Source organism: Pseudomonas quercus, assembly GCF_012033695.1.
Taxonomy (GTDB): Bacteria; Pseudomonadota; Gammaproteobacteria; order Pseudomonadales; family Pseudomonadaceae; genus Aquipseudomonas; species Aquipseudomonas quercus.
The window spans coordinates 110898-167746 of sequence record NZ_JAAVJI010000004.1 but is presented as its reverse complement, the minus strand read 5'-3'; the positions used below and the strand labels follow the sequence as shown (position 1 = coordinate 167746).

Genomic DNA, 56849 nt, shown 5'->3' with positions numbered 1-56849 from the left:
GAATTGATCAAGGCGATGCCGGCGGCAGCGCTGGCACCGGCAAAGAAGCGGCCTGGCAAGGTCCAGAACACCGCCGTGCAGGAGAACAGCGCGAAGGCCACCAGGCAGAGCGCGACCAATTGCAGGGTGGGCGCGGCAAACCAGGCGGCACCGAACAGCCCAGCGGCACCCAACACGTACAGCACAGCAAGGTGCCCGTAGCGGTCATTGAGGCGGTCCGAGCTGCGTGGGATCACCAACAACCCAATAATGCCGAACACATAGGGAATAGCCGAGACAAAGCCGGTGGTCAGGTCGCTGCCGCCAAACTGCTTGATCAGGGTGGGCAGCCACAGGCCTAGCCCGTAGATGCTCAGGGTGACCGGCAGGTAAAACAGTGCCAGCAGCAGCACACGAAAATCCTTCAGCGCGTGCAGCGGGTTGCCGTGGCGGGTTTGGCCATACGCTTGCAGGTCTTTTTCCAGCTCGCCGGTCAACCAGGCTTTTTCAGCCTCGGTCATCCACGTGACCTGGCGCGGGCCGTCCGGCAACCAACGCAGCACCGGCCAGGTCAGCAAGATGGCGGGCGTGCCGATCACGATAAACAGCCACTGCCAGCCATGCAGCCCCAATACTCCTTCCATGCCTAGCAGGCCACCAGACACCGGCCCGGTAATCATCATGGCAATAGGCTGGGAGAGGATGAACAAGCCAAGGATTTTCCCGCGGTGACGCACCGGGAACCACTGGGTGATGTAGTACAGAACGCCGGGGAAAAAGCCCGCTTCGGCGGCCCCTAGCAGAAAACGCATCACGTAGAAGCTATGGGGCCCCTGCACGAAGGCCATGCCGATAGTAATGGCGCCCCAGGTGATCATGATGCGGGCGAACCAGCGCCGTGCGCCGAAGCGCTCGAGCATCAGGTTGCTGGGGATCTCCAGCAGGAAGTAACCCACGAAGAACAGCCCGGCGCCCAGGCCATAGGCGGCGTCGCCGATACCTACGTCCCCGCCCATGTGCAGCTTGGCGAAGCCCACGGCCGAGCGGTCCACGTAGGCCACCAGGTAAAGCAGTACAAGGAAGGGCACCAGCTTGAAAGTGATGCGGCGTATAAGCCCAAGTTCCTGGCTCATGGCGGGTGTTCTCCAGGTCTGTTGTTTTTATGGAACCTGTCTGGAATGCGGCATGGCGGCGGTTATCCCGGCACCTGCACTCAGCGTTGTTGAGCGGACTATATAGTAATACTATTTAAGCAACAAGGCCTTCCCATGCACGCCAATACCGCCTATTTTAATGGCATGCGGCACCATTAGTCTTACAATAAGAGAGCCTGACATGTCTGACAAAAAACCCACCCTGCGCTCGGCCCAATGGTTCGGCACCAACGACAAAAACGGCTTCATGTACCGCAGCTGGATGAAGAACCAAGGCATTGCCGATCACCAGTTCCATGGCAAACCCATCATCGGCATCTGCAACACCTGGTCCGAACTTACGCCCTGCAACGCCCATTTCCGCCAGATCGCTGAACACGTCAAACGGGGTGTGCTGGAGGCCGGTGGCTTCCCGGTGGAATTCCCGGTGTTCTCCAACGGTGAGTCCAACCTGCGCCCCACCGCCATGCTGACCCGCAACCTGGCGAGCATGGATGTGGAAGAAGCCATTCGCGGTAACCCCGTCGATGGTGTGGTATTGCTGACCGGCTGCGACAAGACTACCCCCGCCCTGCTGATGGGCGCCGCCAGCTGCGACGTGCCGGCCATTGTGGTCACCGGTGGCCCTATGCTCAACGGTAAGCACCATGGCCGTGACATCGGTGCCGGCACCATCGTGTGGCAAATGCACGAAGCCTATAAGGGTGGCCTGATTGGCCTGGACGAATTCCTGTCCGCTGAAGCCGGCATGTCCCGCTCTGCGGGCACCTGCAACACCATGGGCACAGCCTCTACCATGGCCTGCATGGCCGAATCCCTGGGCGTGTCCCTGCCCCACAACGCGGCCATTCCGGCGGTGGACTCACGCCGTTATGTACTGGCCCATATGTCTGGCATGCGCGCGGTAGAGATGGTGAAGGAGGACCTGCGCCTGTCCAAGGTGCTCACCCGTGAAGCGTTCGAAAACGCCATCCGCGTGAACGCGGCCATCGGCGGCTCTACCAACGCCGTGATTCACCTCAAGGCCATTGCCGGGCGCATCGGCGTAGACCTTGAACTGGACGACTGGACCCGGGTCGGCCGTGGCACCCCGACGCTGGTGGACCTGCAACCGTCCGGTCGCTTCCTGATGGAAGAATTTTATTACGCAGGCGGCCTGCCCGCCGTGCTCCGCCGCCTGGGCGAGAACAACCTGCTGCCCCACCCCAATGCCCTGACCGTGAACGGCCAAAGCCTGTGGGACAACGTGAAAGCCTCCCCTATCTACGGTGACGACCAGGTGATCCGTGCTATCGACAACCCACTGGTCGCCGACGGCGGCATCTGTGTGCTGCGTGGCAACCTGGCGCCCAATGGCGCGGTACTCAAGCCTTCTGCTGCGACACCTGCGCTGATGCGGCACCGAGGCCGGGCCGTGGTGTTCGAAAACTTCGAGGAATACAAGGCGCGCATCAACGACCCAGACCTGGACGTGGATGCCGACTCCATTCTGGTGATGAAAAACTGCGGCCCGAAGGGTTACCCCGGCATGGCCGAAGTCGGCAACATGGGGCTGCCGGCCAAGCTGCTGGCCCAGGGCGTGACCGACATGGTGCGGATTTCCGATGCCCGCATGAGCGGCACCGCTTACGGCACGGTGGTGTTGCACGTGGCGCCTGAAGCCGCCGCCGGTGGACCGTTGGCCGCGGTGCAGGAAGGCGATTTCATTGAACTGGACTGTGCCATCGGCCGGCTGCATCTGGACATCAGCGACGCCGAGCTTAACGCCCGCCTGGCCGATCGCCAGCCGCCCGTGAGCAACCTGATTCCGGGTGGGTATCGCCAGTTGTACGTGCAGCACGTGATGCAGGCCGACCAAGGGTGTGATTTTGACTTCTTGGTGGGGTGCAGAGGGTCTGAGGTGCCGCGGCATTCGCATTGATAAGCAAGGGTTGCCGGGGCCGCCTGTGCCCCGGCAAGATGTGATAGACGAGGGTCTTCTCGTAAAGCGCGTCGGCCTTCTCTTTGTCCAGATGCTTTCCAGCAACATCTGCATCCAGAATTTTGCGCAGGTACGTTTGGGCTATCGTGTTTCCGGTTTTTTTACGGGTGTCATTCTGCATCCTCCCGAATGCCAGCCGCTTTCGCCTGTCGACAGGCTGGACGCGTAAGGGTTTGTGCTGCCTACCTCTCCATTGGCCACCGCCAGAAAAGCAAAACGCTTGAGAAATTCAGGCGCCAACGCACCCCTTGAATTATTTTTTTGCTGTTCAGTGCTCTTGTTCATCGTGTTTACTCCTCAGTAAAAGATGCAAACAAACGTGTCCACACCGTTTTACTGTGGTCAACTAAAGCCCCCTCGTTCAGGCTGAAGTTATTCCATTAAACAAAGCGCTTACAGCCATAGGCAATCCCAGCCAGTATGGCTGGCAATATTTTCACACACCAAAGTCAACACTCATTCACTTTTTACTCCACCTCTAAATACACACATCAGGCTTCAAATCAAAAGGGAATAAACCGTTTTCCGCCCATTTAGGCTGTGATTAAATCTATTCACACCCACCAGCCACGGGCGTATCAGAATGATAAAGCCATCATACTTAGTCGCCGCCCTTATTTATCTATCTACATTGCCAGCCTATGGTGATAAGCGAATTTTTCAACAATTACCTGACTATACCTATAACACTTTAAATGCCGAAGCCAGGTCTGGCGCCCTTGCCGTGCTGGCGTCAACCAAAGAGTTTGAACGGCTGCAGGGTATAGCGTCCACGTGCCAGGACGTTTACCAGGCACATGATGATCAAAACCGAAGCATGGGGTACGGCACATTGTGTGAAACACGCGGAAGGCAGGAAATCGGGTTCTTTGGCTGGGACAGCTCCGGCCAGCACTTTGGCTACTCAGCAGAACCCTATAGAGCAAAGGAGGACTGGATAGTGGGTAGCATGCTTCATGGGTGCGGCGCAGAGGTGGTGCCAGATTTGGAATCCCCTAGAAGCCAAGATGTTGACCCTGATAGTAACCTCCCCTTGCCCACACTGGAATGGGGCCAGCGGCGCCCGGTACTGTCCATGCTGTTGTCAGACATTAGAAAAAACGGCTTTGATATTCCGCTTGGTTATTGCAAAGACATACAGCGAATAAAACCGGGACGCGGTAAAAATTCCATGTACGCGGTGGTGTGCGAAATTGACAAGTCCGGCAAGCCAGCTGTGATCTGCTTTGATAATTTTATTGGCCATTTCGGGCTATTCACGCGGTATAAAATAGATCCACCCTGGATGGAGCACACGATCTACCGGTATTGCTCAGGCGGCTAGGCACGCTATAAGGAATTCATGAAACATTGAACACCTATACCTACTTCCTTGGGGTAACCCATGTACGCATTACTCTCCTTATTACCTATTCTCCTGCTCCTGCCAAAAAACACTGCGGCAGCTCACGAACGCTATTTTTATCAGGAGCAGGGTTATACATTACAGGCCCTACCAGACAGCACCAGGCCCGCAGCCCTTGAGCTATTAAGCAATAACAGAGAATTCCGTTTAATGAGAGGCATGGCAGGCAGCTGCGAAGAGATCCATGCATTGGCAGACCCACAGGGCAATACGGTCGGGTACGGCTCACTCTGTAAAATGCAGCACAAGTACCAAACGGGTCTGTTTTGCTGGGATGCCTCCGGCACTCACTTGGGCTATACCAAGAAACCTGAAGATACGGGTGCAGACTGGGTAGGTGACAGTATTTTACTAGGCTGCGGGGGCGTCATCCTGGATGACAAATTAGCGCAGCGGCGTACCGGCATAAGGCCTTTTCCCAATGAGGAATTTCCGCCAAGGGTGGATTGGGGGGACACACGCCCTGTGTTCACCATGTTCGATATGGATGTGGAAGCCTTAGGCTTTGAGCTACCCATCGATAGCTGTGATGAAATGCGATTCATAGATGAGCTAGACTTTTACAACAACGAAAGCTATAGCGTTGTCTGTGAGATAGATGAAGAGGGCAAGCAAGCTTTGTTCTGCTTTGACAACCTGAATGAGCACTTTGCCCTCTTCACTCGGTTCTATGACACATCGAGATGGGCCGAGCAGGTCATGCGCCGTTATTGCGGCGCATGACCCGGTAGTAACGCTACTTGAAATGACTAGCTGCAGGCGGTAGAGGTTGAAGTACCCTCATAGCGCCTCATAATCGCAACCTTTATCCGCGAGCCGCCATTTCAATGTTTATTCAGCCTAGGAAAGTAGGCTGCGCGCCTGGTTATTGTATCATTTATTGTAGTCTCAAAATAATTAACCAAATGACGCTGATGCTCTGTTAGCTCAAGCTTGCCTGTTTCAAGTGAGCGATGAAAATCAAGGTTATCTGGATGACTCAAAAATTCTTTTAAATTCTTTAGGCTTTTTAATTCTGTTGAATTTTTTAATTTCTCAGATTCTATCTCTCTATCATTTTTTTTCTCTTTGACATCACTCCCTTGAATCGGACAACCAAACTCTGAGCCCATATTTTCTTCCAGCAATGAAATAGATTCTTCAACCTCCACTAAAGCGATTTTGAGTTTTTCTACAAGATATTTTTCTTTCATGAAATCACTTTTCACGTCAGGCGATAGATTTTCAATTACCCTATCAACCAAACCATTTATTTTTTCGTATTTTTCTGCATGCACTGCAGAATTTTGCCCTTCCAGCTTAACAATTATTTGGCTTTTGATATGTTCCAAACCCTGGCAATCTAGAACCGTAAAATTTCGAGGAGAATTTTTTGCCGCTTTCAGCAGGAAATTTATAGTATGATTGCTAACACGCCCCTCTTTCTCTACCCTGCGAACTGCTTTTTCAAAAGCTTCTTGAACACTGACCTGTGCCCGAAAACTAAAAAATGAATTATTAATTTTCATTTTTCCTCGCCTATGTATCGATGATAAATATCCGGATCGAACGGTATTGTATGAATATGAATTTTCTAAAACTATCAAAAAACGATAATTCACAATCCTTCGAATAACCAATCTGGATCTTTACACACAGTCCGCCCGCAAGCATTTTTCGACATAACTCAACGCAATGGCCTGCGATACAGAGCCCCTCAAACCGGCATCGCTTGGCCCCTCGAACACGCCACACCGCGGGTGTAGCACTCACCCGCTTACGCTATCATGCCCCTTCCCGCCCTCGCAGGTATCGCCCTACCCCATGGATTACCGCAAACCCTCCGAACGCAAGAGCATGCACGCCCGTATTGTCCAGGAACTGGGCATGCACATTGTGTCCGGCCGCTTCCCGCCGGATCAGAAACTGCCGCCCGAAGCGTCGCTGTGTGAGGAGTACGCTGTCAGCCGGCCGGTGCTGAGGGAAGCCACGCGGGTATTGGTGGCCAAAGGGTTGGTGTATTCGCGGCCCCGTGTGGGTACGGTGGTGAAGGCGCGCCGGGAATGGCATTTGCTGGACCCGGACGTGCTCCATTGGGTTATGCACACCACGCCCCAAAACGAGTTTTTTGCTTTATTGACCAGCGTGCGGGCCATCATTGAGCCCGCGGCGGCGGCCTTGGCGGCGCAGCAGGCCACTGCTGAAGATGTGGCTTTGATCGGGGAGGCTTACCAGCGCATGGAAGCCGCGCAATCCCCGGAGGCGTTGTTGCAGCCGGACCTGGACTTTCACAGCCGTATTGCCGATGCCACCCACAACGATTTGCTGGCCCATTTGTGCAACATGCTTACCCTGGCCTTGCGGGAGGCATTGAAGCATTCCAACCAGCGGCCCAACCTTCAGGAATTCGCCATGCCGCGGCACAAGGCGATTTTGACCGCGATAGAGAACCGTGACCCGCTGGCAGCGCAGCACGCTGCGCTGGTGCAGCTGGACGACGCACGCAATGCCTTGAATGTGGTGTTGGGGAAGCAGTTGGGGTTGTAAGGTGTGATCAAGCAGGTGAGTAGCCTGTTCCCGGGCTTTGCCCGGTCCAACAGTGGCATGCTGGACCGGGGAAAACCCGGCCCAACACGAACAGCACTACGCCAGGCTTTTGCTTACCACTTCGAACACATCGCTGGACAGTGAACCACTGGCCTTGATGCGCTCCAGCTCACCTTTCATCAGCGCTTGCCGCGCCTCGCCAAACTTGCGCCAGCGAGTGAGTGGCGTGAGCTGGCGGGAGGCGATCTGTGGGTTTAGCGCGTTGAGTTCAATCACCAGGTCAGCCAGGAAGCGGTAACCACTGCCATCCAGCGCGTGGAAGTTGATGTGGTTTTGCCCAGCAAAGGCACCGATCAACGCACGTACCTTGTTGGGGTTGCGTACGCTGAACGCCGGGTGCTGCATCAACGCCTTCACACGCTCAAGGCCACCAGGCAGCGGGCTGCCGGCCTGTACGCTGAACCATTGGTCCATGACCAGCGGGTTGTCCTTGAAGTGCTCGGCAAAGGCTTCAAGGGCCTTGGCGCGCTCGGCTTCGAAGGGCGAGTTTACCAATACCGCCAAGGCGGCCAGGCGCTCGGTCATGTTATCGCAGTGTTCATACTGCTCCAGGGTGGCCTGGAGCACTGCGTCGTGGCCGCTGAGCATCAGGTACGACAGGGCAATGTTCTGCAGGCTACGGCGGGCAAAGTGCTCGGCGCTGGCCTCGTATGGCGTAGCACGCGATACCTCACGGCTGGCGGTATAGCGTGCCAGCAGCGCGTCGAACAGCTCATCAGCGATACGCTGGCGGGTGAAATCGCGGGCGGCGTGGATGGCCTCCACATCCGCCACCTCGCTCAGCTCCATCAGGTAGGCTTCCCCTGGCAGAGACAGCATTTCGGCGACCATGGCTTGGTCCAGGCTGTCGTCTTCCAGCAACGTACCAAAGGCTGTGATCAGGCGTGTGTCCACGTTTAACGGCTGCCCCGCCTGGTGCTGGCCAATCAGCTCCTGCAACACCTGCACCGACAGTTGCTGCCCGGCATCCCAGCGGTTGAAGCCATCGCTGTCGTGCTGCATCAGGAACATCAGCTGGTCGCGGTTATAGGGGAAGCTCAGCTTCACCGGCGCACTGAAGCCCCTGAGAAGCGAGGGCAGCGGTTTGGCCTTCACCCCGGTGAACGTGAAGGTCTGCTCGGCTTCGGTTACAGACAGCACCCGGCTGGTGGCGCCTGGCTCGGCTTCACCTTTCAACTGCAGGGGAATGTCCTGCCCTTCGGCGTTCAGCAGGCCCAACTCGACCGGAATCACGAACGGCAGTTTTTCAGCGCTTTCCGGCGTGGGCGGGCAGCTCTGGCGGAAAGTAAGGCTGTAGGTGCCTTCGGCTTCGCTAAATGCCTCGGTCACCGCCAACCGTGGCGTGCCGGCCTGGCTGTACCAGCGCTTGAACTGGGTAAGGTCCACGCCGTTGGCGTCCTCCATGGCCTTGACGAAGTCATCGCAGGTCACGGCCTGGCCATCGTGGCGCTCGAAGAACAGGTCGCTGCCTTTACGGAAGCCCTCGGCGCCCAGCAAGGTGCGGATCATGCCCACCACTTCCGAGCCCTTCTCGTACACGGTCAGGGTGTAGAAGTTGGAAATTTCCATGAAGCTGGCCGGGCGCACCGGGTGGGCCATGGGGCCGCCGTCTTCGGCAAACTGGTGCGTGCGCAGGTAGGCCACGTCCTCGATGCGCTTGACCGTGGCCGAGTTCATGTCTGCCGAGAAACCCGCGTCCCGGTACACGGTGAAACCTTCCTTGAGGGACAACTGGAACCAGTCGCGGCAGGTCACGCGGTTGCCGGTCCAGTTGTGGAAATACTCATGGGCCACTACGGCTTCCACCCGCTGGTGGGCCGCATCGGTTGCGGTCTCGGCCTTGGCCAGCACACAGCTGGAGTTGAAGATGTTCAGGCCCTTGTTTTCCATGGCGCCCATGTTGAAGTCGTTCACGGCCACGATCATGAAGATGTCCAGGTCGTATTCGCGGCCGTACACCTCCTCGTCCCACTTCATGGACTTCTTGAGGCTGTTCATGGCGTGCTGGCACTTGTCGATGTTTTCAGGCTCGACATAGATGCGCAGGGTCACGTCTTTGCCGGAAGCACGGGTGAAGGTGTCTTCGATGCACCACAGGTCCCCTGCTACCAGCGCGAACAGGTAGGCGGGCTTTTTGAACGGGTCTTCCCAGGTGGCCCAGTGGCGGCCGTCTTCATCTTCGCCGCTGGCGATCGGGTTGCCGTTGGACAGCAGGATCGGGTACTGCTGCTTGTCCGCGCTCAGGCTGGTGGTGAACCGGCTCATCACGTCCGGGCGGTCCAGGTACCAGGTGATTTTGCGGAAGCCTTCGGCTTCGCACTGGGTACAGAACATCTTGCCGGACTTGTACAAACCTTCCAGTGCTGTGTTGGTTTCCGGGTGGATGCGTGCGCTGGTGTCCAGCACAAAGCTCGCGGCGCCAGGCTGCACAGTGAGGTGAGCCTCCGTGAGCTGGTAGTCACCGGTGCTCAGCTCAGCGTCATCGAGCTTGATCGACAACAGCTCCAGCTCCTGGCCGTCCAGCACCAGCGGCGGCAAACCGGTGCCGGCATCCGGGTTGCGCCGCATCACCAACTGGGCATGCACCAAGGTATGGTCATCATGCAACTCGAAGGTGAGGTGGGTTTCGTCGATCAGGTAGTCGGGGGCCTTGTAGTCTTTGAGGTAGATCGTCTTTGGCTGTTCGGTGCGCATGCCCTTGTCCTTCTACTGGTGCACGGCGAGCTGGTAGGCCGTGTATTTGCGAATGTTGATCACGCCGGTGTCGAATATCAGGTATTGACCCTTGATCCCCATGAGGGTGCCTTCGACACGCGGGGTCTTGTCCAGGTTGAAGCTGGTGATCTTGGCAGGGTAGGCCTCCACGGGGTAGCGGATGGTGACCACCTCGGCCTGGGGCAGTGGCTGAATGGCCTGAATGCCGAAACGCTCCTGCAACAGGGTAATACCGGCACCGCAACTGTCGAACAGTTGCTCACGCACCGCGTGCAGGTCCACTTCGACAGCGTCCCCTTTGAGCAAGGCACGCCAGTTGGTACGGTCGGCGACCTGGGAGCGGAAGAGGTCTTCGGCCAGGCCCGATTGCTGGCGCGTCGCAACCCGCAGGATCGGCAGCGCCTGGCTCGCGCCTTGGTCCAGCCAACGGGTTGGCAATTGTGTGGCACGGGTAATGCCGACTTTCAGGCCCGAGCTGTTGGCCAGGTACACGATATGGTCGGTCATGCAGAACTGCTCGCCCCAACTGGGCTCGCGGCAGGTGCCGTGTTCGTAGTGGCAGCGCTCGGGGCTCATGATGCACAGGTCGCAAGCGGCCAGCTTGAGCATGCAGGGGTAGCAATAACCTTGGCTGTAGCTGCTCTTGGTGCGTTTGCCGCAGTTCACGCAATGGATCGCGCCCAGGTACTCCAGGGTCAGCCGCTGGCCGATCAGTGGATTGAGCGGCACCCGTGCTTCACCCAGGCGCAGGTCGTACAGCGCCTGGTGGTTATCCAGCCGGATGGCCATTTTGCTGACCGCACCGCGCCCCAGCTCTTTGGAGGTGGCGTCGATCAATGGATAGCATCCGATTTGAACAGGATGTTGGCCACGGGCGCCGCCTTGGAGCTGCATTCCTGCGGCCCCATGTAACCGGTGCGCTGGTCCTCCGGCAGGTTCTGCAGCTCCCAGGCGATCACGGCCTGCAAGGACAGCTCCTTTTGTTCCTGAGTCAGCTTGCGCCCATCGGACCATTTGCCGATTTCCACGGCCAGCTTCAGGCTTTCGTAGATGTCCGGGGTGATGTTTTCGATCATTTCAGCGAAGTTGTTCATCGCAATTCCATACCGTTCAAGTGTCAGGCCATTTTACGGCGTGCCAAGGCGCCACCCAATAGCCCTGTTATACACCCCACCACAAAACCGCCCAAATGCGCGCCGTTGGCGATTTCACCAAAGCCCAGCACGCTGGCAGCGCCAACCAGGCATAGGCCCAGCCAGGCCAGCATCATGATCAGCACGCCCTTGGGCATCCGATAAAGGGGCGAAGGCGCTAGCCAGTTGAACAGCCAGACGTGCCCCAGCAGGGCATAGAGCACACCCGACAGCCCGCCGAACAGGGCAGGCCCGCTCCACAGGTACTGTGCCAGGTTGGACACTGCCCCAAACAGCACGGTAAGCCCGGCCAGCCCTAGGGCCCCCTGGCGCCACTCGATACGCCGGCCCAGCTCCCAGAACCACAGCCCGTTCATGGTCAGGTGAAGAATGCCGAAGTGGATGAAGATGGGGGTTACCAGCCGCCACCACTGCCCCGCCTCCAGGGTCGCGACCCACGGCATGAACCAGGCATAGTCGCCTTGCTGGTGGAAGTCCACGAAGGTCAGCCAGTGCAAGGGCGCCAGGTTGTCGCCAAGCAGGCTAATGCCGGCTACCACCAGGCAGATGACAAGCACGGCCGTGGTGACAGGGCTGGCGCGTAACTGGCGCCAGAGCCCTTGGCCGCGCCCTGGGCCAGGCAAGGCCTGTTGAGGTTGGGCTGGGGCGGTATCCCCTTCGGGGTAGCGCTCGTACAGTTCGCGCACCTGCCCGGCCAGCTGCTCAGTCGGCACCCAGACGGCCTGGTCCGGGCCTTCCTCGGTCACCCGATAAGGCACCTGAAGGCGCCGGAGCAGGCGTACAAAACCACTAAGGTCGTGGGAAACAGGCAGGCGCAGGGCGAGGATAGGCTTCACGGTGTGTGCTCCGGGCGGCGAACGTCCACCCATACGAACTTGGCGGGGTCGATCAAGGTTTCTTCGTCCAGGCGGTAGGCGACCAGCTTGCCGTAAAGCACGGCGCTGTAGTCCAGGCAGGCCAGGTTGGGGCGGATCGGCGCCGGGCGGCCGCTGCGCCAGTAATGCCCTACGAACAGGAGCGGCTCGTCGGTGCCGTAGCGCAGCAAGGCCTGCTTGTCAGTAACGCTCAGTGGCGTACGGGCCACGGTGTCTGGCAGCGCGTCGGGCTGGAACACCACATCCCCATAGGTTTGCGGGTCATCTTCCCAGAACTTGGTGCGGAAGAACGCCCGGGTGAGGCCATCGCCACCGGTAATGGCCATGCCTTCGGGCAGGCGCATATCCGTGCCGCGCAGCAGCCGATCGAAAACCCTGGCCGCGAAACTGTTGGGTACGCTGGCCGCCTGCACGAAATGCGCGTCTACGCGGCCGTCGGCAAAGCTGTGGCGCAGTTGGCTGATGAGGGGGTTGTCCCAGCACGCATGCACCAGGCGGAAACGCCCGGCATCCACAAACAGGGGCAGCTCATAGAACCACTGTGTGAAGGCGTTCCAGTCCTCGGGGTGGTGGGCAAACTGTTCCAGCGTGGCCTGCATCAGCCGCTCGTGGCGAACCGTATGCTCGCGCACGAAAGCTTTCCCCGTGCCTGGCAAGGCGGGCGTGGCCCAGCCCAAGGCATTGAACTCGTGGTTGCCCATCAGGCACCAGGCCTGGCCGGCCTGCACCATGTCATGGACGATGTGCAGGGCCTCACGAATGCGCGGGCCACGGTCAATGATGTCGCCCAAAAAGACCGCCTGACGCTGGGCATGGCGCCACACACCGCCCTGGCGCCGATAGCCCAGCACGTCGAGCAGGTGCTCAAGCGTGTGCGCGCAGCCATGTATGTCGCCAATCAGGTCGTACCTTCTGGAAGGGTCCAGCATCACTCGCCTCCGCCGCCGAGCTTGCTGCCCCAGCCCAGCTTGGTACGGCACACCTCGTAGTAGTTGTGGTCCAGTGGGTGAATGAGCCGCAGCTTCTGGGGTTTCTTTTTCACTGTCACCGTGTCGCCAGGGGCACAGGTGAAGTGGTTCTGACCGTCGCAGGACACTTGGGGGTAGATGGTCATGTCCTTGGCCACCACAATCTTCAATTCACTGTTGCCATCCACCACGATAGGGCGACCGGACAGGGTGTGCGGGTACATGGGCACGATCACAATGGCGTCCAGCTTGGGGTGCATGATCGGCCCGCCGGCAGACAGGGCATAGGCCGTGGAGCCGGTGGGTGTGGCCACAATCAAGCCGTCGGCCTTCTGGCTGCACACGAACTGGCCGTCGATGTAAATCTCGAATTCGATCATGCGGGTAGATTTGCCAGGGTGCAGCACCACGTCGTTCAGTGCATCGCCCTGGCCGATGGCCTCGCCGTGGCGTCGCACCTCGGCTTCCAGCAGGAAGCGGCTCTCCACCAGGTAGTGGCCGTTGAGTACCTCGGCTACTTTCACTTCAAGCTCATCGGGCCGGATGTCCGTGAGAAAGCCCAGGCTGCCGCGGTTCACGCCCAGCACTGGCGTATGGTGCCGTGCGAGCGCGCGGGCCGCACCCAACAGGCTGCCATCACCCCCTACCACGATCACCAGGTCACACACCTCGCCCAGCAGCTTGCGGGTGGAGGTTTGCAGGCTGTGCCCCGGTAGCACTTCAGCGATAGTGTCCTCAAGAATCACGTGCAGGTGCCGTTCCACCAGGAATTTCTTCAGCCGGCGAATGGTGTCCAGCACCTGGGTGCTGCCAAGGCGGCCGATGATACCGATATTGCGAAACTGCTCCATGGGGCTCCCGAGGCTCAAGGTAAGGCGAAGCGGTAATTATGGGCCAAAGCGCGAGCCCAGACAAAAGCCGTGGCCGGCCCTTTACGTTCAACAACAGCGCGCTATGCTGCGTGGATGAATCCATTCGCATCCCTGGCTCACCTTCCCCGCCTGTTGCGCCGTCCCGCTGTGCGAGACCTGGCCTGGGTTGTCACGTCCCCGGCCATGCTCAGCCAAGCACCTTGGGCGCAACGCCACCCGCTCAAAGGCAGCGACTGGGCCCATGACCCTGAAGGGCTGGTTCGTTGGCTTCGCCTGCTGGACCAGGACGACGCTTCTTTGAGTGACTGGCTGGCTGTGAGTTCGAGCCACAGGCTGGGGCTCTACTATGAGCGGCTCTGGCAGTTCGCACTGCGTGAAGCGCCGGGCGTGGAGCTGCTGGCCGCCAACCTGCCCATCCGCGATAACGGGCATACCTTGGGGGAGATGGATGCCGTACTGCGGGACAGGGACGGCGTTCATCACCTTGAGCTGGCGGTGAAGTTCTACCTGGGCAGGGACGACGCGTCTGGCGAGGACACCTGCGATTGGCTGGGGCCTGGGCGCGACGACCGCCTGGATCGAAAACTGCTGCACCTGAGCGGCCACCAGTTGCCCATGGCCAACACCCCGGCCGCGCGGCAGCGACTCTCGGCACTGGGCATCGCGGCACCGCAGCCCTGGCTGTGGCTGGGGGGTTACCTGTTCTACTCTTGGCATGCCCACGGCGAAGCGCCTGCTGGCGCCCACCCGGACCATTTACGGGGTGATTGGGTACACCGCTGCCAGTGGCCGGCCTTGGCTGCCAACGCCCAGGGGTATTGGCAGCCCTTGCCGCATGCCCAGTGGCTGGCGCCAGCACGTATGCTGACAAGCGAGCTGTGGGATACCTTCACGTTCCATCGCTGGCTGGACGATTTGCCCTCGGACGCGCCAGCGCAACTGGTGGTAAGGATGGTACCGGAGGGTGAATTTGCTCATGAGGCCCAACGGCTGTTTCTGGTCGGTGATGACTGGCCGGGGTGAGCCCGAAGCACGGCAAGGTTAGCGTTCCAGGGCCTTGCCCACCCCAACAGCCATGTAACAGGCAGTGCCTACCAGCCCCATCAATACGCTATACCCCACCAGCACCCAAGGGCTGGCGGGCATGAGCATAAGCAACCCTAACGGTGTGAGGCTGGCCCAGAGGGCGTAGGCCAGGTTATAGGTCAGGGAAATGCCCGATACGCGTACGTGCGGTGGGAACAGCCCAACCATCACAGCGGGCACCACCCCTACCACGCCACTGCACAGGCCTGCAAAGGCGTAAGCCAGCCCCGTTACGCCCAGGTTGAATATCAAGTTGGCATACAGCGCAAAGGTGCCTAAAGGCAGCAGCAGGCTGTACACCAACAGGGCGCGCCAGGGGCCGATACGGTCCACCAGCAGGCCGGCAAGCACGCAGCCCACATTCAGGAACACAATCCCAATGCTGCTCAGCGCAAAGGTATCTGCCGCTGCCAGGCCAAAGTAACGCTGCATGACGGTTGGGGTGAGCACTACCAGCACCACAACGGCCGTGGTTAGCACACAGGTCAAGGTGACGGCTGGCAGCAAGCTGGCGCGATGGGCGCTCAACACCTGCTTGAGCGGCAAGGGGGCGCCCGCAAGCCGGCGTTCACGCATGGCCAGAAATACAGGCGTTTCGCTGAGCAGCCTGCGCAGCCACACCCCCAATACGCCAAATACACCGCCCAGCAAAAAGGGCAATCGCCAGCCGTAGTCCAGCATCTGCTCAGGGCTCAGGGCGCGCGCCAGTACCGTAGCAATCAACGCGCCCAGCAAATAGCCGAAGGTTAGCCCCGCTTGCAAAAAGCCCAATGCGTAACCGCGCCGATGGGCGGGCACGTGCTCGGCTACGAACACCCAGGCACTGGGCACTTCACCGCCCACCGCTGCGCCCTGGAGCACCCGCAATGCCAGCAGGGTAACGGGGGCCCAATAACCAATGGTCGCGTAGGTGGGCATTGCCCCTATGACCAGGCAGGGCAAAGCCATCATCAGGATGCTCAGGCTGAACATGCGCTTGCGGCCTAATCGGTCGGCGTAGTGCGCCATCACTAGCCCACCCAGAGGTCGGGCCAGGTAGCCCGTCGCGAAGATGCCAAAACTCTGCATCAACCGAAGCCATTCCGGCATGTCGGGCGGGAAAAACAATTTGGACAGCGTGAGCGCGAAGAACACGAAGATGATGAAGTCGTAGATCTCCAGCGCCCCGCCGAGGGCTGCCAGGGCAAGGGTTTTATGGTCCTCGCGTGACAGAGGCGCCATTGAGCGATGGGCAGGGGCAATAGCCATACAGTTCTCGTACCGTGCCACTTCCCTGTGACGTTGTCTTTGAGCGCAAGGCGCCGTGAGGCGCGCAGCATAACCGGCTGGTACTAGGATTGCCGAATGCGAGTAGGGATTTTAGCCCTGACGCGGTACATGTTCGTTGTGGGAGTTCGCGTAGCGTGGGCGCAGCGGAGGAGCCCGGACGGCCTCCACACGGTGTCAACCTGTTCCCGGCCTTCGCCTTCGGCTGCGACCGGTCCCACAGCAGGGAATCGTGTGCCTTCGCCGAGGCCTAGGGTTCCCGGCCTCCGCCTTCGGCTGCGACCGGTCCAACAGTGGTTCGTGCGCCTGCCCAGTGGGCTTTTGGTTCAGGCCCCGGCCTTGAACCGCCGACAGGCCTCGCCGAAGGCTTCGAACAGCTTGACGGAGACGGGGTTATCGCTGGCCTGCCATTCCGGGTGCCATTGCACACCTACCAGGAAGCGTGAGAGGGAGGGGGCATGAAACGCTTCAATCACACCATCTGGGGCGGTGCCCAATACTTCCAGGCCAGGGGCCAGTTGGTCGATACCCTGACCATGCAGCGAATTCACCCGAATGTCGCAACGGCCTAGGCTGTCGGCCAGCCAACTGCCCGTGGTCACGTCAACGCCATGGCTGTCACCGTATTGAACAGCGACGGGTGCCTCAGGGTCTTCCCGGTGGTCCTGCTTGCCGGGTACGGCATACAGCTTTTGATGAATGTTTCCGCCCAAGGCCACGTTCACTTCCTGCATGCCCCGGCAAATGGCAAAGATCGGCAAGCCCCGATCCAGCGCTGCGCGAATCAATGGGATATCGAAATGGTCGCGGTCCGGGTCCTGTGTCTTCTCTGGCGTTTTATTTTCCTGCCCGTATAGTGCGGGGTCGATGTTCGAGCCAGCGCCGGTCAGGTAAACGCCATCGGCCATGTCCAGGTAGGCGTTGAGGTCATCGATGCCGCAGCACGTAGGGACCAGCACAGGCACACAGCCTGAAATGTCTACTAAGGGCGTGATGTATTTGTGTGTCATTACTTGATAGAGGTGACCCTTACGCTCTTGCACGCCCATGGTCATGAGGACGACCGGTTTGGCCCGGTTTTTTGTCGTTACGCTGTTCACGAAGCACCGCCGAGGCTGGTCAGTTGTAAAACATATCAATCATCCGGCGTCATGTAAGGCCGTAATGGTCAGCAAAATGCTATAGACCAAGCATGAATGTCAAACATAATAGACGACAGCCAGCAAACCTGTTTGGCCTCCTGCGCCGTTAGCCCAGCGCCCCATGGGGCCGCCCGTGCCCTGCTTCGAGCGGCAGGCGCAGGTCTACCTGCAGGCCATCGGGTAACGCCTTGAACGCCAGCTGCCCTTGGCAGCGTTGAACGATGGCATCGACAATGGCCAACCCCAAACCGCAGCCCTGGCTCGTTTCGGAACGCCAGAAGCGCTCGGTGACATGGCCCAGCGTCCCTTCGGCCAGGCCTGGCCCATGGTCACGGATACGAAACAACGCGTGCTGGCCGTCCTGGTGCACGTGCAGATGCACACCCAGGTCGCTGGCGCCGTGGTGCAAAGCGTTGTCCAGCAGGTTACGCAGCGCGGCCACCGCCAGCGTCAGCGGCACGCCCAGTGGCGCTTCGGCGGCGCCCTCCTCCAGTTCGGTCTCGATCCGCCGGGGGTCACCGCCTGCCGTATCGTTGAGGGCCAGGCGGGTCACCTCCGCCACGGCACAGCCGTTGTTCGCTTCAAACGCCAGGCGCCCTTCCACCCGTGCCAGCAGCAGCAACTGTTCAAGGGTGTGGTGCAGGCGGTCAGCCCCGGCCTCGGCATTGGCCAGCGCCAGGTCATGGGCTGCCCCTTGAGTCATGCTGGCCACCTGCAAGTGGGTTTTGATGGCGGTCAGGGGGCTGCGCAACTCATGGGCAGCGTCGTCGGTCAGCCGGCGCTCGCGCTCGATGGCCTGGCCCATGCGCTGGAGCAGTTGGTTCTGGGTGTGTACCAGCGGGCGCAGTTCCGAGGGCAACGGTGTGATAACCAGCGGCTCCAAGGCCTCGGGGCTACGCTGGGTGAGGGCGTCCCGAATACGGTTGAGTGGCGCCAGCCCCTGGCCTACGCCCAACCACAGCACACCCAGGCTGCCAAACAAGGCCATCATTACGGGAAGCGACGCCGCCAGCAGCACCGCCCCATTGAGCGCTTCACGCTCCTGGTGGCGGTCGGCGGTGGTAATGCGCACATCGCCATGGCGCAAGGTAAAACTGCGCCATTGCTCACCGTCGATCACCTGGTCCTGGAAACCACCCCCGTCCTCACCCAGGTTCGCCTCGATACCCTGGTGGCTGGCGGCCAGGATTTCACCGCGCAGCGAGCTCACTTTGCAGGCCATGCCATCGGGAATACTGGCCTGGTCGGCGCTGATACGGGCGCCATCATGGCCGATAAGCGGCTGTGGCAGCTGCTGAACCAGGCCGGCCACCATTCGGGCCGATGCTACCAGCCGCTGGTCGAGGGAAAACATCATTTGCCCACGCAGGTCACGGAACATCCAGGCAGCGGCCAGGGCCCAGATCACCACAAAGGCCGCGCCTAGGATAAGGATCAACCGCAGGCGCAGGCTCATGAACGGGCCTCGCCAGTGCTGGCCGGCCCAAGGCGATAGCCTAACCCGCGTACCGTCTCTACGATGCTGTTGCCTAGCTTGCGGCGCAGGTAGTGGATGTGCACGTTAAGGGCATTGCTTTCCACTTCATCACCAAACCCATACACGCTGTCCTTGAGCTGCTCGGCACTAAGCACCCGGCCTTTGTGCTGCAGCAACGCGTGCAGCAGCGCCTGTTCGCGGCGGGACAGGTCCACCGCTTCGCCATTGAGCCAGGTTTCACGGGTGCTGGGGTCATGGCACAGGCTGCCATGCTCGATACGGTTCACGGTACGGCCGGCTGTACGCCGCACCAGGGTGTGCAAGCGGGCACTGAGTTCACGCAGGTCGAAGGGCTTGATCAGGTAATCGTCGGCGCCGGCCTCCAGCCCGGCGACGCGGTCGGTTACGGCGTCGCGGGCGGTCAACACCAGCACGGGCAGGTCGCGCCCCTGCTGACGCAAGCGCCGGAGCAGCTTGAGCCCGTCTTCATCGGGCAGCCCTAGGTCCAGGACCATCACGTCGAACCCTGCCGCCTTGAGCAAGGCATCTGCGGCACGCGCGGTGCCCACGTGGTCCACCACGGCCCCTTGGGCCACCAGGCCGGCCGTGATACCACTGGCAATCAGTTCATTGTCTTCACACAGCAATACGTGCATAACGCAACCCTTCTTCCAGGCCACTAGGGTAGCCCGCCCCTATTAACCCTGCATTAGCGACTTCGCAGGCGGCTTAACCGCCCATTAACGCTACTGGCCTAAGCTGCCTGCACACCCTTGATGGAAGCTGTCATGTTAAGTGTCTCCCTAGGGCCTCTCGCGCTCTCTGTTCCTCACCTTGTACTGCTGGCAGCCGTGGCGGCGGCCATGGGCGTGGCGTGGCGGTGTTCACCGGCGGTAGAGGCCACCGTATTTTGGCTGTTCACGCTGGCGGTGGCGGTGGCACGCCTGGGTTTCGTGTTGCAGTACTGGCCCCAGTACACCGCAGCGCCCTGGCAGATGGTCGACCTTCGCGATGGCGGGTTCATAGCCTGGGCGGGCCTAAGTGTGGCCTTGGCGGTTGCCCTGTGGCGGGGTTGGCGCAAGCCGGCAGAGCGTCGCGCACTGCGCTGGGGTGTCACGACCGGCTTGGCCGTCTGGCTGGCCGGTACCGGACTGATCCAGTGGCAGCAGCAAAACGCGGATGTACCCACCCAGCCCGTGGCCGACACTCAGGGCATGCCCGTGAGCTTGACCCAGTACCTGGGGCAACCGCTGGTGGTCAACCTCTGGGCCACCTGGTGCCCACCCTGTCGCCGGGAAATGCCGGCCTTGGTAGCGGCGCAAAAGGCCCGGCCAGACGTACGCTTCGTTTACCTGAACCAGGGAGAAACGCCGGGTACAACGGCAAGTTTCCTAGGTGCGGCAGGGGTAAACCCGGCAGACGTGCTGTATGACGTTCAGGGGCGCGTGGCTCGCCAAGTGGGTGCCATGGCCTACCCCACCACCTTGTTCTATGGCAGGGACGGCCGCCTGCTGGGCAACCACCTGGGCGAACTGTCGCCTGCCACGCTTGAGCATGCCCTTAAGGTGTTTGATCAGCCCAACTGATCAATGCCCTCCTGATGCCGGGCCGGCCTTGGCTGTGAACGGCGGCTTGGCCAGGCACACCAGCAAGATCAGCGCAGCGAAAATCCAGCCCAGCATCGTAAAATAGTCCACGGTGGACAGCATGTAGGCCTGGGCATTGACCATCTGCTCCAACTGCGCATAGCTTTTCTGCGTCGCCCCGCCCAGTTGCTGCAAGGCCTGCTGCGTGGTCGGGTCCAGGGTGCTGATGTTTTCACTCAGGTAGGCATGGTGCTGGATGGCGCGGCGGCTCCAGATCCACGTGGTGAGGGACGCCGCAAAGCTACCGCCCAAGGTACGCAGAAAGGTCGCCAAGCCTGAGCCATCGGCGATCTGCTTGGGCGGCAGGTCCGACAGCAGAATGCTTAAAGTGGGCATGAAGAACAGCGCCACGCCAATGCCCATGAACAGTTGCACCAAGGCAATGTGCTCGAAGTCCACTTCCGTGTTGAACCCGGCCCGCATGAAACAGCTAAGCCCGATGGCGGTAAACGCCAGGCCGGCCAACACGCGCAAGTCGAACTTGTGGGCATACTTGCCTACGAATGGCGACATCAGCACCGGCAGAATGCCCAGTGGCGCTACAGCGAACCCGGCCCAGGTAGCGGTATAGCCCAATTGTGTCTGCAACCACTGCGGCAGAATCAGGTTGATCCCGAAGAACCCGGAATACCCCCCTACCAATACGGCCGTACCCACACGGAAGTTGCGGAAGGCAAACAGCTTCAGGTTGACCACCGGGTGCTCGTCTGTGAGCTCCCAGATCACGAAGATAGACAGCGCAATGGCTGAAATCACGCTGCCGATGATGATGAACTGCGACTCGAACCAGTCCAAGTCGTTACCCTTGTCCAACACCACCTGCAGTGCCCCTACCCCGATAATCAACGTAATCAGGCCCACATAGTCCATGGGTTGCCGGGCGGTATGCACCGGGCGCTTGGCCAATTGCTGGCGTACCACGGCGGCGGCGAACAGGCCCACGGGAATGTTGATGAAAAAGATCCAGGGCCAGCTATAGCTGTCGGTGATCCAGCCACCAAGAATGGGCCCGGCAATGGGCGCCACCACCGTGACCATGGCCAGCAGAGCCAACGCCATTCCCCGCTTGGCCGGGGGGTATACAGCGATCAGCAAGGTTTGCGTCATTGGGTACAGTGGCCCTGCCACCATACCCTGCACGACCCGGAAGCCCACCAGCTCAGGCATGGAGGTGGAAATGCCGCACAGGAAGGACGCCAGTACAAACAGCAAGGTGGCCCAGATGAACAGCTTCACCTCCCCGAACCGGCGGCTCAGCCAGCCAGTCAACGGCAGGGCTACTGCGTTGCTCACGGCAAACGAGGTGATCACCCAGGTGCCCTGCTCCGCACTCACGCCCAGGTTGCCGGAAATGGTCGGCAGGGCCACGTTGGCGATGGTGGTATCCAGCACCTGCATAAAGGTGGCCAGGGACAACCCGATGGTGCTCAACACCAGGCTGGGCGGCGTGAAGGAGGCGTTAGCGCTCATCGTTGAGCTGTCTTGCCAGAGGCGCTGTTCTCACGGATAAGCCGGGCGATCAGCGCGTCGGCCTCGCTCAACTGCTGCTCGTACACGGTGGTTGCGAAGGTGCTCTGCGTGTTGGGCTGCTGGGTAAGCACCGGGCCGCTTTGGTCGTGCAGGTCCACTGTGGCTACCGTCGACAGGCCGATACGCAGCGGGTGGTCCTGCAAGGGTTTGGGGTCTAGCTTGATGCGCACAGGTACCCGCTGCACGATCTTGATCCAGTTGCCGGTGGCGTTCTGTGCGGGCAACAGGGAAAACGCACTGCCCGTGCCAGCCCCAATGCTTTGAACCGTACCGGTGTAGCCCACGTCATCGCCATACAGGTCGGATTCGATGGTCACCGGCTGGCCGATACGCATATCGTGCAGCTGAGTTTCCTTGAAGTTGGCGTCAATCCATACCTGGTTCAGCGGAATCACGGCCATGGTGGGCGTGCCGGGTGTAATGCGCTGGCCCAATTGCACCGTACGCTTGGCCACGTAACCGGTGACCGGTGCCACCAAGGTAGTTCGGCCTTGCGCGAGGTAGGCATCGCGCAATTGAGCGGCAGCGGCCTGCACATCGGGATGGGAGGCAATGACGGTGTCATCGACCAACGCGACGGTACCTGCCAACTGCTGCTGCGCCGTGCCCAGCGCGGCCTGGGCGGACGCCAGGTCATCGCGGGCATGGGACAGTTCTTCCTGTGAGATCGCGCCGCTGGCGGCCAGGGTCTTGCGGCGGTTGTAGTTTTCCTGAGCCTTTTGCAGTTCTACTCGCCGCGCATTGGCTTGGGCGCGCTGGCTGTCCACGTTGCTGAACAGGCCGCGCACCTGGCGGACGGTCTTGGCCAGGTTGGCCTGGGCGTTGTCCAGCGCAACCCGTGCGTCGGCCGGGTCGAAGCTGATCAACGTTTGCCCCTCACGCACCAGGTCACCGTCGTCCGCGCCGATGCTGATCACGGTTCCAGTGATCAATGGGGTGATTTCAACCACGTTGCCATTGACGTAGGCATCATCGGTTTCTTCATAGAAGCGCCCGTGCAGCTCATGCCAGGCGAACACCGCCACACCGGCGATGACCACGATGAGCAGGAGCAACAGCAGCATTAGCTTGCGTTTGCGCGGGTTGCCCTTGGGTTGGGCGTTATCGGCTTTATCCGCGTTTTCGCCCTTGTTGTCCTGGGCTTGGGGAGTGGCAGTGGCCATGGGAGGTACCTTGATTATTCGTGTGGGGCCGGAGCGCTGGCCAGGGTTTCACCCTGATAGCCGCCACCCAGGGCCTGCATGAGTTGAATCGAAACGTCGATACGCTGCGCGTTGAGGCTGGCCAGCTGCTGCTGCGCGCCTAGCAGTTGCTGCTCGATGGTCAGCACGTCCAGGTAGTTGCCAATACCTGAGCCGTAGCGGTCGGTCACGGTGCTATAGGACGCGTGCGCCACATCCACCGCATGCTGTTTGGCCTCCACTTGGCGGCCCAGCGCTTCCAGGCGGTTGATGGCATCGGCCACCTCCCCCAGCGCACCCACCAGCGACTTGTTGTACTGGGCCACGGCCAGCTCGTAATCGGCATCACTGGCTGCCAGCCCTGCTCGCAGGCGACCGCCGTCAAAAATCGGTAACGATACAGCCGGTGCGATGTTGAAGAAGCGGCTGGTACGGCCGAACAATGCATCGCCGAGAATGGACTGGGTCCCGGCGGCAGCGGTGAGGTTCAGGTTAGGGTAGAAGCGAGTTTTGCTGGCCTCGATGCTCCGGCTCGCGGCTTCTACTCGCCAGCGGGCCGCCACAAGGTCTGGCCGGCGGCCTAGCAGGTCAGCGGGCAGCAGCGATGGCACGGCTACCGCGGCGGGTTTGAGTATTTGAGGCCGGGTAATGTCGTTGGCACGGTCCGGGCCTTTGCCCATGAGCACGGCCAAGGCGATGCGGGCACTGCGCAGTTCCTTGTCGGCGTTTACCGCTTGCTCTTGTGCACTGGCTTCCAGGCTCTCGGTTTGCTGCAGCTGGTACTGGCTGTCGATACCAGCGGCCAGCCGTTGGCGCCCCAGCGTGAGCATCTGTTGCGTACGCTTGAGGTCTTCCTGGGCAATGTCCGCGGCGATAAAGGCATGGCCCAGGTCGCTGTAGGCGCGTGCCACGTCCACTGCCAGCGTGAGGCGCGCTGCCTGGCGGTCCACTTCCGCTGCCCGGGCCTGGCCCACAGCCGCTTCCCAGGCCGCACGCTCACCGCCCCACAGGTCGAAGCTGTAATCGAACGTAACTTCGGCCGTGCGCAAGGTGGAATAACGGTCCCCTTGCAGCAACGGGTCTTGCACACGTGAAAAGCGCGAACGCTGCACAGCAGCATCAGCACCAATATAGGCGCTGCGGTCGGCATCGGCGGCATCGGCCGAGGCTGTAGCCTGGCGCGCACGGGCGGCAGTCACTTGCAGGCTGGGGTTGTCCCGCAGGGCCTGTTCGATGAGCGCATCAAGCTGAGGGTCGCCCAAGCCATTCCACCAGGTCGCCGCCGGCCAAGCGGCTGGGCTTACGGTGGCAGGTGCCAGGCTTGTGGCCGTGTTCAGGCTACCGGGGTCTACCAGCGTGGCATCAGGCTTGAGGCCATGGTCATTGGCGCACGCGGCCAGCATCACGACAAGGGCAAGGGGTAGCAGCTTCAAGGTAGTGCGGTGGGTTTTCATTTTTTGCCCATACGCCAGCAGGCCACAGGGTCGCCGGCATCGATCAGGATTTTTTTTAGCAGGCGTTCAAGTTCTTTCAGTTCGGCGGCGTCCAGTGCGCCAGCCAGGCGATTCATGGCCTGGGCGCCAATGTGAGGTAGCCGCGCAGCCAGGGCTTGGCCTTCAGCGGTGAGGGCGATGCGGATCTGCCGCCGGTCCTCCTCACTGCGTGAGCGCTGGATCAACTGTTTGCTTTCGAGCCGGTCCAGCATGCGGGTCATCGAGCCACTGTCCAGTGACAGATGGCGACACAGGTCGCCCGGCGAGTCCAGGCCCCACTCAGCCACGATAATCAGGACCTTGAATTGCGCAGACGTGACGCCGTACACCTCAAGGTGTTGGTCGAGAATGCGATCCTTCAGGCTGTTGGTACGGCCCAGGAGCAAGCCGATCTGGCTTTCGTGGAAGTTTTCGGGTGTGAAGTGGGTCATAGCGCGCAGCGAGATCACTGCCCAAGCAGAGAATGTTGCGAAATATTACTGCTTAGGCAGTTAATGTCAAGGCAGAGGTTTGGCCGGTGGTCTGCCTGGCCTATTCGCCCGCTTTGCGGGCTCCCACAAGGCGACGGTCCACCGTGTGGGACCTGGCGCAGCCAGGGAATTGTTCGAATAGATTGCTAGGCTGTTAGGCCGGTACGCCACTATGAAAGCGAAATTCCTCATCAGGGGTTTCGATCAAGGCCACTTCAGCTTCACGTACCTTCACAATCGTTTTTGCGATGTCTGCGGCGTCGCCATAGTGGTAGGCCAGCTTCAAATAGCCCTGGAAGTGCCGCGCCTCGCTCTTCAGCAGGCCGCTATAGAAACCGCCCAGGTCGGTATCCAGTTGCGGCGCCACGGCACCGAACCGTTCGCAGCTGCGCGCTTCGATAAACGCCCCCACCACTAATGTGTCCACCAGCTTCACGGGTTCATGGGCACGCACCAGCTTGCGAAGGCCCGAGGCATAGCGGCCTGCATTAAGCGGGCGCAAGGGCACGCCACGTTTTTTCATCCAGCGCAGCACCTGTTCGTGGTGCACCAATTCTTCCCGCGCCAGCCGGGACATAAAGTGGATAAGGTCGATATGAGCGTTGTACTTGGCCATCAAACTCATGGCCGTAGCGGCAGCCTTGAACTCGCAGTTCTTATGGTCGATCAGCAGGGTTTCCTGGTTGGCCAGGGCAGCATCGACCCAGGCCTGGGGCGTAGGGCAGCCTAGGAAGTCGTGAATGTCAGGCAGCATGCGCCGTCTCGTGTGGTGTGAAAACGGCGCAGTATACGCGTGACACGTCCGGGGCAGTGATTGAGGTTATCCGAGCGTGAACCAGAGCTCATTGAGCTCATACAAGCGGTGATAGTCCGGCTCTTCCCGATGCCCAAGCGCCAACGTGCTGCTTTCGATCTGTGGAGCAAGCCCCTGCGCCATCAACGCAAGGTTGGCGTCATTGAACTGTGCGGCCAAGGCTGGCACAGCCGCCATACTTCGCCAGATGGCTCGCTCGAGCGCAGCGAACTCTTCAAAGGCCTGGCCAGCCAAGGGGGCAGTAAGCACCGAGGGTAGGCCGGCGCCACCGGACGCCACCGAAGTCAGCCAGCCCTCCTCACTCGCCAGCCCCGCGCCCGTGGCGATACCTGGCGTATCCTGCAGGCGCGTGCGGCTCAGGTAGAGCGGGGCAATGCCCGACCCCTCAGGAAAACGAACGACATACTCGCGGTACCCCTTCAGCGCGGCTGGGCTCACCGGCTGCGGTTCAAACCACCTTCCTGCGCCTGCGGTCTTGAATCGTGGAAGCTCGCCTGTATACGCTCCACGGCGAGACAACAAAGGCAGCGCCGCTTGCCACCGAAGCGTTTCGCCCGTCGGCAGCGTGAGGGTATAACCCTCTTGTTCTGGCAAGGCCTGGCATTCCAGTACAGGGACCTCCCGCGCTAACCCAGCAAAGGATTGGCACACGCTCAGCCGGAAGTATCCATCGACCGCACGCATCAATAGCCGGTAGGGCACCGTAACCCTACCTTGGTGCAGTGTGCTGGAATCCAGCGTCGGCGCCAGAACCTCGAATGGGGCCATGACCAGATACGGATCGCCCCGCCAAGCCTCCCTGCCAAACTCATATACATAGGAGCAGGTGGCGGGCGACCAGGCCGGATTGGTGCCAGCCGTATAGCTGGCAACAGCAGACAGCGTCAGAAGCGACAATTGGCTTTCGGGCGCAGAAAGTAGCGCGGTGATTGCCTGTACCGGGTGGCAGATCAGCGGCCGGGCCGTGGCGTCAGCCAAAGGTATCTCATATTCCAGTGGCAATGTGTTCGCTTTGCGTAACGCCGACGTAGCACGGACCCAAGCCAAAGCGCCCTCAGCCAGCGCCGCTTGTGCGGCCGGCATCAGATGCGTGATCGAGGCTTCGATACCCTTCATTCGTCCGTCGTGCAGGGCTAACCATTGCCGCCCTTGTGCGACCCAGGCGTCCCAGCCCTGGGCGGGCATGGGCGATGGACGGTTGATGTTACGAGCCTCTACCAGATCGTACATAAGGCGCCGGCTGAAGCTGGTGAATCGATCCGTTGGCACAAGGCTGTATAGCACATGCCCCAGAGAATTCACTGCGCTGCGCAGTTGCATGCACGACGGCCAGTCTTGTGGCGGCCCCTGCGCGATCAGCGACCGGATCTGCTCCAAGTGCGCGAAGCCGGCTATCAGTTCGCGCTCGGTCATGCGCTCTTCGCCGATCAAGCGGTTGATGCCACGGCCGAGGCTGGCATCACCCCGCCCTGCGATCAGCTGTTCAGCCCGCTGACCTTCTCGCTGGATCATCTCCCCGTCTATCGGTACCAACGGTGGCTCGCTGGCTGGGCTGCCCCCGGGCTTGAGACCTGGCCGAAGCCTGCCCCTGCAGGCTTTGATGTTTGCCATAAGATAGGCCGGCGTTTGTACGCTGGGCGTGAAAGGTCGCCCAGACGCAAACACGAGCCCTAGGTCCCAGTCAGGGGCATCGACCAAAGCATCAAGTTCCGCAATCAATGCTTCATGCGCGGCCGCATCACCCTTTACCCAGAACACCTGCTCGCATACAGCCAGAAACTCCTGCTCGGTGTAGTCTTCGTACCGTTCCTTTAGCATAAGTGTAACTCCCTGTTTAACTGGCGCACCGCTCGGACGACGGCGCGCCATTTGATGCCTGCTTGATCTTATTCGCTCTCCAAACCTGGCAAACCGTTTTCCAGGCGCCAGCGTTCGACTTCGGCGACGATTCCTTCCAGGCTGGAGTCTGCGCCTGGTTCTGGCCAAAACAGAAGGTCCGATCCAGCCGGGTGCTGGGAAAGCTCTTCAAATCTAAAAATAGCGTCAGTCAATTTATCTTCATCCATCGACTCATCGGCTATATATGCGTCGATAAGTAAAATTGAGTCCATTAGTTCTTTACGTAAATAGTTCATACCCCCCACCTTACTTATTGTGCTGCTTAATATGAGCGTTTGGCGTCAACACCACCAAGTTATCCAGATCATATACCTCGCCACCTTCGCTGATCTGTTTCACATGATGAATTTCGTATGCAACCCGCCGTCCTCGACGTTCTTCTTTTCTAACTTGTGGAGCGTTACCCTTCCGTACAAAGTCTTGGTTCCGGGTGGCCCAATTACTAATAAGGCCCTGCTCCCGCCCAACCTCTCTCCAAAATGCCCTGCGGAAGCTATCGAACGACGCAAAACTGCGCCCCCGCAACCGCTCTGCCACACTTGCCGGAACAGGCACACCTACGGTGTTCACCCATGCGTCCAGCCATTGCTACTCTACCGCCTCCCCTCTTCTTACCGCTCCTTGAACACAAGTGTAACTCCCTGTTTAACCGGCGCACCGCTCGGAAGGCGGTGCGCCATTGAAGCCTACTCGGCTTTATTCACTCTCCAAACCTGGCAAACCGTTTTCCAGGCGCCAGCGTTCAACTTCGGCGACGATTCCATTTATGGAGGTATCAGCACCTGGCTTTGGCCAAAACATAAGATTGGAACCCTCCGGGTGTTCACTAATTCGCTCAAACTCAAAAATAAGCTCATCCAGGCGACCGTCATCTCCTTCAGGATCGGTCATATTCGCCAGAATCTCGTTCAGGACCATTTCTAATTGGGATTTCAAAGACGTTGCTCCACCGTTCATTTTTGTTCCTTGTGAATTCTTATGTGGGCGGCCGGGGAGACAATGATCATATTGTCTACGTCGTAAACTTCGCCGCCCTCACTGATGGGTTTCACATGATGAATCTCAAGCCTTGTCCGCCTGCCGGCCCTCTCATGCTTATCTGCAGGAATGGCGCGACCAAAGCCAGTCAGCCTCTCAAAAATTCCCTCTGGCGCCCCCAAGGCTGAGAGATCTCTCCCCACCTCTCTCCAAAATGCCCGGCGGAAGCTATCGAACGACGCAAAACTGCGCCCCCGCAACCGCTCTGCCACACTTGCCGGAACAGGCACACCTACGGTGTTCACCCGTGCGTCCAGCCATTGCCCTTCCACCGCCTGCCCTGCCCCGCTCACTACACCTGGGGTGTAGCGCCGCCAGGCCTCGCTGAACATCACATATTCAGGGGGTAGCCCGGAGTCGGCCGGATAGACGACTATGAAATCATCTATGCCCCAATCATGAAGCCCCGGATATGTTTCCAGTTGTGGCGCGGCGATCGGCTCGCCGTTGCCGGTGTACAAGCCCACCAGGGCGGGTGTGATCGGCAAGGTGGTCCCGCCCAGGCTCTCGGCTCCCGGCGCGCTTGCGGGGGTCCAGGTCAGGCGCCGGCCGCTGGCGGCGTCGTCGATGAGCAACCAGCTGCCGGTGCCGGAATCCAGCTCCGCCCGGATGACCCGCACCTCACGCGCTACACCTTGAATGCCTGTGCGGGTGACGAACAGCGAAGCGCCATCGTATTCTGTGATTGAGCCGATTCGGTAAGGCAGCTCTACCGAGTAAGCAGCGGCTTGGCCGACAAGGCCATTAGGCGGATCAGGAACCAGCCACTCCAGCGGCAGGCTTAGCGCGATCCCGGGAGGAAAATCCCCCTCAGGCCTTTCGAACGCCAGGTCCAGGAAGTCCACTGCTAGTTCGCCATCATCGGCCACCTGAAGCTCGCCGAGTGCGGAGCGCAAACTGGTTTCAAGGGAGGCGCCAGCGTCATTACTCAGCGGTACTTCACCCGCTGGGCTCAACAAAAAGGCACTAGGCGCCGAACTTGCGCGCATATGAGTGAACCGGTTGGCGGCCCGTAGCCAATCCGCAGCGGCAGCGTTTGCCCTAGCGGCTTCCTCGGCCTGCTGTTGAAGGGCGCGTTCCTGCTCAAGCGCTGCCGCCGCTTCGGCTCGAGCGGCGGCTTGCGCGGCGGCCACCTGCTCGGCGTATTTGGGGTACGCCGAGAGCCACGGGGTGTGTACGGGCTCACTAGCCCCGAGCAAGGGCTGCCCACCCTCGGCTCCGAGCCTCAGATTATCGAGGCTATAGGCCTCAACCAGGGTTTCAGGTGGGCGGGCGTACCGCAGTTGGAGTGTGCGGCGCGTCTCGGACCACTGCGACCGTGGCACTATTGGCGGGTACCCCTTGCGTAGCCGATTGCGGTTGATCTCGCCGATGCCTTGGGTTTCGGCATCCATGTGCGACAGCGCGCGCCACACCTCAGCCGAAAGCGCGTCGGTCGATTCGAAGGTTCGCCATTTCAACGAGGCTGCAACGGATGCAGGCAAATGGGGAAAGCCAGGGTTAGCCAAGAGATTGCGCAGGTCGAGGGTGCCCTGCCCGTCCCCTGTAGCCACGCCGGGCCCAGTGAGTGGGTCCTCGAAGGCGACGTAGCAGGGGCCTATCCCGACTTCGGCGGGAAACACCAGAACGCAGTCGTTGAAGCGCGTGGAGGCGCCGTCCGGAACCGTAGCTGCGCCTAGGTGCGCCAGGTTTGTAACGCCGCGAAGCGCAGGGGCGGGCTCCACGGGCAAGGCGGTAACGACAGCCGGTTCGACCTGAAGTGTGGGCGCAGCGAGGTCCGGCCCGTGCACTTCATAGGCTTGCGCTTCCGCTTGCCATTGGGCATGGCGGACCGGTACTTGCGCGGAGATCGTTCCTCCGGTGGGCACCGCATGAACGGCGGTCTGGCCGTAGAGAGTTTCCGCCTTGAGCCGATAATCGAGTTCGACAGTCTCTAGCTCGTCCGGCATCGACGCGCCAAGACCTTGCCCCATGTCGGCCAGCGGTAACGCCACCGCAAATCGACGGCGTTGCTCCGGCGTGAGCTCGCCATCGCCTAATGCTGGCGAGTACACCAGCAAGGTCCAGAACGGGGGTTTGCGCAGCAGGTCCGCCGCGGGCTTCGCAAACGCCCCGGCTTCGCGAAGGGCCGTCAACGCTAGGCGAAGCGCTTCTGCGCGAATCGCTTCGGTAGCGCCTGAAATGATGGCCGGGCCAGCAAGCGTTGCTGCGCCTACGCGCAAGGTCTGCTTGTGTTGCACGTCACGCTCGCGAGCGGCTTGCCGTATCGCCTGCAGCGCCTGCACGTCGATGTCTCGACGCGCATCTATTTCGCGGTAACGGGCCTGGGCTTCCTGCTCGGTTCTCCACCTCGCATCCATGGCCGCGACTTCATGCGCCAACGCCGCAGCGCGTTCGTTAAGCCTGGCGAGCCGGTTGTCGACTGCCTCTGCCTGTTGTGCCGCCAGCATCGCTGCGCGCCACGCCTCATGCGCGGAGTCGCCCTCAGCGAGCACCCTTTCCAGGTAATGTGTCTCTGGGTGAGCGACGGGGTCGTCGCCATAGAAGCGCCTGGCCTGGGCCAGCAAGTGATCGCGCTCTGCTACGAGGGCCTGGCTGAGCTGGCCAACGGCCACCTGCTCCTGTTGCAGATAGGCCCGGCCGGGAACATCTGACAAGGCGGCAGTGGGCGGGAGCCCGTGCCGAATCAAGCCCGCTCGGATGTCTGCTTCAAGCCGTTCAGCGGCGCGCTGCCTGGCATTGGCTACTTCATGCAATTGCGCCTGGTACCGCTGCTGGGCGGCTGTGCGTCGAGCCGCCTCGGCCGCAACCTCACGTGCCTGGCGTTCTTTTTCGAGGGCAGCCTGATGGGCGACTTCACTGGCCCTGCGAGCAGCTAATCTGCGCTTGCGCCGCTTTCGGCTGGAGCGACCTGGCCCGCTTATGAAACCTGTGCCGAAAAAGCCGCCGTTGCCCCGGGGGGCGCAGGGCCCGGGCGGATGTTGACGTAGCCGTCATCCTTATAATAACCATCACTCATGAGCACCTCCTTGTATGAGGTGCTCAGGATCAGAGTGCTAAGGGTGCCAAGTGAGGTGCATTGTTATGAAGGTGTTATGCGTTACGTGTGAAGAGACTGGCGAGCTGAGTCAAAGCTTGAATGCTACCTTTGCATCACAAACACCCCAGCAAAACGCGCCGCATCGGTATCCCCGCCCTCCCCTCTAACCACGCTGCTCACATTGATTCGCGCCTTGCCACGGCGGGCGAAGGTCTGCGCGAACCGAGCCCAGGCCTCTTCAGTCACCGGGTGGCAGATCCCTAGCCCGTCACGATTTATCGGCAAGGGGTACTCGATACTGCCACCCTGGATCACGATATGCCTGTCGATGCCCTTCGCTCAAGCGCCGCCACCTGGACCGTTGTAAACGTGATGTCCGGGCGCTGACTCATAGCCCCTCTCAAGAAGGCGGGTGCGATGTAGCGCTCGTAGTGCGCTTCGGACAGCAGAAAAAATCCCGGTCGATGGCGGCCCGCAGGGCGGGCAAGTTCCAGTTGCGGAATTACTTGGCCAATGAAACTCCGTTGGAATACGCTGAAACAGGAATCACGCAATTCAACCTACCAAGTCTTGTAGTTGAGCATTCTGGCAGGATGCTATAAAAATATTCCTACTCTTTCAGGCCGCACCATGTTTTCGCATTTTAATAAGTGCGTCAATGCCCAGAAGAGTACTAGCCAATAATGGCACTTATCAACTCAAGGATTTCCACATGAACCAAGCAGCTAATGAATCATTCACCCTCGAAGCTTCTGATATCGAAGCGTTTGCTAACATTCTGAATGACGAAGGCCAAATGCTCGCCGGATTTGTTATTCACGAATCTAATAATGCGATCGCTGCTGACATAGAAGACACCGGCAAGTAACAAAAACGCGTGCTATTCATTCATCCGAATAGCACGCAGTTGGCGCACTCAAAACTTCAACAGGTCCAAACATGTTTCGCATGACCTCAAGTTTGCGTAAGGCATCACTATCCACCACCCTAGCCCATGCCAGAGCACTTGCAGGGCAGTTCGGCATTACCCGTGTTACCAATACAACATGGCTGGACAAGATTGGTATTCCGGTCTTCGCCAGTATTCGACCTGATGCTGTTGAAGGCTCGTTGTGCGTGAGCGCAGGTAAGGGCATGCATGCGGCCGAAGCGCAGGTCGGTGCATACATGGAGGCGATTGAATTTGCAATCGCGGAGTATCGGAACAGAAACATTGAGGTGTTCCTGTCCACTCCACGCAAGGTCGCTGCTCAAGTAGGCTTTGATTACGACTTCGTAGATTTTTGTCCAATCCTAGGCGCACCTATCGATCCCGATGGACCATTGGTGTGTGTCCATGCTCAGGACATTGCGAGCGGAGAAATCTTCGCCATACCCGCCGAGCTGATTTTCTCGCCGTTCAACGAAAACCAGGGTCAACGCATTTTCGGCACCAGCACCAACGGACTTAGTTCCGGAAACACTGTGGATGAGGCCAGCGTTCATGGCATCGCGGAAATCGTGGAGCGCGATGTCCAGGCCTTTAACTTTATGAAAAACACCTCTCGCCTAGTCCAGCGTGACTGTGCGGTCGAGACGCTCGACCCTTTGTTCAACCGTATCGAGCAGGCTGGGTTAAGCGCGTTGGTCAGGTATACCCCCAGCGTGATTGGGCTGCCTTATTTCCAAGGGTTCATCCTAGAACCCTCCGACAATGCACCTATCGCGATTTCGTGTGGTTCGGGTTTGCACCTGTGCCGAGACATTGCGGCCGTGAGAGGACTTGCAGAGGCAGCGCAATCCCGGCTGTCTTACATTCATGGCGGTAGGGACGACTTGATTGAGCGATTCAAGTACTTCAGCACCGACAGTGGCGAAGCTGAACTCGGCGCGGTTGCACGCTTGCGCCGGGACGTCAACGACACTCGCGAGTCGATAACCTACTCATCGATTGAGGATGCCAACCCGGAAATTCACAGCATCGAGTCAGCCTTGGAGTGCCTGCTAAGGCGCTTGAGAAACAATGGTTTCAGTCAGGTATTGCGGGTGGTACTGAGTAAAAACAATTCGCCATTGGCAGTAGTCAAGATCGTCGTCCCAGGCATGGAATCGTTCCAGCCAGCACTCAAGCGCGCAGGTCCTCGCCTGTCCCACTACATCGCACGCTAGGGCAGGAGGGAATATGAAGCTGCATATATTTGTAGGGCCAACGGCGTCAGGTATGGAACAGGCTCTGTCCGAACTGAGTGAGGTGGTGGTGCATCCACCGGCCAAGCGCGGCGACATCCAGGCGCTGGTTGGCCAGCACCGTGTTACGGGCAACATCGCAATTGTGGATGGCACTTTCCACAGCTTTCCTTCTGTAGGTCACATCGAAATCCGAAAAGCGATACACAAGGGCTGGAGGATATGGGGCCTGTCATCCATGGGCGCCATCAGGGCGAGTGAAATGCGCCTGCTGGGCATGCAGGGTCATGGAGCGGTCTATGGGCAGTATTGCGACGATCCAGAGTTCGACGACGACGAGGTGACGCTGATTCACGAGATTGATGCTCCATATCGCGCCATGTCTGAGCCACTGATCCATATTCGCGGCTTTGTCAGTGCGCTAGAAAGGCAGCAGCACATATCAACTGATAACGCCCAGTCGATTATTAAGGACCTCAAAGAGCGCTGGTACGCAGAGCGCACCTTGTCCAGGCTGAAAAAGCTATTGCAGGACACCGGCGAGATGACGTCGCAAGAGATTAATCAAGCGCTGTCCGGGTTCAGGGAGTTTCGCGTCAAGAGTCATGACCTGAAGAGCTTCTTGGCATCTCGTTGCTGGCGTTCCAAATGCGTGGATTGAACTGCTCATGAACCCTACAACATTTTTCGATGCTATTGGTGGCCTCCCTTTCATCGATGATGGCGTACGTCCCGGGAGCTTGTTGGCCGCCGTCGCCTGTGGCCGGCGTAACTCGGCCCCGGATGCACATGACGCATTGACCGATTATCTAGACCCGGAAAATGCGCGGGCGCTGTTCAAGCGTCTGGCCAGCAGTCAGGTTGATGAACTTGACTCGACACAGTGCTCAGCTGTGGAGCAACGAAAGATCGCAGACGCCACCGCCAGGATTGGTATGACGAGCGAAGCATGGCGCGGCTTTTTTGCCATCCCCATTCGCTACCGGAAGTTGCTCCAGCCCATGAGCAGCTCAACCAGCGCGTTGATTCCCCAAACCATTTATTTGGGCTCGCGTGCGTTTGATTCGCCCGTTCCGCTAGAGGAAACACTTGTGCATGAGCACGCGCACATCTGGTTGAACTTTGTAATGGAGGTTTACGACCTACAAATGCAAGAGGCACCAAGGGACTATGTACTGCCATCGGGTACCAGTGGCAAAACTCTGCGAGGCGTTATGGCTGCGGCCCACTTCGCTGCGGCCGCCTTGAAATATTACCGCTGTGAGTACATCCCGCCCCTTTTGAAGGAACGTCAGGCTTACTTGCACAAGTATTTGGCCGGCTGCCTGGACATTGCCGCGCAACGACCTTGTTTTACCCCGATGGGACGTCTGGTGTTTTCCTCACTCAATGACTTCTATCAGAACCTCACTGCGTGTCCGGAAGGAAACTAATGCATGACCCGAATCATTATCGCTAGCCAGCTCTCAGACCTTACCAATGGCCGTAAGTCTTGGACATTAACTTGCTCGAATGCTCAACAGCTGTTGGATGGACTATGGATGGGCGAACCGCTGTTATTCAGCGCTATTGTACAAAGCGAGTACCGGTTGAAACCTTTTGTTAGCCTAGTCATTGACGACATTCCTTATTCTGATGAAGAACGCTGGCAGGATATCCCGCTAACGGCTGATTCCACTGCACTGATCATCACCGCGGTCGCGGGAGGCTGATATGGATGACGAAATGTTCAGTCATGATGAAAAGGCCCACTATGCCAGGCACTTTCTGGTCAAAGATTTCGGCCTCGAAGGCCAAGCTCGACTTAAGACCGGTAAAGTGCTGGTGGTAGGAGCCGGAGGCTTGGGTTGTCCAGCCCTGATGTACCTCGCCGCTGCGGGAGTCGGCAATATCGGTATCGTGGAAGATGACACCGTAGACGTCAGCAACTTGCACCGCCAGTTGCTATTTGGGATTAACGATGTTGGTCAACCCAAAGGCGCCGTGGCGCGTCAAAAGCTGCTAGCCAACAATCCTCATGTCGGTATCGAACACTTCAACCAGCGGATCGATGAGGGCAACGTCCTGGCTTATGTGCAACGCTACGACGTAATTCTTGATGCGACTGACAACTTCCCTACCAAGTACCTGTTAAATGACGCGTGCTACCTCGCAGGCAAGCCTTTGATATATGCGTCGATAAGCCAGTTCGAGGGACAAATCGCTGTATTTAATCTATTCGAGGCGAGTGGTAGTCGATCGAGCAACCTGCGCGATATTTTCCCCGAACCTCCGCCGGCAGCCCTATCTCAGAACTGCGGTGAAGCTGGCGTGCTGGGTGTCTTGCCGGGCATCGTAGGGTCAATTCAGGCGCTCGAAGCTATTAAGATACTGGTCGGCCTAGGAGAACCCTTGGCCAACCGGATGACACTGATTGATGCCTTGGGCATGCAAGTGCGTAATGTCACGGTACGCCATCGCGCAAGCAACCCTCTCAGTGGCGAACAACCGTCCATTAACCAACCCCAGGTCATCAAGGCGCGGTTAGCGGCAGCCGTCGGTGAACAGTATTGCATTTCGCCCCAGGCGCTGGAGGAGCGCTTGCGCAGTGGCGAGCCGCTGCAACTGATTGATGTACGGGACGGTGAAGAACATCTATCGGTTTCGTTGGGCGGGGTCAATATTCCGTTAGGGGAGCTGTCCCAACGCTTACCACAAATGGAGGTCACCACCGACACAGTCGTCTATTGCAAAAGTGGCGTACGCAGCTTGAAAGCGTTGCGCACAATCAATGCCATCGTCGGTGATGGGCGGTGTCGCACGTTGACCGGAGGCCTGGATGCCTATATCGCAGCGGGGTATCAGGCGAGTTTGAATACTTGCAAGGAGCTGCCATGAATAAGTCGTCGCTATCAGGATTGGGGCGTGACTTTTACATGATCCAGATTGCCGCCTTCCTAAATGCTGTGGGCGCGCGTTGCGGGCAGTTCGCCATTGCCTGGTGGGTCTTGGGCAAAGTCGATGACCCGCTGGTGTTCTCCACATTCGTTGCGGTCGGGACCCTGGCTGATGTGCTGTCCCGTGCGGCATTTGGATGGCTTGGCGATCAATACAATCGTTACCGTTTGCTGGTCGGCTGCTATTTAGTAAGTGCAGCGGCGACGCTAGCGCTGGCCAGTTTGAGTTCGATAGATTTTTACCAGCCTTTCTTGATTGGCGCATGCCTGATTGTTTCCGGTATCAGCATGGGTATTCGCGAGCCGATCCAGATGAGCCTGACGCCAACTTTGGTTGCTACCGAGCGGGTCAGCGATGCCGTGCGCCTGAGGAGTATTGTCGGCTCGTCGTCCGCCCTGATGGGGCCTCTTGCCGCCGGTATTTTGTTAGGCCCATTGGGAGTGTTGGGCACCCTGTGGCTCAATGCATTGGCAGTAATCATTGCGCTGGTTTTGATTGTGGCCATAAAAGAGCCAGCCACTGGCCAAATACCTGCGGCGCGGCAGACTTCCTATCTCGCTAGCTGGTATAAGCGCACCCAAGAAGGGTTTACAGCGCTCTATAGGGTAAAGCCCGAATGGAACTTGAGCTTGTTGGCATTCGTTGTCAACTTTTCGCTGTATCCCCTGTTTGCAGTGTTGTTCCCCGTTTTGATCAATCGCTATTTTCCCGCAGATTTATGGTTGATTGCAGTGACTGAGGGAGCGTTTGCGTTCGGGCTGCTAATGGGGAGCCTGACGTTGGTCAAGCGCGCCAACCATCGCTGGGGCCGACCGAACGCCGTGTTCTCGGGGTTCCTGCTGGTGGGGCTGGCTATGTTCAGTTGCGGTATTTTCAGTCACTTCTTTCATACCCAACCGTGGTGGTTTGCCAGCGTAACGGTACCGCTGCTATTTGTCGGCGGTGTGGGGCTGATGATGGTCACGGTCAATACTTCCACGGTGCGCGTGTTGGCTACCCCCGACAACTACAGGAACCGGATCGGCTCGGCGACGTCGTTCATTTCAGGCATGGTCATCCCTTTTGGCACTGTGATCGGAGGTGCGTTTTCAGGCGCACTGGGCGTGAGTTACGCCATGGTGATACTGGGTCTGCTTATAGTCTTAGCAGTGGTGCCCTGCATGTTCAGTGCGGTGCTGGTGCACGTCTTAGGTCTGAACGATGAGCAGATAAAGAATGCCTACAAGAACTTCTACCCTGATGCTTTTCCAGATTGAAGGTAATCACCGATGACATCTACAAGAACTGCACGCTCGACCAGAAAAAACACACCCGTTATTCCTTCTTCTTTTTGGGAGCAGTTCGTCAACCGCTCAAACAATAAGTCGCAACCAGTGGTAATTGAAAAGGACGCACTTATCGAGCCACTATTGACCCTGCAGGACGTTTTTCAGTTGGCAAGAAACATCGTCGAATCGGGTGACCTGACCATCAACGCTGACGGCAGGATGCTTGACCAACCGGCGGTGCCAGCTTTTCCCGAGCACTTTGAAGGGTTCGAACAGTTTGTCAGGGACTTCGCTGCGCTCAATGATGCCGAAGGAATAACGTTTACACGTGACTATTGTCTGAAGCACTCCAGTACCGTGGCCACTAAACTACGTGCGTTCACGCATGGCTACATTGAGCGTTATGGCATGCCGTACCCTGGCGCCAATGCTGTATTCATTGGCGGTAGGTATCGCTCGACTTGGATTGGCCTGCATAATGATTCCTGCGACACTTTTCTGTTCCCCTTGTATGGCCGCAAGCGCATGATGCTATGGCCGCCAACTTATTTTGACAGCATGGCGCTGGAGAAAAAGTCCGCGCTCAACGGCATCTGCTTTGGGCATATTGATATCAGTCCCTATGCGGATGATGCCGTTGTTTATGAGGTAGCAGCGGGCGAGATTTTCTTCATTCCCGCCGGTTGGTGGCATTACAACAAACTGGATAAGTTGGAAACAACTCTGACCTTGTCAGTGGGCATGTTCAGCCATGGTACCGCCCAAAGGTTCTGCGAAAACCCGATTAAAGCTTCGATGGCCTCTAAGGCGGGCAAAACGCCGATGGGTGCTATCAAGCAACGTCCCAGCATGGTATTTGAGTCGCTTGACGAGGTCGAACTGCCTGTGCAAGCAGTACGGTTTATCAACACTATCCGCGATAACAGCAAAATCCAAATGTTGCTCAAATTGTCTGCCAACGGCGTCATCCGTGATCGCGCTGTGGATCGCCCTGACGTGTTGTATTGGCCAGACCTGATGCTCAGTGCAAGGCTGGACAGCCCGCTTTTTTTGCTGGCACTGGACGAGAAGGCAGGGCTATTGTTCGCTGGCGGAGCGATGCGGTGTGTAAAGCAACTTCAGGCGATTCGTGTCTTGGTCGGGCTGTTACTGCGAGCCGAACCTCTAGCGATGACGCAGGTACTGCGTGGGCAACTCGGTGATGAGGAGATCCTCGGTGTGGTGCGATGGCTATATGCTCAGGCTGCCATCGACGTGATTGCTTGAACGCTTTCCTGCCTTGTTGCAGTCGGCAGCGATGAGTACATAGACAGTGGAGCGCAGGCCGTTTTGATCGGTGGATTATCGATAAATGACGGCCCTTCGAACTTGGATAAAGCCCTAGACTATTTCCGAAAAGTCCTGACACTCGGTGACGCTGCGTTGAAAACCGGTAGGGCCGCTTAGGTTGGGCCGCTTCGGCGTTCCCCCTAGGCTGGATTGCTAGCCCAGACTGGGCGTCGCCGACTGAGCGTCCCTGTCGGAATGCTCATTTACAACCAGTAAACCCGGGTGCGGGCCCAGTCGGGTGCAGGCCTAGCCGAATGCGGGCACAATCCGCTTCCTTGTCTGCGCGGCCCGGCCTCACCTTCGCGTCAAAACTTTTTCGTACACAGCCTATGTTATCCCCCATGTCCAGAATCGTTCGTCCTTCCGAATCCCCCTAGGCCAGTTTGTCCCGCGACCGGCACCTACCCATCATCCCCAATAAACTAATAGTTAACTATATCAACTGCCAACGGGCGGCATAAGCCACCGCATGAAGCTTGCTTGAACACCCCATCTTGCACGTCAAATTTTTTATATGATAATTGACCGTATTTGCAGAAATACCTAGTATTTTTCCAACATCGTGGGTGCACTTACCATCTGCTGTCCAACGAAGTACTTCAAGCTCGCGGGAAGTCAACTCGAAACTGTCCACCAAGCCTAAGCCCAGCCGGGCGACTGCCCGACTAGCCATCCCTCCAATACATCTAACTCTCATGCGAAGTGAAGCGAGCTCTGTGTCCAATACAGGCTCCCCGGAACGAACGAAGGATATCGAGTGACTTATTCCACTTCCTTCGCTGACCGAGAGTGTTACTCCACTGCTATCTCGTAAATCTACAGCCTTTTTAAAGGGACGAAGGATTTCTGAGCACTCCTCAGCAACCCAAGCCACTGTATCATCACATAAAGCGCTTGCAGCAATATGAGGACGTAACACACCAACAAACTGCTCGGCTACGCTACCTACCCAGATCGGCCAGCCATGACGGATGACGACACACCGGTGCCGAGTAAAAGGCGTAGGTAGATTTAGAATTAGTAAAGCGACTTCAAAATTATGCTCAATAGCTACAATCTGTAATTGCGCAGCTAACTGCGTTGAATCTTCTACCTTGTCAAAGGCAGTAGTATTTTCTTGGTACCATTCACTACACAGACACGGCATAGCGCCCCCACACCGCCAGCTGTAGTAATCCTTAGATTGTTCTTGACTATATCCAGAAGCTAGCGCGTCTAACTCAATTATAACCACTAGATACATCCACCATGCAACAACGCTATACCAAAAAAACGTCATTGCCGGCAAAGGGCGCAGGGCCCGGGCGGATGTTGACGTAGCCGTCATCCTTGTAATAACCATCACTCATGAGCACCTCCTTGTATGAGGTGCTCATGATCAGAGTGCTAAGGGTGCCGAGTGAGGTACATTGGTATGAAGCTGTTATGCGTTACGTGTGAAGAGGCTGGCGAGCTGAGTCAAAGCTTGAATGCTACCTTTGCAGCACAAACACCCCGACGAAACGCGCCGCATCAGCTTCCCCGCCCTCCCCTCTGACCACGCTGCTCACGTTGATTCGCGCTTTGCCACGGCGGGCGAAGGTCTGCGCGAACCGAGCCCAGGCCTCTTCAGTCACCGGGTGGCAGATCCCTAGCCCGTCACTACTTATCGGCAAGGAGTACTCGATACTGCCACCCTGGATCACGATATGGCCGTCCATGCCCTGCGCTTGGGTATTCACGTACAGCCACGACCAGGCGGCCAACACGGCCAGGCTGTAAACGCTGCCGCCGAACAAGGTGCCTTTGTGGTTATGGTTGGGCGCCAGGGGCGCGTGCAGGGTCAGTACATTGGCGTCTACACCACGCACGGTTACACCCATGGCTAAGCTCAGGGGAATGTCTTGATACAGCCTACGCTCAAGCGCCTCCACCTGGACCGTTGTAAAGGTGATATCGGAGCGCTGGCTCATAGCCCCTCCCTCAAGAAGGCCGGTGCGATGTAGCGCTCGTAGTGCGCTTCGGACAGCAGGAAAAATTCCCGGTCGATGGCGTCTCGCAGGGCGGGCAGCTCCCAGGTACGAAATTCAGGCAGCAGCGCCAGGCCATAAGCGTCCAGCTGGATGATCATGCGTGCGCCACGGGCGATGAGTTGGTACGCCCAGCAGTACTCCGACTGCCTGGGCTGGAAGCGGATCTTGCGTTGCTCCAGTTGAAGGCGCAGCCGGGCCGGGTCGAACACCTCCACCTTGCCTTCCATCACCTGAACCAGCAGTTGCTCCAACCGTAGCCAGACCACGCGCTTCTGCGCATCGGTGTAGCCATTCCAGTCAATCACCTCATGGTGAAAGCGCTTGCAACCTCGGCACACCAGGTCCCCGTAGACCGTAGAGCACAGGCCCACACAGGGCGTTTTGATGGTAGTTTCAGGCATGTTCACAGGTGTGTCGACAAGGCAGCAGGCCGCCTATCTTAGCCCTTAGTCGTAGTGGTTTCACCCTTAATGGCTCAACGGGCAACTTACCTTCGCGGCATTTATGCCGTAGAATCATCCGGCCTGCTTGAAGGCACCAATGTCCATTGGAAGCTGTTTTCAAAGCGTCACGAGTACAGTCCATCCGTCAGAATGCAATGGCACGGCCCCAGCCTCCGTGCCAGCCCTCATCAGCTGAGCATTCTGCCGGCGTAAAACTTTGAAAACAGCTTCTGCCTGGCACTCATCGCTACCCCGGCCAGCCGGCTTCCATAGCCGTGCGGCCCCGGTGTGCGAGAGCGCCGCTGGACGAGCGTCCCCACGCGGGACCACTGATGAGGGTAATAACTGTGCTTGAAGCCTATCGCAAACACTCCGAAGAGCGTGCCGCCCAGGGTATCGTGCCCCAGCCGCTGAACGCCGAACAAACCGCCGGCCTGGTCGAGCTGCTGAAGAACCCGCCTGCTGGTGAAGAAGCCTTCCTTGTAGACCTGATCACCAACCGCGTTCCCCCAGGGGTAGACGAAGCCGCCTATGTGAAGGCCGGCTTTCTGTCCGCGTTGGCCAAGGGCGAAGCCACCTCGCCCCTGATCGACAAGAAGCGCGCCACCGAACTGCTGGGCACCATGCAGGGCGGCTACAACATCCATACCCTGGTTGAACTACTCGACAGCGCCGAGCTGGCCAGCGTGGCCGCCGAACAGCTCAAGCACACGTTGCTGATGTTCGACGCCTTCCACGACGTGGCCGAAAAAGCCAAGAACGGCAATGCCCATGCCAAGGCCGTGCTCGAATCCTGGGCAGCCGGTGAGTGGTTCACCAAGCGCCCGGCTATCGCTGACAAATACACCCTGACCGTGTTCAAGGTGCCTGGCGAGACCAACACCGACGACCTGTCCCCTGCCCCAGACGCCTGGTCGCGCCCAGACATCCCGCTGCACGCCTTGGCCATGCTGAAAATGGCCCGCGACGGCATCGTGCCTGAGCAGCAAGGCGCCATTGGCCCACTCAAGCAGATCGAAGAAGTGAAGGCCAAGGGCTTCCCCGTGGCCTACGTCGGTGACGTGGTCGGTACGGGTTCCTCCCGCAAATCGGCGACCAACTCGGTACTGTGGTTCTTCGGTGACGACATTCCTTACGTACCGAACAAGCGCGCCGGTGGCTTCTGCTTTGGCACCAAGATCGCCCCTATCTTCTACAACACCATGGAAGACGCCGGCGCCCTGCCCATCGAGTTCGACGTGTCGAACCTGGAAATGGGCGACGTGATCGACGTGTACCCCCACGCCGGCAAGGTGTGCAAGCACGGCACCGATGAGGTGATCACCACCTTCGAACTCAAAACTCCCGTGCTGTTGGACGAGGTGCGCGCTGGCGGCCGTATCCCACTGATCGTGGGCCGTGGCCTGACCGACAAGGCCCGCGCCGAGCTGAACCTGGGCAGCACCGACCTGTTCAAACTGCCGGAAGCCCCGGTCGACACCGGCAAGGGCTACACCCTGGCGCAGAAAATGGTGGGCAAGGCCTGTGGCCTTGAAGCTGGCAAGGGCGTTCGCCCAGGCACCTACTGTGAACCGAAGATGACCACCGTGGGGTCCCAGGACACCACCGGCCCGATGACCCGCGACGAGCTGAAAGACCTGGCTTGCCTGGGCTTCTCGGCCGACCTGGTGATGCAGTCCTTCTGCCACACCGCTGCTTACCCGAAACCCATCGACGTCACCACTCACCACACCTTGCCTGACTTTATCCGCACCCGTGGTGGCGTGTCCCTTCGCCCAGGCGACGGCATCATTCACAGCTGGCTGAACCGCATGCTGCTGCCGGACACCGTAGGCACCGGTGGCGATTCCCACACCCGCTTCCCCATGGGCATCTCGTTCCCGGCCGGCTCCGGCCTGGTAGCTTTCGCGGCGGCCACGGGTGTAATGCCGCTGGACATGCCTGAATCGGTACTGGTGCGCTTCAAAGGCAAGATGCAGCCTGGCATTACGTTACGCGACCTGGTTCACGCCATTCCGTACTACGCCATCCAGAAAGGCCTGCTCACCGTTGAGAAGAAGGGCAAGAAAAACGCCTTCTCTGGTCGCATCCTGGAAATCGAAGGCCTGGACGAGCTGACGGTCGAGCAAGCGTTCGAGCTGTCCGACGCCTCGGCTGAGCGCTCTGCCGCCGGTTGCACCATCAAGCTGCCGGAAAAGGCCATCGCCGAGTACCTGCAATCCAACATCACCCTGCTGCGCTGGATGATCAGCGAAGGCTACGGCGATGCGCGCACCCTGGAACGCCGTGCCCAAGCCATGGAAGCCTGGATTGCCAACCCGGAACTGATGGCCGCAGACGCGGACGCCGAATACGCCGAAGTGATCGAGATCGACCTGTCCGAAGTGAAAGAGCCTGTGCTCTGCGCACCGAACGACCCGGACGATGCCCGCCTGCTGTCCACGGTGGCTGGCGAGAAAATCGATGAAGTGTTCATCGGTTCGTGCATGACCAACATCGGCCACTTCCGCGCTGCGGGCAAGCTGCTGGACAAGGTCAAAGGCGCCATCCCAACTCGCCTGTGGCTCTCCCCCCCGACGAAGATGGATGCCCACCAGCTGACCGAGGAAGGCTACTACGGCATCTACGGCAAAGCCGGCGCACGTATGGAAATGCCAGGGTGCTCGCTGTGCATGGGTAACCAGGCACGGGTAGCGGCCAACGCTACCGTTGTGTCCACGTCTACTCGTAACTTCCCCAACCGCCTGGGTGACGGTGCCAACGTGTACCTGGCCTCTGCAGAATTGGCTGCTGTGGCATCGATTATCGGCAAACTGCCGAGTGTCGAAGAGTACATGGGCTATGCGCAAAACATCGACAGCATGGCAGCCGATGTGTACCGCTACCTGAGCTTCGACCAGATCGCCGATTTCCGTGATGCTGCGGAAAACGCCAAGATCCCGGTCGCGCAGGTGTAAACAGCACGCTGCTTGCTGAAAGCACTGCCCGCTTAGGGTGAATACCCCCGGTCGCTGGACACCTGTTCAGCACCGGGGGTTTTTATTAAGGCGATATGCTCGATGTTTGGCTTGCGCCCCGTATCTGCCTCGAATTTCGCATCTCCCACCATGCCGTGCCCGAGATACCAGACTTAAGTTATCAAGCTACTAAACCGTTCCTGGAATATGATTATTTTTGAAGGTGAGCAAAGCCAGTTCACGATGAATAATCTATAGCCAATATCTGTGAGTCAGGCGTTAAAGAGTAGAATGAGTGTGGAACCCAAGAATCTATATAGATAGAATCTCCTTCATTTAAAACATCCTGCCGCTGAGCTCCTTTACTGCTCCAACGTACGCTGACGCTTAAGGCAGCATCGAACAGATGACGAACGAAAAGTCCACTCATTAAGGCTTCATACCCGGCCACCCCAATATGTTTCGTTATGCAAACGGCATCTAAACCGCCAATCACATCAACATCCATGATATTTTGACATTTGACCAATTCGGCAAGATCTGTTTTTCGCTCAATAACAGATGCACATGAGTATCTATTTTTTCTGTCATACCTGCCCCAAGACTAAAGATATAAGTTCTTCGTACCAGATGTACGGATTTATTTTTTGTCCTTTGTAAGGCTGGTCGTCAAAATATCTAAGCTGTATGGCTTGACCAAAATATTTCTCATTTTCGAAATTTTTTAGCTCATCTTCATTCATGATGCCGCCCTGGCTTTCGAAGCTTTGCAAAGAACCTGCGCATAACAGGACGACGTAGTCGGGCTTGATAGTTGCGAGATACCTTTTAGCCTTGACATGCATAGCAATAGGCGCATATACCTCTTCAGGAAACCAGCGCGCCAACCAGGCTGCTCCCAATTCTGCATGCTCTGCATCCCTATCATAATCGGATATTTCCGGATCGCCAGCTAATATATAGTGCCCTATATCATGAAACATAGCTGAAACAATCATAGCCGCATCACATTCAGCATTAACTGCTTGTTGCGCACACCATAAAGAATGGCTAGCAACAGTTTGTCTACTAGTAAGCATTATGTGCTCGCAGCGCCGCATTGCCTCATGCAATACAGACGTCACCTCTGCAACCTTTAAACCATCATGCGCGCAAATATAGGGCTTCTGCATTTTTCAGCTCCTCATAACTCACAAACCAAATACATCATTCCGTGATGAAATACTATCACTGATGGTGCTTATATTGTTTTCTTGCTGCATTTGATAGGCAACTTGGCGCATTGCATAAACTGATGCACGCATCAGGTTATTTTGCACAGATATAGATCGACACACCCGCTTCTTCCAATGACGTGAGAGGTGCATTAAAGTAAGTGGTTGGCGCAACGAGTAAGGAGCATTTTCTATTCCGGCGCTTATCGAATTCCAACACATCGGATCCGTTAGCTTCTTTTGAATGAATGAAGATCGCATCTGCACATGCCTGATAGTAACTCGCCGCTCTCTCCAACGCCCTGTCTACACCCATGCCAGCAATGAGAGCCTCTGTACGAGCAATTACCGTAAATTGCTCATTTACTTTGGAGTGCTGGGCAGCTTTGATTTTACCTGCGAACTTGCCCACCGTGCTCAACGCAGTTCGCCCGCGATGAATGAATTTATCTTTGAAAATTGTTTATCTTCCAGAAAAACTCCTGCTGTCCCGTAATGCGAGAGCCGTTTAACAATGCACTTGACGCTATTGAAATTACCAAATTCTGAATCACCGTCAAATAAAATCGGAATGTAAACAGCGTCATGCATGACTTTCGTGATATCCACGACCTCGCTCCATGAGGCTTCGTTGCAATCTCTAAGCCCTAGCGATGATGAAATTGAAAGACCAGAGGCCCAGACGGCGGCAAATCCACTTTCTTCGGCAATCCGAACAGGCAGACCATTGTGCGCCTCCAGAATAAGATCCAGCTTCGAATTAAGCAGCTTTTTGCGGAATTCTGCAGTATGCCGAAAATTTGACATTTCATTCACCGTCCACTGGTTAGATCTGTCTTTTTAGTCTTACCCCCAAGTCATTTAAAATTCAAGTTTTTTTAAAAAAATCTCGTGCAACCAGAAACCATATAAGTTACTTGGTATAAAAATATTGTTACAATTTTCTCAAAAAAAGAGCTTTAGTTTCTTGATTTTATTGGATCCAGAGTATAGCCTTCGAAAAGTCCACTACCGGGCTAATAGAAACTATTGGAGAATACTATAAAATTTTTATCTCTAGCGGCATTCCAGCCGTTACCAGCAATAGTGTTAAGGTTCGTTCCGGCGGCGGCTCGGCAGCTTCCAAGTGAAATTTCAGCTCCAAAAATCTGTGGTGGGGGTTTTGCCTCATTACAGATTACTTCTCTCAGGGCGGACACTCCAGACATATGAATCATGCGATTGGGCGCTACGCGGCTTGGCCAAATTCTCCCCTTCCGACTCAAGCCAACATAGCTATCAATGGAAACATACCAAACAGGGCCCACCAGTTTTGTGATCCTATCGTAGTCGCAAATGGTATGAGGCTATCTACTCTATCCACCTATTGACTTCGACTTGTACTGGGATGGCACCCAAATATTGTTCCAGCTTGAGGTCACTTGGCTCAATCCACGAGTTAAATTCTGAAATTCTGCCAATCAATAACTCGTGCTCTACTGCAGGACGTTCAGCAGCCCCTCTTTGTTCTTCAATCGCGGCCTGCGGTGAGATGACTAAATATTAAGTTTTCGTGAACCTTGCTACCTCCAGCGGAACGCCACCCAGGGCATCGCCACATACAGGCACCTGATGTGGCAACCTGGAATTGAAAATGCCCTCTGCTCCCTTTTGCTTGCTGATCGACCAGCTGTGCCAGCTAAGCCGTCTTCCTGATGCCAAGGCGTTGTATGAGCGTACGGCGCTAAATATCGATGGAGTAGATATCAGCCTGGTTGAGCGCCAAGGGGCTGCCAGTGAAATCATTATTCACTGTGATCTTGGCGCCCTGCCCACCCGCCGACGTGACGAGGTGTTGTGCAGGCTGCTGGAAATCAATTTCAACCTGTTCACCGGTTCGGCCAGCCCTGTATGCACGGTAAACCCTCAAACAGGCCGCGCCACCCTTGCAGCGGTTGCCCCTTTGCCAGGGCTTGGCGCCATAGGGTTGCTGGAACTGCTAGGGCAATTGGCCGACATGGCCAACGCGTGGCGCCAGGGGTATTTTCTTGAGGGCACGCCCGCGCGCGCTAACCTGCAGCGGGGGGTGGCGCGATGAATTTTTCGCCACTGAGTGCATTGCGGGGGGTGCTATACCCCAACGGCCCGCTGGCTGACGTGGAGCGCGCTCAGCCAGTTGAAACGAGCGCTGTAGGCAGTGCCGCGCCTCGCCAGATCAGCCATAGCACCGATGCGCCCTTGAATGCCCAACAGTTGCAGCAACTGGCTCAACCTTCGTCCATGGCAGCGCTGGAAACGCGGGCAGTGCCGGCATTGGCGCCGCTACAACACGCTGCCCAAGCGCTTGCTGCACAGGCCAATCATCTGCCACCCAGCGAAGTGGCAAAGCGGCGCATGGCGCTGGAAGGCGCCTTGCTCCTGGCCCATCCGGGGCTGGACTTCTATAGCGCTGGAGACCTGCTCGACCGTGGGCAAGCCTCACCCCTAGCGCCGCGAGTGCCGGAGGTAGAAGTGACTACGTTCATGCAGCACATCGGCGGCCTGTTCAGTGACCCTCAGCACGCCAGCCTGGCGCACGATCAGGTATGTGCGGCCCTGGACGAAGGCCTGGAGCGTATGGCCAGGCATCTGGAAGGGCACGAGGCTTTTTTTCACCAAGCGCTTCAGAGCCCGCTGACCGACACTCAACGCACCCAGATCAACGCCGGGCACCGGGCTTTCATCGATACCGCCACCGCCTGGCAACACAGTGTAGGGCAACTGCTGGAAACCACGCGTACGCTCGTTGATGAGCGTCTTGAAGCTGCACAAAGGGTACTTAAGCCGCTGCAAGCGCAGGCGCCTAAAAACCATGAACAAGCCCAGCGTGTCGCGGTAGCTGAACAGAATGTGCAGGCCTGGCAAGTACTGCACGATCATTTCACGCAAGTGTCGGATGGCACCAATCCCGTTGATCAGGCTGCCAAACGCGTGCAACTGGACGACCATGTTACCGCCTTGAATGCCTTGCGCAAAGGCTGGTTCACCCAGCTGGCCACCAGTATGGCGGAGGGCATTGCGCAAGGCATCGCCTCCGCGTTGCTGTTCGTTATGGCGCGTGCCTACGTAGACCCTCGGCTGACAGTGCTCAGCTTGGTGACCCAGTCCTTGGCCAACGGCGCCGCCATGGGTGCTGTGCATGAGGGGCTGGATAGCATTGTCAAGCCCGCTGCACGCGAAGCGCTCGCTAGCCTGGGATTAAGGGAGAGTACAGAGGTACCGGTAGACAGCCTGATTCATGACGCCTCACGCGCCACGGTGGTGAATGGGCGCTATCACGAGCGCACCGACACGGAAATGGCTGCAGAACAGGCCGTGGTGGAACAGGCTCGTACGAAGTTTCTCAACAGCCAGAACGACTTCAAGACCGGCACCCTGAGAGGCGATGCGCTTACCTACCTCAACCAACCCTTGGCCCAGATGGTTCGCCAATTAGTGAGTGTTACCTCAGACCAGAATACAGGCAGTGTGCCGGCGCGTGGAGCGACCTCGTTTGCAGGCGGGGTGGGCATGGCGTTCACCCAAGCCCTGGGCAAGCTAAACACAACCTACAGGCACGATGGCCGCGACCTGCCGACACACGTGCCCAAGGCCGCCCCTGAAGACAGCCTGTACGAACGGCTCGGAAAGGTTGTGAGCAAAGCCTTGCCCACTGTAGACCCGAGGCGTAGTGACGCGCGGGAAAGCTATGCGAGCAAAATATGGAGTGCTGCCGAAGGGATGCTCGGCTACAACGCCATCGGCAGAGCTATGGGTTCGCTGGATACCGCTACACGCTCAGGCGCTGCAGGTTCCGTGGCCCTTGCGTACATTCAAGCCGTAGCGCTGCTGCTGCCGTTCTATGCCAACCGGCAATCGGGGAGCGAAGCCAAGGCCGATGACACCGACCGTGTAAGCGGCGCCATCGCCAACGTGCTGCGGCCTGATCGCCCCACCCTTGCACACGGTACTCAGCCAGACACCGTTATGCGGGGTGTAGAAAACGGCTACAACCGTATACGGGGGCTCACGCAAGTGGCTCCACAACTCGCCACGATGCTGACTGAAGCCGCCGTAGGCACTACCGTTAGCCTTGGGGGCGCGTTAGGTAATACGGTGCGCCGCCGGAATAACGCCACGGTGGCGCCACAGCCGCCTGCCCCGATAGCTGCCAATCCACCCCGACTAAGCCTGGGTGACCTGTCCACGCCTGTAAGCCTGGATGTTGCACTTTCAAATGTGGGAAGCCACCCGCGTGTTCCTGCCCAACCCGCAGCCCAGGGCACCACAAGTGATCAGAGCAGCCCGCCTGGCGGGCCCTCTACCGTCGCTGGTACAGCGTCCTGAAGTACTGCTCTACCTGACCTTTTGCCAAGTGCCGCCTCCATAAAGCCCCCCCGCCCAAAGGCGGGAGGTAGAGGCGCTATAGGGAAGGCCTGGCTCTGTCAGAGGTATTCAAGAATGTGCGCCTGAAAATAAAGCACATCACCTTTATCTACATTCAACCAATAATGGGTCTGGTGAGGCGGATAACGCCTTACGCTAATAAATGAAAAGTTTCCAAACCATTCTTTGATGGCGCCTATCCTGTGCCCTCGATGGTCTCTGAGGTAGAAATGGCAATAATCGGGGTGGCTGTTATCGAGTACGAGCTCGATTTTCCAGGGATCGGTCACCGAAGCAATCGTGTAGAAACCTACGTACCCATCCGAGCTCACACCCAGCTTCGCGCCTGCCCAAGGTGAACCTGGGGCACCACTGATGTTGTAATACAGGCGGGTTCCGGATTGCCTGATAAAGTCGAATTGGAACATTGCGCCGGCTTGCGGGGTTTTGCATTGAATAAGCCAACCTTCCATTTCACTGGGCGCATCGGTCGTAAACCCAACCGGGTACCACACGTCGGCCTGAGCGCTTTGAAGCGTGGCAATAAATGATCGTCCGTTGATGTCAGCCATGTGGGCGTCCCTCTTGACAGTTTAAGGAGGTGCGCACAATGCGCACGCTCCCAACATAAGAAGGACCCAGGGTGACGAGCAGAGGGAACGGCTAGCCGCCTGGTCGCCCCGTGCAGGAGCGACCAGGCAGAGATAGTTACACCACGCTGTGAGAGACCGCCGGGCTCAGGGCCAGGTCAGCCAGCTCCCGGTTGGCTACGGCATACATGGCATAGTCCGTGGTAGTGGCAGCACGAAGGTCGTCCAGCATGCCACGCCAGCGCTCCACGTGGGCACGATGCTGTTCCAGCCACAGCGCAACCCGTGCATCCACGTCATCCGGCGCTTCCTGAAGTTGAAGCACGGAAATCGTGATCGCCCGCTGTTGCAGGTCCAGGTCATCCCTGAAGGCCTCACGCGCCAGGGCCTGCCAGTTGCTCTGCACAGGCAGGCTGCTGATCTGCTGGAGGTACCAGTTCAGGTCCAATGCACTGCCACTGGCGAAGAACGCCTTGGCCACATTGGCGGCACTTTGCCCTGTGACGTCGGACGCCTCAATGATCGGCAACAGGTTGTAGAGGTACGTGGTGCCTGCAACCATCCGTGCCAGCAGCTCAGGTACACCCGCTTCCACGTAGGCCTGATACCGCCCTTCCCACGCACTTTGCGTCGGGCCTTGCAGCAGCTCGTTGAGCTTGAGCCCCAGAGCCGTGATATGGGGCCCGAAGTGGGCAACGTCACGGCCAGCGTCCTGGTCATTGCGCCGGTTGCGCAGGAACCAGCGTGTGGCACGGCGGCCCAGGCGCATCAGCTCTTCCATAAGGCTCAACTGAAGCTCGGCAGGCACGAGGTAGTCCAGGGCTTCGATCTGGCGGAACCAGTGAGGCAGGTGGAAGATGTCCCGTACCACCACATACGCACCGGCCACTGCCGCGGCGCTCATGCCAGTGGATTCCTTCAGGCGCTGCACGAAGGTGATGCCCATGTGGTTCACCAGGTCGTTGGCGATCTGGGTGCTGACGATTTCGCGCTTGAGGCGGTGACGGCGCATGGCCGTACCGTACTTGGCCACAAGGCTAGGTGGGAACGCGGTTTCCATGTCCCGGGTGAGGTAATCGTCATCCGGTACGTTGGAGTTGAGCAGCGTCTCCTTCAGGTCGATCTTGCTGTAGGAAATCAGCACACACAGCTCGGCACGTGTGAGGCCGCGGCCTGTGCTTGCACGCTCGGCCAGTTGCTCCTCGTTGGGCAGGAATTCAATGGCACGGTCCAGCTTGCCACGGCTTTCCAGGTCCCCAATCAACCGTTTGTACTCGGCAAGGCGGTCGTTGGCACGGCGGGCCGCGATAGACAACGCCTGGGTCTGCTTGTAGTTGTTGCCCAGCACCAGGTTAGCCACTTCATCGGTCATGCTGCCCAGCAGTTCGTTGCGCTGTTTCTCGGTGAGGTCACCGGCGGCCACAGCCTCGTTGAGCAAAATCTTGATGTTCACTTCGTGGTCGGAGCAGTCCACACCACCGGCGTTGTCGATGAAGTCCGTGTTGGTGGCGCCACCGTGCAGGCCGTACTCCACGCGGCCCAGTTGGGTCATGCCCAGGTTGCCGCCCTCGCCCACAACCTTGCAGCGCAGTTCATCGCCATTGACGCGCAAGGCGTCGTTGGCCTTGTCGCCCACATCGGCATGGCTTTCTTCACTGGATTTCACATAGGTCCCGATACCGCCGTTCCACAGCAGGTCCACAGGTGCCTTGAGTAGCGCATGAAGCAGCTCGGTGGGCGTCAGGCGATCGGCCTGAATATCGAACCGTGCTTTCATTTGCGGGCTGATGGCGATGCTCTTGGCGCTGCGCTGGAAGATACCGCCGCCGGCAGAGATCAGCGACGCGTCGTAATCGCTCCAGGCCGAGCGCGGCAAATTGAACAGGCGCTGACGCTCGGCAAAGCTCAGTGCGGCATCCGGGTTGGGGTCGATGAAAATGTGCAGGTGGTTGAAGGCGGCTACCAGTTGCAGCGTGTCCGACATCAGCAAGCCGTTGCCGAATACGTCACCGGCCATGTCGCCTACGCCGATCACGGTGATGTTGTCTTTCTGCACGTCGATGCCGCGCTCGCGGAAGTGGCGCTGCACCCCTACCCAGGCACCACGGGCGGTGATCCCCATGCCTTTGTGGTCGTAACCGGCCGAGCCACCGGAGGCAAAGGCGTCACCCAGCCAGAAGCCATAGCTGGTCGCAATGCCGTTGGCGATGTCCGAAAAGGTCGCGGTGCCCTTGTCGGCGGCTACCACCAGGTAGGGATCGTCGCCGTCGTGGCGCACCACGTTGGCCGGTGGGACGACTTCACCTTCCTTGAGGTTGTCCGTGATGTCCAGCAAGCCGGAAATGAAGAGGCGATAGCAGGCGATGGCCTCGTTCTGTACCTCGTCACGGGTACCACCCACGGGCAGGCGGCGCGGAATGAAACCGCCCTTGGCACCCAGGGGCACAATGACGGAGTTTTTAACCTGCTGCGCCTTCACCAGGCCCAGCACTTCGGTACGGTAGTCTTCTTCACGGTCCGACCAGCGCAGGCCGCCACGGGCCACGTTGCCAAAGCGCAAGTGCACGCCTTCCACGCGGGGGCAGTACACAAAGATCTCGAACTTGGGCACTGGCCGTGGCAGTTCCGGAATCAGTGAAGGGTTGAACTTGAAGCTGAAGTACGGCTTGGGCTGCCCATCGGCACCCGGCTGGTAGAAGTTGGTGCGCTGGGTGGCTTTGATCAGGTCCAAGTAACGCCGCAAGATGCGGTCCTCGTTCAGCACCTGGACATCATCCAGCGCCGCGAGAATGGCCTGTTCCAGGCGTTGCTGCTTGTCGTCCAGGTCATCGCCGGTCAGCTTGCGCGCCAGGTAGAAGCGGGTCTTGAACAGCCGCGTCAGTTCGCGCGCAATGTCTGTATGGTTGTTCAGCGCCGCCGCGATATAGCCCAGGTCGAAGCCCAGGCGGATCTGCTTGAGGTAGCGCGCGTAGGCGCGCAGCAGCGCCACGTCACGCCATGGCAGGCCAGCGGTCAGTACCAGGCGGTTGAAGGCATCGTTCTCGGCATCGCCGTTGACGATGTGCACGAAGGCATCCTGCAAGGTGTCATTGAGTTGTTGCAGGTCCAGCTTCAAGCCGTCGGCGTAGGTGAAGGCGAAGTCGTGAATCCAGAATTCGCGGCCATTGCGGTTGCGCAAGCGATAGGGGAATTCACCCAGCACGCGCAGGCCCAGGTTTTCCAGAATCGGCAACACGTCCGACAGGGCCAGGGGCACATCGGCATGGTACAGCTTGCAGTGCAGCTGGCGTTCACCGCCTTGAGCCAGTGGCTGGTAGAAGCTCATCACCAAGGGCCGGGCATCGCTCAGGGCCTGCAGGTGCTGCATGTCCACCACAGCCGAGTGCGCAGCAAACCGCTCGCGGTAGCCAGCAGGGAAGCCTTTGGGGAATTCGGCCAGCAGGTTGGTGCCTTGGGCTTCGCCGAAGTTCTCGATGGTCATGGCATGGTAATCGTCCTGCCAGGAACGGCAGGCCTGTACCACTTCACGCTCCAGCTGCTGCGGGTCGATGTCCTGGCGGTTGGCTGGGTCTACCCGAAGAATCAGCTGCACGCGTGCCAGTACCGACTCGGAGAAGAAGGTCCAGAATTCGCAGTCGCTGGCCTTGAGGCGGTCCATCAGTACCTGCTGGATCTTCTGGCGCACCTCCGTGGAATACACGTCGCGCGGTACATAGGCCAGGCAGTAGCAGAAGCGGCCGTACGGGTCCTTGCGCAGGAATACACGCACCTTGGCGCGCTCCTGGATCTGCACGATGGACATCACGGTGCTGAACAGCTCGTCCACCGGGGTCTGGAACAGGTCGTCGCGGGGCAACACTTCGATCACCTGGGCCAACTCCTTGCCCAGGTGGGCGCCCATGTCGAAGCCCGAACGGCGCTCGATTTCGGCCACTTTGCTACGCACGTAGGGGATCTGGTGCACGACGGTGCCATACACCGCCGAGGTGTACAGGCCCATGAAGCGGCATTCCTTGGTCACGCGGCCGTCGGCATCGATCTGCCGGATAGACACGTAGTCCGGGTAGGCCGGACGGTGCACACGGCTGGGCTGGGCGGCCTTGGCGAATGACAGCAGCACCGGCTCGCGCAGGTACTTTAGGGCAAAGTCCTCGATACGCAGGTCTTCGGCGGTAAGCCCGGCACGCAGCAGGCGCGGCAAGCCCAGGAAAGACTGCTCGTCATACACAAGATGGCCGCCCTGCGCGTCCTCGTGTACCTCGAATTCTTCGTAGCCCAGGAAGGTGAAGTGGTTGTCCACCAGCCACTGCAGGAATACCTTCACTTCAGCTTTTTCGGCGCCATCGACCGGCCACGGGCTGTTGTCCACCAGCGCCAGCATGTCATGGAGCTTGGCTTTCATGGGGTCGAAGTCCGCCACGGTGGCGCGTACTTCGCCCAGCACCTCAAGCAGCGCACTGGACAACCCGGCCAGGCCGGAAGCTGTGGCACAGCGGTCGATCTCCAGGTACATCAACGATTCCTGGGCCACGCCTTCGCCATGGGTATTTTTCGGCAACACCTCCAGCAGCTCGCCGGCCGCGCCGCGGCGCACGCTCAGTACAGCGGTCTGCAAGGTGTGGATGCTATAGCCCCGGCGGTTGAGCTCGGTGCGCACCGAGTCCACCAGGAACGGCAGGTCTTCGTGCAGCACCTCTACCACGCTGTGGGTAGACTGCCAGCCGTGGCGTTCGTAGTCTGGGTTGTATACCCGCACCTCAGGCTGCTGGGGCTTGAAACGTTGCATCAGGCGCCAGGCCGACAACGTGCAGCCGGCGAGGTCAGACAACCGGCGCTCGGTCAATTCATCCAGGGAAATGATGCCAAAGAACTGGTCGGCGAACAGGGCTACTTGTGGCAGGGCATGTTCGTCAACGTGCTGGGCCAGTACCGCCTGCAGTTGATGCTGGAAGTCGGCTTTGCTGGCCGCAGTGAAAAACGCCATCTGTGATACTCCGCTTGGGCTTTGTATTTGGTGGAAGCGTAGCCTGTGTGCTCTGCCTGGCCGGGCCTGCGTGCGGCCAGGAACCTTTGGCAGAGCGTTATGAAGCCTTTGGGCTATGACATGGGCAGATTGTTCAACCCCTGCCGCCAGTGTCATCAACGCCTCAGCTTAGCGACACTTGCCCTGTGACATCTTGCCACAGCGCGACATATTCGGTCAGCCCAGGGTTGCACCAAGCGCAACCTCTAACAGCAATGAATGGCTGGGCCGGGGCCCGCTGTGAAAAACCATGCGGCGTGCCACAATGCGCCATCCTTTTTCGAGATCAGACCATGCACATGAAAGCAGCGCTGTTGATGGGCAACCCCTGCGATGAAGAAGAAGACAACCTGGCCCTGTTCTGCTGCCAGGGCACCGAAGGCGAAATGCTGCTGCTGTCCCGGGCGCCGGGCGAAGACGACGTGGAGCTGGTATGGGATGAGCAGGCGGTCACCGCACGGGACTTCCGGGTGACCTTGAGCGCAAGCCGGCTATGGGTAGACCTGCCCGCTGACACCGAGGCGCCCTTTTCCGCCGTTCGGCTAAGCGCAGACCTGACCGACGCTTTGGTAGACCTGGAAGACGTTCAGGCGGCCTTGCAGGTCATTCTTCAAGGCACCGGCACCTTGGTCCTGGAGTAGCGCCCCTATGCTGTTCGACGCCCATTGCCACATCATCGACCCGCGCTTTCCGTTGGTACCCAACCAAGGCTACCTGCCGCCAGCGTTCGACGTCGGCGCCTACCTGGCACAGGCT

At 58.6% G+C, this 56849-nt stretch carries 53 protein-coding genes and 1 pseudogene (2 of these 54 cut by a window edge); 20 read left to right on the top strand and 34 right to left on the bottom strand.

The window, feature by feature from the left end; all coding sequences use genetic code 11:
- Positions 1-1112, bottom strand: the 5' portion of a protein-coding gene (locus tag HBH25_RS09565) for an MFS transporter (RefSeq protein WP_168083683.1). The gene continues 199 nt to the left of window position 1, outside the view; the window shows 1112 of its 1311 coding nt (coding positions 1-1112); it begins with the start codon at positions 1110-1112; its stop codon lies off the left edge, out of view.
- Between the two features lie 202 nt (positions 1113-1314).
- On the opposite strand from HBH25_RS09565, the gene HBH25_RS09560 reads away from it, so the two are divergent.
- On the top strand, positions 1315-3054 hold the full coding sequence (locus HBH25_RS09560; RefSeq protein WP_168083682.1) for an IlvD/Edd family dehydratase: 1740 nt from the start codon (positions 1315-1317) through the stop codon (positions 3052-3054).
- A gap of 141 nt (positions 3055-3195) precedes the next feature.
- On the opposite strand, the gene HBH25_RS09555 is transcribed toward HBH25_RS09560, so the two are convergent.
- A complete protein-coding gene (locus tag HBH25_RS09555; protein WP_168083681.1) occupies positions 3196-3399 on the bottom strand; it encodes a hypothetical protein in 204 nt (67 codons plus the stop codon).
- A 298-nt stretch (positions 3400-3697) separates the two neighbouring features.
- On the opposite strand from HBH25_RS09555, the gene HBH25_RS09550 reads away from it, so the two are divergent.
- A complete protein-coding gene (locus HBH25_RS09550) occupies positions 3698-4438 on the top strand; it encodes a hypothetical protein (protein ID WP_168083680.1) in 741 nt (246 codons plus the stop codon).
- 60 nt (positions 4439-4498) lie between these two features.
- Entirely contained in the window at positions 4499-5242 is a 744-nt protein-coding gene (locus HBH25_RS09545; protein ID WP_168083679.1) for a hypothetical protein, read from the top strand.
- Between the two features lie 101 nt (positions 5243-5343).
- Here HBH25_RS09545 and HBH25_RS09540 read toward each other — a convergent pair whose 3' ends face one another.
- Positions 5344-6027 (bottom strand): hypothetical protein, encoded by a 684-nt coding sequence (locus HBH25_RS09540; protein WP_168083678.1) that lies wholly within the window; start codon positions 6025-6027, stop codon positions 5344-5346.
- 295 nt (positions 6028-6322) lie between these two features.
- Here HBH25_RS09540 and HBH25_RS09535 point away from each other — a divergent pair, with 295 nt between their 5' ends.
- Positions 6323-7045 (top strand): FadR/GntR family transcriptional regulator, encoded by a 723-nt coding sequence (locus tag HBH25_RS09535; RefSeq protein WP_168083677.1) that lies wholly within the window; start codon positions 6323-6325, stop codon positions 7043-7045.
- A gap of 96 nt (positions 7046-7141) precedes the next feature.
- Here the strand turns inward: HBH25_RS09535 and pepN are convergent, their stop codons facing one another.
- Genes pepN through HBH25_RS09505 form a run of 6 tightly spaced genes read right to left on the bottom strand, consistent with a single transcriptional unit; the run spans position 7142 to position 13668 of the window.
- Positions 7142-9799 (bottom strand): aminopeptidase N, encoded by a 2658-nt coding sequence (gene pepN / locus HBH25_RS09530; RefSeq protein ID WP_168083676.1) that lies wholly within the window; start codon positions 9797-9799, stop codon positions 7142-7144.
- Between the two features lie 12 nt (positions 9800-9811).
- Entirely contained in the window at positions 9812-10609 is a 798-nt protein-coding gene (locus HBH25_RS09525; RefSeq protein WP_229631878.1) for a DUF2797 domain-containing protein, read from the bottom strand.
- 44 nt (positions 10610-10653) lie between these two features.
- A complete protein-coding gene (locus HBH25_RS09520; protein ID WP_168083674.1) occupies positions 10654-10914 on the bottom strand; it encodes a YeaC family protein in 261 nt (86 codons plus the stop codon).
- Between the two features lie 23 nt (positions 10915-10937).
- Positions 10938-11810, bottom strand: coding sequence for a rhomboid family intramembrane serine protease (locus tag HBH25_RS09515; protein ID WP_324616875.1), 873 nt, complete (start codon positions 11808-11810; stop codon positions 10938-10940).
- Positions 11807-12778, bottom strand: coding sequence for a metallophosphoesterase (locus HBH25_RS09510; protein ID WP_168083672.1), 972 nt, complete (start codon positions 12776-12778; stop codon positions 11807-11809). The genes HBH25_RS09515 and HBH25_RS09510 overlap by 4 nt, the downstream gene beginning before the upstream one ends.
- Positions 12778-13668: an NAD(+) kinase gene (locus HBH25_RS09505; protein WP_168083671.1), complete on the bottom strand. Its 891-nt coding sequence runs from the start codon at positions 13666-13668 to the stop codon at positions 12778-12780. Before HBH25_RS09505 ends, HBH25_RS09510 begins: the two co-directional genes overlap by 1 nt.
- Before the next feature lie 114 nt (positions 13669-13782).
- Between HBH25_RS09505 and HBH25_RS09500 the strand changes: the two genes are divergently transcribed.
- Positions 13783-14712: a DUF1853 family protein gene (locus tag HBH25_RS09500; protein WP_168083670.1), complete on the top strand. Its 930-nt coding sequence runs from the start codon at positions 13783-13785 to the stop codon at positions 14710-14712.
- Positions 14713-14730: 18 nt separating this feature from the next.
- Here HBH25_RS09500 and HBH25_RS09495 read toward each other — a convergent pair whose 3' ends face one another.
- The 4 genes from HBH25_RS09495 to HBH25_RS09480 form a co-directional block, all read right to left on the bottom strand.
- Positions 14731-16023 carry an MFS transporter gene (locus HBH25_RS09495; protein WP_229631869.1) on the bottom strand — a complete coding sequence of 431 codons (1293 nt, stop codon included), beginning with the start codon at positions 16021-16023 and terminating at the stop codon, positions 14731-14733.
- A 344-nt stretch (positions 16024-16367) separates the two neighbouring features.
- Positions 16368-17096, bottom strand: a complete 729-nt coding sequence (locus tag HBH25_RS09490; protein WP_168083859.1) for a gamma-glutamyl-gamma-aminobutyrate hydrolase family protein — start codon at positions 17094-17096, stop codon at positions 16368-16370.
- A gap of 193 nt (positions 17097-17289) precedes the next feature.
- Positions 17290-18639 carry an ATP-binding protein gene (locus tag HBH25_RS09485; RefSeq protein ID WP_168083669.1) on the bottom strand — a complete coding sequence of 450 codons (1350 nt, stop codon included), beginning with the start codon at positions 18637-18639 and terminating at the stop codon, positions 17290-17292.
- Positions 18636-19316: a response regulator gene (locus HBH25_RS09480; RefSeq protein ID WP_168083668.1), complete on the bottom strand. Its 681-nt coding sequence runs from the start codon at positions 19314-19316 to the stop codon at positions 18636-18638. Before HBH25_RS09480 ends, HBH25_RS09485 begins: the two co-directional genes overlap by 4 nt.
- 132 nt (positions 19317-19448) lie before the next feature.
- Here HBH25_RS09480 and HBH25_RS09475 point away from each other — a divergent pair, with 132 nt between their 5' ends.
- Positions 19449-20246, top strand: a complete 798-nt coding sequence (locus HBH25_RS09475; protein WP_168083667.1) for a TlpA disulfide reductase family protein — start codon at positions 19449-19451, stop codon at positions 20244-20246.
- On the opposite strand, the gene HBH25_RS09470 is transcribed toward HBH25_RS09475, so the two are convergent.
- The 10 genes from HBH25_RS09470 to HBH25_RS09430 form a co-directional block, all read right to left on the bottom strand.
- The gene (locus HBH25_RS09470; protein ID WP_168083666.1) at positions 20247-21776 is read right to left on the bottom strand and encodes a DHA2 family efflux MFS transporter permease subunit; all 1530 of its coding nucleotides are present in this window, start codon (positions 21774-21776) and stop codon (positions 20247-20249) included.
- Positions 21773-22999 carry an HlyD/EmrA/EmrK family protein gene (locus tag HBH25_RS09465; RefSeq protein ID WP_168083665.1) on the bottom strand — a complete coding sequence of 409 codons (1227 nt, stop codon included), beginning with the start codon at positions 22997-22999 and terminating at the stop codon, positions 21773-21775. The genes HBH25_RS09470 and HBH25_RS09465 overlap by 4 nt, the downstream gene beginning before the upstream one ends.
- Before the next feature lie 14 nt (positions 23000-23013).
- Positions 23014-24471 (bottom strand): efflux transporter outer membrane subunit, encoded by a 1458-nt coding sequence (locus HBH25_RS09460; protein WP_168083664.1) that lies wholly within the window; start codon positions 24469-24471, stop codon positions 23014-23016.
- On the bottom strand, positions 24468-24941 hold the full coding sequence (locus tag HBH25_RS09455) for a MarR family winged helix-turn-helix transcriptional regulator (protein WP_168083663.1): 474 nt from the start codon (positions 24939-24941) through the stop codon (positions 24468-24470). The genes HBH25_RS09460 and HBH25_RS09455 overlap by 4 nt, the downstream gene beginning before the upstream one ends.
- A gap of 193 nt (positions 24942-25134) precedes the next feature.
- Positions 25135-25734, bottom strand: a complete 600-nt coding sequence (locus HBH25_RS09450; RefSeq protein ID WP_168083662.1) for a MiaE family protein — start codon at positions 25732-25734, stop codon at positions 25135-25137.
- 66 nt (positions 25735-25800) lie between these two features.
- Positions 25801-27612: an S-type pyocin domain-containing protein gene (locus HBH25_RS09445; RefSeq protein ID WP_168083661.1), complete on the bottom strand. Its 1812-nt coding sequence runs from the start codon at positions 27610-27612 to the stop codon at positions 25801-25803.
- A 68-nt stretch (positions 27613-27680) separates the two neighbouring features.
- Positions 27681-27929: a bacteriocin immunity protein gene (locus tag HBH25_RS09440; protein WP_168083660.1), complete on the bottom strand. Its 249-nt coding sequence runs from the start codon at positions 27927-27929 to the stop codon at positions 27681-27683.
- A 10-nt stretch (positions 27930-27939) separates the two neighbouring features.
- Positions 27940-28275, bottom strand: a complete 336-nt coding sequence (locus HBH25_RS23700) for an HNH endonuclease signature motif containing protein (protein ID WP_420708469.1) — start codon at positions 28273-28275, stop codon at positions 27940-27942.
- A 114-nt stretch (positions 28276-28389) separates the two neighbouring features.
- Positions 28390-28650, bottom strand: a complete 261-nt coding sequence (locus HBH25_RS09435) for a bacteriocin immunity protein (protein ID WP_168083659.1) — start codon at positions 28648-28650, stop codon at positions 28390-28392.
- On the bottom strand, positions 28647-31388 hold the full coding sequence (locus tag HBH25_RS09430) for an S-type pyocin domain-containing protein (protein ID WP_168083658.1): 2742 nt from the start codon (positions 31386-31388) through the stop codon (positions 28647-28649). Before HBH25_RS09430 ends, HBH25_RS09435 begins: the two co-directional genes overlap by 4 nt.
- A 21-nt stretch (positions 31389-31409) precedes the next feature.
- Here HBH25_RS09430 and HBH25_RS09425 point away from each other — a divergent pair, with 21 nt between their 5' ends.
- Positions 31410-31610, top strand: a complete 201-nt coding sequence (locus tag HBH25_RS09425) for a hypothetical protein (RefSeq protein WP_168083657.1) — start codon at positions 31410-31412, stop codon at positions 31608-31610.
- A gap of 263 nt (positions 31611-31873) precedes the next feature.
- Here HBH25_RS09425 and HBH25_RS09420 read toward each other — a convergent pair whose 3' ends face one another.
- Together HBH25_RS09420 and HBH25_RS23270 are read right to left on the bottom strand one after the other, a co-directional pair.
- Complete coding sequence (locus HBH25_RS09420; protein ID WP_324616881.1) at positions 31874-32101, bottom strand: YiiD C-terminal domain-containing protein; 228 nt, start codon at positions 32099-32101, stop codon at positions 31874-31876.
- Positions 32102-32169: 68 nt separating this feature from the next.
- Positions 32170-32273: pseudogene (locus HBH25_RS23270) on the bottom strand (DUF1289 domain-containing protein); the annotation flags it as partial.
- A gap of 210 nt (positions 32274-32483) precedes the next feature.
- Here HBH25_RS23270 and HBH25_RS09410 point away from each other — a divergent pair.
- The 8 genes from HBH25_RS09410 to HBH25_RS09375 all read left to right on the top strand — a co-directional run bounded on the left by HBH25_RS09410 (position 32484) and on the right by HBH25_RS09375 (position 39408).
- Complete coding sequence (locus HBH25_RS09410) at positions 32484-32639, top strand: hypothetical protein (RefSeq protein ID WP_168083655.1); 156 nt, start codon at positions 32484-32486, stop codon at positions 32637-32639.
- A 71-nt stretch (positions 32640-32710) separates the two neighbouring features.
- Positions 32711-33919: a YcaO-like family protein gene (locus HBH25_RS09405; protein ID WP_168083654.1), complete on the top strand. Its 1209-nt coding sequence runs from the start codon at positions 32711-32713 to the stop codon at positions 33917-33919.
- A gap of 13 nt (positions 33920-33932) precedes the next feature.
- Positions 33933-34598 carry a TfuA-like protein gene (locus HBH25_RS09400; protein WP_168083653.1) on the top strand — a complete coding sequence of 222 codons (666 nt, stop codon included), beginning with the start codon at positions 33933-33935 and terminating at the stop codon, positions 34596-34598.
- A 7-nt stretch (positions 34599-34605) separates the two neighbouring features.
- On the top strand, positions 34606-35370 hold the full coding sequence (locus HBH25_RS09395) for an aKG-HExxH-type peptide beta-hydroxylase (RefSeq protein WP_168083652.1): 765 nt from the start codon (positions 34606-34608) through the stop codon (positions 35368-35370).
- Positions 35371-35373: 3 nt separating this feature from the next.
- Complete coding sequence (locus HBH25_RS09390) at positions 35374-35649, top strand: MoaD/ThiS family protein (RefSeq protein ID WP_168083651.1); 276 nt, start codon at positions 35374-35376, stop codon at positions 35647-35649.
- Position 35650: 1 nt separating this feature from the next.
- Positions 35651-36814, top strand: coding sequence for a ThiF family adenylyltransferase (locus HBH25_RS09385; RefSeq protein ID WP_168083650.1), 1164 nt, complete (start codon positions 35651-35653; stop codon positions 36812-36814).
- Positions 36811-38130 (top strand): MFS transporter, encoded by a 1320-nt coding sequence (locus HBH25_RS09380; RefSeq protein ID WP_168083649.1) that lies wholly within the window; start codon positions 36811-36813, stop codon positions 38128-38130. The genes HBH25_RS09385 and HBH25_RS09380 overlap by 4 nt, the downstream gene beginning before the upstream one ends.
- Positions 38131-38142: 12 nt before the next feature.
- Positions 38143-39408 carry a cupin-like domain-containing protein gene (locus HBH25_RS09375; RefSeq protein ID WP_168083648.1) on the top strand — a complete coding sequence of 422 codons (1266 nt, stop codon included), beginning with the start codon at positions 38143-38145 and terminating at the stop codon, positions 39406-39408.
- A gap of 496 nt (positions 39409-39904) precedes the next feature.
- On the opposite strand, the gene HBH25_RS09370 is transcribed toward HBH25_RS09375, so the two are convergent.
- The 3 genes from HBH25_RS09370 to HBH25_RS09360 all read right to left on the bottom strand — a co-directional run bounded on the left by HBH25_RS09370 (position 39905) and on the right by HBH25_RS09360 (position 41884).
- Positions 39905-40618 (bottom strand): LuxR C-terminal-related transcriptional regulator, encoded by a 714-nt coding sequence (locus HBH25_RS09370; RefSeq protein ID WP_168083647.1) that lies wholly within the window; start codon positions 40616-40618, stop codon positions 39905-39907.
- Positions 40619-40943: 325 nt separating this feature from the next.
- Complete coding sequence (locus HBH25_RS09365) at positions 40944-41423, bottom strand: YiiD C-terminal domain-containing protein (protein WP_168083646.1); 480 nt, start codon at positions 41421-41423, stop codon at positions 40944-40946.
- Positions 41420-41884, bottom strand: a complete 465-nt coding sequence (locus tag HBH25_RS09360; protein ID WP_168083858.1) for a DUF1289 domain-containing protein — start codon at positions 41882-41884, stop codon at positions 41420-41422. The genes HBH25_RS09365 and HBH25_RS09360 overlap by 4 nt, the downstream gene beginning before the upstream one ends.
- 389 nt (positions 41885-42273) lie before the next feature.
- Here HBH25_RS09360 and acnB point away from each other — a divergent pair, with 389 nt between their 5' ends.
- Complete coding sequence (gene acnB / locus HBH25_RS09355; protein ID WP_168083857.1) at positions 42274-44883, top strand: bifunctional aconitate hydratase 2/2-methylisocitrate dehydratase; 2610 nt, start codon at positions 42274-42276, stop codon at positions 44881-44883.
- A 238-nt stretch (positions 44884-45121) separates the two neighbouring features.
- On the opposite strand, the gene HBH25_RS09350 is transcribed toward acnB, so the two are convergent.
- The 4 genes from HBH25_RS09350 to HBH25_RS23510 form a co-directional block, all read right to left on the bottom strand.
- Positions 45122-45391: a cupin domain-containing protein gene (locus HBH25_RS09350; RefSeq protein ID WP_168083645.1), complete on the bottom strand. Its 270-nt coding sequence runs from the start codon at positions 45389-45391 to the stop codon at positions 45122-45124.
- Positions 45392-45470: 79 nt separating this feature from the next.
- Positions 45471-46055 (bottom strand): HD domain-containing protein, encoded by a 585-nt coding sequence (locus HBH25_RS09345; RefSeq protein WP_168083644.1) that lies wholly within the window; start codon positions 46053-46055, stop codon positions 45471-45473.
- Between the two features lie 136 nt (positions 46056-46191).
- Positions 46192-46509, bottom strand: a complete 318-nt coding sequence (locus tag HBH25_RS23515; RefSeq protein WP_168083643.1) for an isocitrate lyase/phosphoenolpyruvate mutase family protein — start codon at positions 46507-46509, stop codon at positions 46192-46194.
- Positions 46510-46514: 5 nt separating this feature from the next.
- On the bottom strand, positions 46515-46904 hold the full coding sequence (locus HBH25_RS23510) for an isocitrate lyase/phosphoenolpyruvate mutase family protein (protein WP_168083642.1): 390 nt from the start codon (positions 46902-46904) through the stop codon (positions 46515-46517).
- A gap of 826 nt (positions 46905-47730) precedes the next feature.
- Between HBH25_RS23510 and HBH25_RS09330 the strand changes: the two genes are divergently transcribed.
- On the top strand, positions 47731-48174 hold the full coding sequence (locus HBH25_RS09330) for a CesT family type III secretion system chaperone (RefSeq protein ID WP_168083641.1): 444 nt from the start codon (positions 47731-47733) through the stop codon (positions 48172-48174).
- Complete coding sequence (locus tag HBH25_RS09325; RefSeq protein WP_168083640.1) at positions 48171-50441, top strand: type III effector HopM1; 2271 nt, start codon at positions 48171-48173, stop codon at positions 50439-50441. Before HBH25_RS09330 ends, HBH25_RS09325 begins: the two co-directional genes overlap by 4 nt.
- Before the next feature lie 98 nt (positions 50442-50539).
- Here the strand turns inward: HBH25_RS09325 and HBH25_RS09320 are convergent, their stop codons facing one another.
- Positions 50540-51052 carry a hypothetical protein gene (locus HBH25_RS09320; protein WP_168083639.1) on the bottom strand — a complete coding sequence of 171 codons (513 nt, stop codon included), beginning with the start codon at positions 51050-51052 and terminating at the stop codon, positions 50540-50542.
- 136 nt (positions 51053-51188) lie between these two features.
- Positions 51189-56054 carry an NAD-glutamate dehydrogenase gene (locus tag HBH25_RS09315; protein WP_168083638.1) on the bottom strand — a complete coding sequence of 1622 codons (4866 nt, stop codon included), beginning with the start codon at positions 56052-56054 and terminating at the stop codon, positions 51189-51191.
- Positions 56055-56386: 332 nt separating this feature from the next.
- Between HBH25_RS09315 and HBH25_RS09310 the strand changes: the two genes are divergently transcribed.
- Positions 56387-56734: a hypothetical protein gene (locus tag HBH25_RS09310; protein WP_168083637.1), complete on the top strand. Its 348-nt coding sequence runs from the start codon at positions 56387-56389 to the stop codon at positions 56732-56734.
- A gap of 7 nt (positions 56735-56741) precedes the next feature.
- Positions 56742-56849, top strand: the beginning of a protein-coding gene (locus tag HBH25_RS09305; protein WP_168083636.1) for an amidohydrolase family protein. 642 nt of this gene lie beyond the right edge of the window; the window shows 108 of its 750 coding nt (coding positions 1-108); its start codon is at positions 56742-56744; the stop codon falls past the right edge of the window.

Excerpts from the sequence above, each read along its gene's own strand:
- HBH25_RS23510 (WP_168083642.1), bottom strand. The coding sequence starts at position 46,904 with ATGTCAAATTTTCGGCATACTGCAGAATTCCGCAAAAAGCTGCTTAAT.
- HBH25_RS09440 (WP_168083660.1), bottom strand. The coding sequence starts at position 27,929 with ATGAACTATTTACGTAAAGAACTAATGGACTCAATTTTACTTATCGAC.
- HBH25_RS09495 (WP_229631869.1), bottom strand. The coding sequence starts at position 16,023 with ATGGCTATTGCCCCTGCCCATCGCTCAATGGCGCCTCTGTCACGCGAG.
- HBH25_RS09450 (WP_168083662.1), bottom strand. The coding sequence starts at position 25,734 with ATGCTGCCTGACATTCACGACTTCCTAGGCTGCCCTACGCCCCAGGCC.
- HBH25_RS09380 (WP_168083649.1), top strand. The coding sequence starts at position 36,811 with ATGAATAAGTCGTCGCTATCAGGATTGGGGCGTGACTTTTACATGATC.
- HBH25_RS09315 (WP_168083638.1), bottom strand. The coding sequence starts at position 56,054 with ATGGCGTTTTTCACTGCGGCCAGCAAAGCCGACTTCCAGCATCAACTG.
- HBH25_RS09505 (WP_168083671.1), bottom strand. The coding sequence starts at position 13,668 with ATGGAGCAGTTTCGCAATATCGGTATCATCGGCCGCCTTGGCAGCACC.
- HBH25_RS09445 (WP_168083661.1), bottom strand. The coding sequence starts at position 27,612 with ATGCTAAAGGAACGGTACGAAGACTACACCGAGCAGGAGTTTCTGGCT.
- HBH25_RS09470 (WP_168083666.1), bottom strand. The coding sequence starts at position 21,776 with ATGAGCGCTAACGCCTCCTTCACGCCGCCCAGCCTGGTGTTGAGCACC.
- HBH25_RS09510 (WP_168083672.1), bottom strand. The coding sequence starts at position 12,778 with ATGCTGGACCCTTCCAGAAGGTACGACCTGATTGGCGACATACATGGC.
- HBH25_RS09410 (WP_168083655.1), top strand. The coding sequence starts at position 32,484 with ATGAACCAAGCAGCTAATGAATCATTCACCCTCGAAGCTTCTGATATC.
- HBH25_RS09545 (WP_168083679.1), top strand. The coding sequence starts at position 4,499 with ATGTACGCATTACTCTCCTTATTACCTATTCTCCTGCTCCTGCCAAAA.
- HBH25_RS09370 (WP_168083647.1), bottom strand. The coding sequence starts at position 40,618 with ATGCCGTGTCTGTGTAGTGAATGGTACCAAGAAAATACTACTGCCTTT.
- HBH25_RS09325 (WP_168083640.1), top strand. The coding sequence starts at position 48,171 with ATGAATTTTTCGCCACTGAGTGCATTGCGGGGGGTGCTATACCCCAAC.
- HBH25_RS09435 (WP_168083659.1), bottom strand. The coding sequence starts at position 28,650 with ATGAACGGTGGAGCAACGTCTTTGAAATCCCAATTAGAAATGGTCCTG.
- HBH25_RS09405 (WP_168083654.1), top strand. The coding sequence starts at position 32,711 with ATGTTTCGCATGACCTCAAGTTTGCGTAAGGCATCACTATCCACCACC.
- HBH25_RS09460 (WP_168083664.1), bottom strand. The coding sequence starts at position 24,471 with ATGAAAACCCACCGCACTACCTTGAAGCTGCTACCCCTTGCCCTTGTC.
- HBH25_RS09345 (WP_168083644.1), bottom strand. The coding sequence starts at position 46,055 with ATGCAGAAGCCCTATATTTGCGCGCATGATGGTTTAAAGGTTGCAGAG.
- HBH25_RS09535 (WP_168083677.1), top strand. The coding sequence starts at position 6,323 with ATGGATTACCGCAAACCCTCCGAACGCAAGAGCATGCACGCCCGTATT.
- HBH25_RS09385 (WP_168083650.1), top strand. The coding sequence starts at position 35,651 with ATGGATGACGAAATGTTCAGTCATGATGAAAAGGCCCACTATGCCAGG.
- HBH25_RS09560 (WP_168083682.1), top strand. The coding sequence starts at position 1,315 with ATGTCTGACAAAAAACCCACCCTGCGCTCGGCCCAATGGTTCGGCACC.
- HBH25_RS09520 (WP_168083674.1), bottom strand. The coding sequence starts at position 10,914 with ATGAACAACTTCGCTGAAATGATCGAAAACATCACCCCGGACATCTAC.
- HBH25_RS09540 (WP_168083678.1), bottom strand. The coding sequence starts at position 6,027 with ATGAAAATTAATAATTCATTTTTTAGTTTTCGGGCACAGGTCAGTGTT.
- HBH25_RS09375 (WP_168083648.1), top strand. The coding sequence starts at position 38,143 with ATGACATCTACAAGAACTGCACGCTCGACCAGAAAAAACACACCCGTT.
- HBH25_RS09480 (WP_168083668.1), bottom strand. The coding sequence starts at position 19,316 with ATGCACGTATTGCTGTGTGAAGACAATGAACTGATTGCCAGTGGTATC.
- HBH25_RS09525 (WP_229631878.1), bottom strand. The coding sequence starts at position 10,609 with ATGGCCATCCGGCTGGATAACCACCAGGCGCTGTACGACCTGCGCCTG.
- HBH25_RS09500 (WP_168083670.1), top strand. The coding sequence starts at position 13,783 with ATGAATCCATTCGCATCCCTGGCTCACCTTCCCCGCCTGTTGCGCCGT.
- HBH25_RS09555 (WP_168083681.1), bottom strand. The coding sequence starts at position 3,399 with ATGAACAAGAGCACTGAACAGCAAAAAAATAATTCAAGGGGTGCGTTG.
- HBH25_RS09490 (WP_168083859.1), bottom strand. The coding sequence starts at position 17,096 with ATGACCATGGGCGTGCAAGAGCGTAAGGGTCACCTCTATCAAGTAATG.
- pepN (WP_168083676.1), bottom strand. The coding sequence starts at position 9,799 with ATGCGCACCGAACAGCCAAAGACGATCTACCTCAAAGACTACAAGGCC.
- HBH25_RS09455 (WP_168083663.1), bottom strand. The coding sequence starts at position 24,941 with ATGACCCACTTCACACCCGAAAACTTCCACGAAAGCCAGATCGGCTTG.
- HBH25_RS09365 (WP_168083646.1), bottom strand. The coding sequence starts at position 41,423 with ATGAGCCAGCGCTCCGATATCACCTTTACAACGGTCCAGGTGGAGGCG.
- HBH25_RS09350 (WP_168083645.1), bottom strand. The coding sequence starts at position 45,391 with ATGGATGTTGATGTGATTGGCGGTTTAGATGCCGTTTGCATAACGAAA.
- HBH25_RS09550 (WP_168083680.1), top strand. The coding sequence starts at position 3,698 with ATGATAAAGCCATCATACTTAGTCGCCGCCCTTATTTATCTATCTACA.
- HBH25_RS09475 (WP_168083667.1), top strand. The coding sequence starts at position 19,449 with ATGTTAAGTGTCTCCCTAGGGCCTCTCGCGCTCTCTGTTCCTCACCTT.
- HBH25_RS09465 (WP_168083665.1), bottom strand. The coding sequence starts at position 22,999 with ATGGCCACTGCCACTCCCCAAGCCCAGGACAACAAGGGCGAAAACGCG.
- HBH25_RS09395 (WP_168083652.1), top strand. The coding sequence starts at position 34,606 with ATGAACCCTACAACATTTTTCGATGCTATTGGTGGCCTCCCTTTCATC.
- HBH25_RS09400 (WP_168083653.1), top strand. The coding sequence starts at position 33,933 with ATGAAGCTGCATATATTTGTAGGGCCAACGGCGTCAGGTATGGAACAG.
- HBH25_RS09360 (WP_168083858.1), bottom strand. The coding sequence starts at position 41,884 with ATGCCTGAAACTACCATCAAAACGCCCTGTGTGGGCCTGTGCTCTACG.
- HBH25_RS09485 (WP_168083669.1), bottom strand. The coding sequence starts at position 18,639 with ATGAGCCTGCGCCTGCGGTTGATCCTTATCCTAGGCGCGGCCTTTGTG.
- HBH25_RS09320 (WP_168083639.1), bottom strand. The coding sequence starts at position 51,052 with ATGGCTGACATCAACGGACGATCATTTATTGCCACGCTTCAAAGCGCT.
- HBH25_RS09330 (WP_168083641.1), top strand. The coding sequence starts at position 47,731 with ATGCCCTCTGCTCCCTTTTGCTTGCTGATCGACCAGCTGTGCCAGCTA.
- HBH25_RS09310 (WP_168083637.1), top strand. The coding sequence starts at position 56,387 with ATGCACATGAAAGCAGCGCTGTTGATGGGCAACCCCTGCGATGAAGAA.
- HBH25_RS09390 (WP_168083651.1), top strand. The coding sequence starts at position 35,374 with ATGACCCGAATCATTATCGCTAGCCAGCTCTCAGACCTTACCAATGGC.